Source organism: Nostoc sp. DedSLP03 (assembly GCF_034530815.1).
Lineage (GTDB): Bacteria > Cyanobacteriota > Cyanobacteriia > Cyanobacteriales > Nostocaceae > Nostoc.
In genome coordinates, this window is record NZ_JAVRCK010000046.1 from 115 (window position 1) to 57785 (window position 57671).

Genomic DNA, 57671 nt, shown 5'->3' on the forward strand with positions numbered 1-57671 from the left:
GCGAACTCATTTGCTATTTCGGCGAACTCATTTGCTATTTCGGCGAACTCATTTGCTATTTCGGCGAACTCATTTGTTATTTTGGCGTACGCATTTGTTATTTCGGCGAACTCATTTGCTATTTCGGCGAACTCATTTGCTATTTCGGCGAACTCATTTGTTATTTCGGCGTGTCCATAACGCACCTTACGAAACTACTAGAAGAGTTGAAACCTATACTGGTCATACTTGTGTGTACACCGTAGTCAAAAAGGAGAGACTTTGAATTTTCCCCCATCCCGCCACCTACAGTGTATACACAAATAGAATTACCCCCCTTAATCCCCCCTTGTGAAGGGGGGAAACAAGAGAATCTCGTCCCCTCCCCTTTACAAGCGATGCCCTGAGCTTGTCGAAGGGGGGAGGGTTAGGGTGGGGTAATTCGAGGACTGGTAGTGATTTGATAACTTGTGTGTACACCGTAGATCCCGCCACGGGGGGTAAGGGGGTTAGGTTTTTCCCTATGGCGTGAGAAAAGTCAGTTATCTAATGTTAATTCACAGATTCCATCCACTCAATACACTTGTGCATCTGCTGGTGCATGGTTTCTTTATCGCCATGAAACCTTCGCCCATGACCTGGTAGCACCCACTCAAAAGAATAATTAGCCAAGTTACGCATTGATTTAATCTGTTCTGACCAAGAATACCAGCAGGCTCTGTGGAATGCAATCAGTTGATGCAATTTTTCTGACCAAGCGAGATGATCGCCAGTGAAGAGAAACTTATTTTTATAAAGTAGAACAGTTTGTCCTTTGGTGTGACCGGGAACTGGGATAATTAATAAATCTGGTGTCAAAGTAAATGGTTCAGAACCAGTTAGCTGTATTTCTACATTGCGAGTATCCGCAGTAATATCATCACTGTGGAGGATGCGATCGCACTGAAAATGCTCGGCAAACTTTTGATGATCTGCCACATCATCCTTATGAGTTAAATACATATAGCGAATTGGCCCCAATTCTTCTAAACGCTTGACTAAAGGCGGCGTAAACCGGGGAGAATCCACCAAAATGTTACCTTCTGGAAGTTGAATTAAATAGCTAGCAGCACCATAAGATTTTTCTGAATGATAGCCGCAGTGGTAAACATTTTCTGCTACTAATATAGGAAACTTTTCTTGAGCAACTTTGATATCTTTTGGTTTCTCAACAGTACCAATAGAACTAGTAGGACAAGCTAAAAGTGCTTCAAGCGCAGCTAATCTTTCCGCTTCATTGGTTGGTTGATGATAAACAGCCGATTGGTCATCAACATCATAAAATACTTCAGGAGCCATCCAACGACAGGTATCACAATCAATACAGGTAGTATCTACATAAAAATCGCCGTTGACATTTTGAGAGCGACGCTGATTTAAATGAGCCATATTAATCCTTTTGCTTCCAGGTGCTTCCTGGGGAGCGATAAATCCTATATCACTACGCTAGCAAAAGTGGCTTGAGATTGTAGACACCCTAGAAATAAATCTAGTTAAAAATAGAGAGTGCTGAAACTGCAACACCCCAAATTGCCCGCTTGATTGCTTAGGTAATAAAAACCCTTACATACCTATATCAATACTATGAAGGCTAGCCTAAATACAATAAATTCAAAAATTTTAAAGTGTTTGCCGTTTTAATTAGATAATCCCAAGATATATGTTTTCCTACTCCTCGAGATAGATTAGCTGGAAAAATTTACTTCTGCCAAATAACTTTCAAGATTGTAATTTAACGATTAACATTTAAAAGAATAAAGTTTGTCAAAAATTTGTAACTCGAAATAATATTTTTGTAAAAGGTTATCAGCAACTAAAGACGGTAATGAGTATTACATCCGATCCCAATAGCAACCCAACAGTTCCTACTCGATCTTTTCTCCCCATAGAAGATTATGGGGTGATTGGCAATTGCCATACCGCAGCTCTTGTCAGTAGTTGTGGTTCAATTGACTGGCTTTGCCTACCTCGCTTCGATTCCCCGTCTTTGTTTGCTCAGATTTTGGATCTCGAACGTGGTGGGAGCTGGAGTATTCAGCCAGCCACTGCTTGGGAAAGCGATCATCAATACTTGAACGAAACTAATGTACTAGAAACTATTTTTACGTGTGAGTCAGGACGAATTTCGCTGCTAGATTTTATGGATATCACTAATAATGAGCAGCAGCAACGCCTTCCTGCGCCTGGTAGACTGATCCGAATTGTCGAGGTTAGCGAAGGAACAGTTGAAATTATTAGCACTTGCTCTCCTCGCCCTGATTATGGGCGTACAATTCCCGATTTACTCAAATTTGGTAACGAAGTCAGGTTTGGTTCATTCACAGTTACTGGCCCCGTTGAATGGCATCTAGACACAACAAGCAATACATTTATGTGCCAGATTATCCTCCACGCCGGAGAGCAAGCCGTATTCACGCTTTTGACTGAGGAGGATGCACAACTGCCAAACCTAGCCCCTACCGATGCCCTGGCATCAACGATCGCCTTCTGGCGGCGTTGGGCGAATAAGTGTACTTATCAAGGAGCGTACCGAGATGCAGTTGTCCGCAGCGCCCTCACCTTACAGTTGATGACTTATGCCCCTTCAGGAGCAATTGTGGCTGCACCTACAACCTCGTTGCCAGAAGAAATTGGTGGAGAGCGGAACTGGGATTATCGCTTCACCTGGATTCGCGACTCATCATTTACTCTTTATGCATTGCTATTAGCAGGTTACATTGATGATGAGTATCAATACTTCAATTGGCTGGCGCAGACTCTGAAGATAGAAGGAACTGGAATCAAAATCCTTTACCCGATCGCATCAAGTGGACAGGTGGTTGAGCAAACCTTAGATCACTTCCGGGGATACCGGGAATCACAGCCAGTTCGGATTGGCAATGGTGCATCTGGGCAAGTTCAGCTTGATGTCTATGGTGAGGTACTTAGTGCCTTACATTTCGCTTGGAAGATTGGAAAGTACGATCCAACTGCAATTTGGGAACACATTTGCCCACTAGTAGATTGGGCTGCTGAACACTGGCGCGAACCGGATAGCGGCATCTGGGAAGTGCGCGGGGGGTTGCGGCATTTTGTTTACGGTAAAGTTATGCTGTGGGTGGCGTTAGACTGTGGCATCGAAATGGCTGAAGCGCTTGAGCTAGTTGGTGATACTACCCGTTGGCGACAGGAGCGCGAATTAATCCGCAATCAGGTGTTTGAAAAAGGATGGAGCGAAAAACTTGGTGCGTTCAAGCAATCCTACGAGGACGAAACTCTTGATGCCTCGAATTTGCTCATGTCTAGTGTCGGCTTCATTGATGGAACTGACCCGCGTATGGTGTCAACTATTGATGCTACTATTGAGCATTTAGTTGACAATGGACTGTGTTATCGTTACCGAGATGCACCAGAAGGAGTGAGCGGTAAAGAGGCATCCTTTGTTCTTTGTACCTTCTGGCTGATCGACGCACTGATCTTGGCTCAAAGGACAACAGAGGCTCGTGTTTGGTTTGAGCAAATGTTGGGACGAAGCAGTTCGCTCTTACTGTTTGCAGAAGAAATCGACTTGGAGACAGGGGCGCATCTTGGTAACTTTCCCCAAGCCTTTTCGCACATTGGCGTCATTAACGTTGCCGTTTCCTTGGCACACGCATGTAATACCGGAACAGTTGAGCCTCAGCATATTGATGCAGCAAATGCTGCCAGAAGAGGTGGCGGTGGTATTCAAACCTGAGTTTGATGTAAGAAGCTTATAGAGTATGATCCAAACGCAATCCTAGTACAATCCATCCTTCAAGAGTATCTTGCAAATCCTCCCGGCAAGCTTCTAATGTTGTAGCGTTTGCCCACACACCTTGACATTCTAGAATTTCGCCGTAGAAAGTTCCATCCTCAAGCAACTCATAAGTTGCTTTGTGCATTGCTGTACGAATGTAATTTGTCAACATTCAGCTTTTTAATCAATTTGGTTACAACTGAAATTTTATTTTTAATCGCAAATACGCAAAACTCTAATTATGTATAGCACAAGCCTTGGTGGTTAGGACATCATCTGTTGATGAAACTTAGACACAAAAAGGCTTTTCACCCAGTCCCCAGTCCCCAGTCCCTTCCTATATATTTTTTAATTTCCGAAAATGCGATCGCGCCCCTTTACCAAACGCGATCGCTAAATTTTCCATCCCCTAAGCTATAAAATGCAGACGATCGATCGCTGCATTAATTAAATTATGGGTAACGGGAAGACTATCAACTACCATCCCCAGACACAACAGCATCATGTAGGAGATGGAATAGAGAAACAACTCTTTAGCTACAGCGCGATCCTCTGGATTTTGCAACAACCGCCAAGATTTGTGGATAAATAATCCTCCCAGAATTAGGGCGATCGCAGCATAAAGAATTCCACTTGCGCCCAAGGGATAAACCAATAACACGGTTGCAAATACTGTTACCAGCGTATAGTACCAAATTTGCTTCACGGTTGCCGTAGTACCTTCAATCACAGGTAACATTGGTATCCCAACTTTTGCGTAGTCATCTTTAATCATCAGAGCTAATGCCCAGAAATGGGGTGGTGTCCACAAAAAGACGATGGCAAAAATCAGCCATGCTGACCAGCTTAATGTGCCTGTGACAGCAGCCCAACCCACTAAAGCCGGAATTGCCCCAGCCGCACCACCAACAACGATATTCTGAGGAGTGTGGCGTTTCAGCCAGTGGGTATAAACCAAAATATAAAAGACGATGCCAGAGAAAGCTAGCAGAGCGGCTAACAAGTTGGCAAATACTGCTAGGAGTGTAAAGGAAATGGTCGCCAGTGCGATCGCAAAAATTAGAGCATCGCGTGGCTGCACCTTACCGGAAGGCATCGGACGATGACGCGTCCGCTCCATGTCATAATCAATATCCCGGTCATAGATACAGTTGATCGTCTGGGCGCTTGCAGCAGCCATTGTGCCACCAGTGAGAGTTACTAGCAACAACAATGGGTCTACTTCTCCCTTAGCAGCAATCCACATACTTCCAGCCGTGGTAATTAAAAGCAACGGAATAATCCGAGGCTTGGTTAGCTGGTAGTAGCTTTGAACTACCTGGAAAAATGTTTCGTGGTGGCGAGAGACATTAGTCTCAATCATTTTGACTCTGGTTCCTTATTTTTCAACAACTTATATGCAGCCCCCGCTCAAGGTGGCTCTTTCAGGCAAACGAAAACACAGATTTTCTGCACCTGCGTGGGTCGCAATACTCGCCGTTGCGCTTTCCATCAGTGCTAAGTGCTGAGTTAGGAGTTAGGAGTTAGGAGTTAAAAGTTAAGAGTTAGGAATTCTTCCCCTGCTTCCCCGGTCACTGAGCGTAGTCGAAGTGCTGCTTCCCCTACTCCCTCATTTCCTAATCGTGACTCAGCACTGGCTCAACCTTAGCTATCCGCTAACATGACTCAGCACTAACTGAGTCACGAAGTGCGAGAACTGTGAAAGCCACCAAAGTACCCAGCAAAGTAGCTCCTATAGCTTGGTGAGAGACTGTGAGAGGCTCGACTTGGAGGTGTAATTTGAAGGTGGCGAATCCCAACAAGATTTGTAAGGTTAACAACCCACCAGCCATATTTGCCAGTCGCCGTAAGGCTGGATGTAGTGCTGGTGTCCGCCAACAGATAAATACCATTGCCAAGGTTGCTACTGTTGGCGGCACCAAACCAGCAATATGGCTGTACATTACCGTACAAAGTTGAGAACCGCCGAGACATTGGTGTAGCGCCCAGCGAGAGCCTACCAAAGCACCCAAGAGACTTTGCAGGTAAACCAGAACAGCGGCAGTTAAACCGACCCAAGGCAACTTACCAACGGTTCCAGTCCCCTGATAGGGTGTCAGTGCTGTGCCGATAATCAGGAGGGTGCTAAAAAACAACAGCGCCGTTCCTAAATGAGCGGTAACGATATCAAACCGCAACAGTTCGGTAACGGTGAGTCCCCCCAAGATGCCTTGGAAGACAATTAAAAATAGGGCGAATGTAGATGCCCAAGGCAGCCATCTGGGTAAGAAACGACGATGCCACCAGGACAAACCGAAAAGTGCGATCGCGCTTACACCAATTAAAGCTGCATCCAATCTGTGAAACCACTCCAAAAACACTTGGAGATTCATTTGCTTGGCTGGCACGAGTTCGCCATAGCATAAGGGCCAGTCTGGGCAAGCCAGCCCAGCATTCATCACACGGGTGGCGCTGCCTATTGCCATCAAAATTAAGGTGGCTATGCATATTTTCCACACCAAGCGACGAATTATTTCCTTGGGCTTTTGCTGCTGAAGCGCCGCTTCATTTTGTTGTTGTAGGACAAATTCGCTCATGAATGATACCTTCTGCCCGTTCTTGGTGGCTCTCTTAAAATTTTCAATTTTCTTTTAGTGTCCCATCTCCACCCTAGCGTATAGGCTAAGGGTTTATAGATTAGCACTCACTTATACTTTGAATCACTCCAACAAGGTTTTGCCTGAAGCTTTAGGTATTTTTCAAGATGTGAGAAATTGATGAATGGCAATTAATTTAAACATCCTAAATTTTTCCTTAAATTTTTTTACTGATTTGCATCTATTTTTGGCGTTGTATGATAGTAAACTCATACTCAAAATTAGTGAAATAGCCAAAAAAATTAATAAAAATTTCAGACCTTTCTCCCCCATGTCTGACAGCCTAGACTACCTTAGTAAGTGAGCAGCTTTAAGATAACGTAGTAAATTCAATTAAGTAAGCCGTGAAGATTCCAAGTTCAATCTGGACATTACTCATTGGCATCGTGCTAACGCTCGCCAGCCTTTGGTACGGTCAAAATCACGGTCTGTTGCCAGCAGCAGCCACGGATGAAGCCGTCTTAGTGGATGGTCTGTTCAACGCGATGATGATCGTTTCAACAGGTATATTCCTGCTCGTCGAAGGTGTTTTAATTTACTCTGCATTTAAATATCGTCGGCGTGCAGGTGATAATGAAGACGGCCCGCCAGTTGAGGGCAATGTACCTCTAGAAATTCTCTGGACGGCGATCCCAGCAATTATCGTTATCGGTATTTCTGTTTACAGCTTTGATGTCTACAACGAAATCGGTGGCTTTGATCCCCATGCTATTCATGAAGCGCCGATGAATCAGGAGTCGATGAAAATGCCAGGGCATGGGAGTGCAATCGCCGCAACTTTAAGCGATACTCCTCCCAGCACTGAACCCAACCTCAATCAAGAAAAATCTGATGAGGCAATGCAAGACCCAGCTACGGCAGAAGTCCGCAACGCTGACCAAATTCCCCAACTGCGGAATGCTCCAGGTGTAGGTAGTGTTGCCCCGACCATTGGGGGAACTCCTGATAAAGCAGGCAAACCAGCAGGATTACAGGTCAACGTCACAGGACTACAATATGCTTGGCTTTTCACCTATCCTGAAACTGGTATAACCACAGGTGAAATGCACGTCCCCATCGGGCGAGAAGTGGAAATTAATATGACAGCCAACGATGTCATCCACGCCTTTTGGGTGCCAGAGTTCCGCCTGAAACAAGATGCGATTCCTGGTAGGCAAAGCGAGATTCGCTTCACCCCCAAAACAGCAGGAGACTATACCCTAATCTGTGCTGAACTTTGTGGCCCCTACCACGGTGCAATGAGAGCGCCAGTAGTTGTTGAGCCACAAGAAGCCTTTGACAAATGGATGCAAGAACAGCTAGTTGCCAGCAAAGAAACACTAAATCAAGCCGTTGCTGTTAACCCTGCCGATCTATCCCCAAATGAATTTCTCGCTCCTTATACCAAGAACATGGGAATTCAGCCAGAAATCCTCCATCAAGTTCACAAATAGTCATTAGTCATTAGTCATTAGTCATTAGTCATTGGTCATTAATCATTAGTCATTGGTCATTAGTACTCATACCAATGACAAAGGACAAGTGACAAAGGACAAGTGACAAAGGACAAATGACAAAGGACAAATGACAAAGGACAAATGACAAATGACCCAAGCTCAAGTGCAAGAAACTGCCAACGCCCCTGCTCTTGTTGAGGAGCCAGGGATCAGAAAATGGCAAGACTACTTTAGTTTCAACACCGACCATAAGGTGATTGGGATTCAATACCTAGTCACTACATTCATTTTTTACTGTATCGGTGGCGTGATGGCTGACTTGGTTCGTACAGAACTGCGAACTCCAGAAGTCGATTTCGTCACCCCTGAAGTCTACAACAGCTTATTTACGCTGCACGCCACGATCATGATTTTCTTGTGGATCGTGCCAGCTGGTGCGGGTTTTGCTAACTTCCTCATCCCTTTGATGATTGGGGCAAAAGATATGGCATTTCCGCGCTTGAATGCTGTTGCCTTTTGGATGATTCCCCCTGCGGGTTTATTGTTGATCGTCAGTTTAGTGGTAGGCGATGCACCGGATGCGGGTTGGACTTCCTACCCTCCCCTGAGCTTGGTAACAGGTCAAGTCGGTGAGGGAATTTGGATTATGAGCGTCCTCCTACTAGGTACGTCATCGATTTTAGGAGCAATCAATTTTCTCGTCACATTGCTCAGGATGCGTATCCCCGGTATGGGTGTTCATCAAATGCCGTTGTTCTGCTGGGCGATGTTTGCTACCTCGGCGCTGACTTTGGTATCTACACCAGTGTTAGCAGCTGGTTTAATTTTGCTGGCTTTTGACTTAATTGCCGGGACAACATTTTTTAACCCAACTGGGGGTGGCGACCCAGTTGTGTACCAGCACATGTTCTGGTTTTACTCCCACCCAGCCGTTTACATCATGATTTTGCCCTTCTTTGGGGCAATTTCAGAAATTATTCCGGTGCATTCCCGCAAGCCGATTTTTGGCTATAAAGCGATCGCTTATTCGTCTCTCGCTATTAGCTTTTTGGGGCTAATTGTTTGGGCGCACCACATGTTTACTAGCGGTATCCCCGGCTGGTTGCGGATGTTCTTTATGATCACCACGATGATCATTGCCGTACCCACTGGGATTAAAATATTTAGCTGGTTAGCAACCATGTGGGGCGGGAAAATCCAGCTTAATACTGCCATGTTGTTCGCTATTGGCTTTGTCGGCACCTTTGTCATCGGCGGGATCAGTGGCGTAATGTTGGCAGCAGTGCCTTTTGATATTCATGTCCACGATACCTATTTTGTGGTAGCACACTTGCACTATGTGCTATTTGGTGGTAGTGTTCTCGGTATTTATGCAGGCATTTACCACTGGTTCCCGAAAATGACGGGACGAATGGTGAACGAATTTTGGGGTAAAGTTCACTTTGCCTTAACAATAGTTGGTCTAAATATGACCTTCTTACCAATGCACAAACTGGGATTAATGGGCATGAACCGCCGCGTCGCTCAGTATGACCCCAAATTTACCTTTATCAACGAAATCTGCACTTACGGCGCTTACATACTAGCAGTTTCGACATTCCCCTTCATCATTAATGCGATTTGGAGTTGGTTATACGGCGAGAAAGCTGGTAATAATCCTTGGAGGGCACTTACCTTAGAGTGGATGACTACATCACCACCTGCGATCGAGAATTTCGATCGAACCCCAGTACTAGCTACAGGCCCCTACGACTACGGTTTGGAAAAGGCTGACGAAGGTGTACCTTTATCCGATCCCAATCCAGTTTTATCTGCTGGCCCAAACTCAGTATTAAGAGCAGAACCCGACTCTGCGGTTGCTGCTAATCCCGAAGACCGGAAATAAACAGGGGACTAGGGACTGGGGACTGGTTAATTAATTCTCTTCCCAATGCCCCATGCCCAATGCCCAATGCCCAATACCCCACTTATAAAAATTCATGCAAAGTCAAACTATTGACCCAGCTAAAACCGAACTAAATCATCATCATGCAGCGGAAGCGTCCGTCGGTCATCATGAAGAACATCCAGACCATCGGATGTTTGGGCTAATTGTCTTCCTGATTGCTGAAGGGATGATTTTTATGGGGTTGTTCGGAGCCTATTTGGCTTTCCGTGCTACCTTACCTGCATGGCCGCCAGCAGGTACTCCAGAATTAGAACTTTTGTTACCTGGAGTCAACACCATCAATCTAATTTCTAGTAGTTTTGTCATGCACAATGCCGATACTGCGATCAAAAAGAACGATGCACGAGGTGCGCAAATCTGGTTAGCAATTACCGCTGCAATGGGTGCTATCTTCTTGGTGGGTCAAGTATATGAATATACCCATTTAGAATTTGGTCTAACTACCAATTTATTTGCGAGTGCATTTTACGTTTTGACTGGTTTCCACGGATTGCACGTGACTATCGGCGTTTTGGCAATCGTTGCCGTGTTGTGGCGATCGCGCCTTCCGGGTCACTATAGTAACGAAAAGCACTTTGGCATTGAAGCAGCCGAAATCTACTGGCATTTCGTTGACGTAATTTGGATCATTTTGTTCGGATTACTGTATCTACTGTAAGTATTAATTAACTAGTTGTTTAATCCACGCGGACAACTTAATCAGCCCCCACTAGGGGGCTTTTTTAATTAACAGAATAAAAATATCAGTGAAAATGAATAGACCTCTTGCAAAAATATATTTTTGCACTCTTAGGGGAAAGGGTAAAGGTTAAAGGGAAAGGATTTTGAGTTTTTTTACCCTTTTCCCCCGCACCTTATCCCCACAGAGGGCCCTACCCAATACTTGTCGGTTAAGGGGAAAAGGGGAAGGGGGAAGGGGAAAGAAAAAACCTTTAACCTTTACCCTTTAACCTTTTCCCCAAACCCAATGCCGAGTTGAAAATGCTTAACCGAGCAGTATTGGGGCCCTACCTTCCCCTTTTCCTGGACTTTTGCAAGAAGTCTAATATAAAGACGTAGAAGTGCTACTCTTATGCAACAATACGCTTGTGTTAGCTCCAAAAACCTTAGACTTCTTGGCATTGTAGGAAAAAGGGTAAGCGGTAAAGGTTAAACAATTTTTCTGTATTGCCTTATACAAAGGTTATTAATATAAATAAGGCATATTTATTGCCTGCCTAAAAAAGTTAAATAAAAAATATATAAAAATCAGCTTCGACTATTTATTCCAACTATTACTTTTGCTAGATGCAACTGAGTGATTGAAAGTGATAGAAAGGCGAGTAAAGTAAAAGGTGGGAAAAGTCGGAAAAGTAGGATGTTTTAGAGAAAGTATTGAAGAACCAGTTAATATACTGTAAATTAATGTTATAAGGACTGAGTAAACCAATAAATAAAGTTCGCAAATTTATACGGATTTATATTTAAGGAAATATAATTCTAATATTTATTTTACTCATAAAAGTAGAAAGAAACTTGAAGTTATTGGCGAGATTGCAAGTATTGTAATTCGCTTTGCTTTCTCATTGAAGTATTTGATACCAATTCAAAAAATGTTTACGACAGATAACCCAACCTGCGCTGACGCGCACCCTCTCCTTGCTAAGGGTAGGTAGGGATGGATTTTTTTTAACAATTGGGATCACACATATTAATTGTGGCATTTTGTGGAAGCGAATACGCACTAAAGATTTGCTAGAATTATGAGTAAATCGAGATCGTAAAATGTGTGAGTAATTGAAAAGTTACACCGAACTATCTCAAAAACTTACCCAATATTTTTTATTTTTTTCGTCAAACTCACATCGATCTGACAACGCGATCGCAGTTAGTAACGACTACAATCCGATCGCAAAATTGTAGCGAACACTTGAAGTGCTATTTGTGCCTTTAAACTTCACTGCTCAAGGTTTTGTCAGTAATTCAGACTTAACAGTTAAAAGATTTAACCATCTCAACTCATAAATATTATTCTCTGTCCATAGCTTAAATACTGTGGACTAGTGTTAAATTTACTTAAGTGATAAAATTACAGAAGTATTTCATAAATTAATTTTGTATTAAGATACTTGTAAGGGTATTCAACGAAGCAGTCAAGCAACTAAGCACCAAAGGTATCCAAAGCATAGGTCGCGCGATGGCTAACTGCCGCAAAGATCGGCAAATCTACCAGCAAGCAGTTATTCATAACCTCATTCAAGCTCTGAATGGTCAGTAAATTAAAAAGTAGTATACGCCACATGAGCCAGAACCCTCTAGTTAGAAAAACACTCCGAAGTCGCTTTGAAACTGTCAAAGTGATAGAAAGCGGAGAATCTGGTAATACTTACTTAGTAGGGGGTGCTACACGTAACAGACATCGCTCCTCTTTCAACAGAAAAACACTTCGGAATCGCTTTGAGATTGTCAAACAGTTAGGAAGTGGCGGTTCTGGTGATACCTACTTGGCCATTGACTTGGATCTACCAGGACAACCTCATTGTGTGGTCAAACATTTTCATCCAAAAGATTCCAACCCTGCTGTTCTACCCATTGCTAAAAAGCTATTCGATCGGGAAGCAGAAGTTTTATACCAGCTAGGCAACAACCACGAGCAAATTCCAAGACTGTTTGCTCATTTTAATGAAAACGGAGATTTCTATTTAGTTCAGGAATATATTGACGGTCATGCCTTGACTCAAGAAATTGTCCCAGGTCAGCGTCTGAACGAGAAAACAGTCGTAAATTTACTAAAAGACATCCTAGAAGTACTGGCTTTCGTCCACCAACACGATATTATTCACCGAGATATTAAGCCTCAAAACTTAATGCGGCGGTACTCGGATCAAAAGATTGTGCTAATTGATTTTGGCAGTATTAAAAAAATTGGTGCTTTGGGAGCAGGCTTAACAATTGCGGTTGGGACTCCTGGCTATATGCCAAGCGAACAGGCTAAGGGAAAGCCAAAACTTTGCAGCGATGTTTATGCAGTCGGGATGATTGGCATCCAAGCTTTAACAGGTTTAATGCCTGAGCAATTACCAGAAGATCCCACTAGTGGAGAAGTTATCTGGCGCGACAAGGCAGAGGTAAGTGATGCTCTGGCAAATATTTTAGATACAATGGTTCGCGATCGCTATAACCAGCGTTATCAGTCTGCCACAGAAGCTTTACAAGCACTTGATTGTGATGTAGCGTTATCACAGTCTTCACAATCTGCTGATATCAACCACAAGGCTGATGATACCTATTTGCTAACTTATAGAAACTTTATTTTGCTACTGGGCATTGGTCTTGGTGCAACTACGAGTTTGATAGTAATAGTTTTAATCTATACATTCATTAATACGGGGACATCACTTCCAAACCAACCTACTCCACTAAAGAGTTTTATACAAAGGTTGAGTTCCCATTATTAACTAATACAAGTAGTCTACTAGCTAAATCAGTACCTAACAGAAGAATCTGTCAAAGCAATTGCACCATTGCAAAAATTACCAAAGAGTAAATTTAATTTCACTAAATTAGAAAAGTTAATTATTTAACAGCAATCATAAAACTGGCTATTAACTAGCTATTACAAATTTACTGTAAATTTAAATATTTCAATATTATAGCAACAGTCAAGGTGGTTAGGACATCAACAGACGATAAAACTTAGACACAAAAAGGCTTTTCACCCAGTCCCCAGTCCCTTGCTATACTGTAGGATAAATACTTAGATATTCCTGTAAGATAAATACAATGAAACAATATTTAAAAAAATGGACAATACAAATCAAAGAAAAGCTTTAATTAACAGCGAAATCTCTCTCTTTCTTAGAGGTTTGATTATTGGTAAAGTTCTCACACTTATGGTTATTGGCGGATTACTTTGGTGGTTATTGAAGCCAAATTTATTGTCTGGCAACAGCGTTAATTCCTCTAATCAAAATTTAAATCGCGTCTCTAAGAATGAATCAACTTTTCAAACAGTTGCTGATGTTCCCCCTGCATCATTCAACTACGGAGGTAGTACCGCTTGGGCATCTATTCGGCAATTGGTAGATTCTCAGATCCAGAGCGATCGCCCGGAACTACAATTACGCTATGTAAACCCTGTTAATGGTAGTCCTGGTTCTAGCTCCGGCATTCGGATGTTGCTTGATGGGAAAATAGACTTTGCTCAGTCTTCCCGTCCCCTCACAAATGAAGAACAAGCTATGGCAAAAGAGCGAGGCTTTACCCTTGAACAACGCCAAGTGGGTAAAGATGGGATAGCAGTGGTAGTCAACCCATCACTCAATGTCCCTGGTTTAACTGTTGACCAATTGCAGCAAATTTATTTGGGTAAAATTACTAACTGGAATCAAGTCGGCGGGCCAAATCTACCCATCACAGCTTTTTCGCAACGACCAGAAGACGCAGATACAGTAATATTTCCTAACAATAGCGACTTAAAAGGGCAAGCATTTGGCTCTAACGTGCAATATGTCTACTCTGCTACAGAGGCAGTGCGCCAACTCAGTAAAACCCCTGGTGGTGTATATTACGCTTCTGCCCGTTCGGTAGTCTTTCAATGTAGCGTGAAGGCTTTACCATTGGGTCAGAGTTCCGATCGGCTAATTACCCCCTATCAAACGCCGATGGTTTCGCCCGAACAGTGTCCGCGTCAGCGCAACCAGCTAAATACTCAGGCGATCGAAAATGGTAGCTATCCGATGATTGCGAATTTGTTTGTGATTATTAAGCAGAATAAAGGTGCAGAACAGCAGATTGGAAATGCTTATGCCAATCTTTTATTAACCGATCAAGGACAAAGAGCAATTGAGAAAGCTGGTTTTGTTGGCGTTCGCTAGTAGATTTGCAGGACAAGTGAGCAAGCTTTCCAGAGATACCCGACTTGTTTAAGAGGTCGGGTATCTAAAAGTATAGACTTGTGTGCGATCGCGGCTAGAACTGGGAACTACCAGCTTGCAGAATCTGTTGAGCAATCAGGTTTAGTTCGGGAAAAATAGGTGATACGATGCGGTCATCGCCTCTAAATTGAGTAACTTGGTATTCACCGTCAACTAATTGGTAGATAGAAATAGTAGGTTGTTTAGGATTGCCAATAAACTTTTTACCACCGATAGCTAAATAATCAACAATCCAATATTCTTTTATCCCTATTTGTTCATATTCACCTAGCTTTTTATAATAATCATCCCGCCAGTTAGTACTAATAACTTCAATCACTAAAGGGATAGAATCGGCAAACTCAACTGTAGAATATTTCTGCCAAAGTGGCTCTAACTTTAAAGCAGGACGGTTGAGTAATAGCAAGTCTGGAGAATAGCAAGACTGACTAACGGGACTTAAACATTTTTGAGCCAAAAACAAGCCTCAAACCCATACAGGGCAAGAAAAATACACCAAATACTCAAAGATGCTTGAAACCCAGATATATCAATAATCTACGCGAAATGATGTCAAAGTCTATCTGTATATGCATTTGAGGTTTTTTTCTAGCTACTTTTTGTCTAAGTCCCACTAATAGCAGATTTAACTAATGCTGTTTTTGGGATGAAATAAGCTAGACCATTGCGAACGTACTCAACTGCAATTTTTTCAACCAAAAACCCGACAATATCTTCATGATCTCCTACTGGTTGTGCCATTTCAACAATCACGCCATCATGTAATTCATACCTTCCACCTTCAGGACGCCAGGCTGCAAAATCTTCAAATGTTACTAATTTGGGTATAGCTTGAGTCATAAATTGCCTACCTTAGCTTATATATTGCGAACATTTTTAGTTATTGTTATTAGAGGATGTCTGAAAACTTTTTGGTGTTGTATTTGAGACTTGTAGATCCCCCTAAATCCCCCTTAAAAAGGGGGACTTTGATTCCGGTTCCCCCCTTTTTAAGGGGGGCTAGGGGGGATCAAGCGAAATATTTAATACTTCTCAGACATCCTCTTAGGTTTTTGATCGCAGATCGTTTAAATCACTACTTCTTTTTAATTATTCTGCATTGCTGTGGCAAGTTTCGCTAAATTTTGACGAACAGTAACACTACGGTGATGATTTACACCCCAGACTCGTTCGCAAATATCTAAAGCTTGCAAATAAAGCGGTTCTGCTTCACCGTAACGTCCTGTTGCACGATAAATTTCTGCCAGATTGTTGAGACTTTCGGCAACATTGGGATGATTTTCTCCCAATAGGTGCTTATCAAGTTCTAAGGCTTTTATACATAAGGATTCCGCTTCATTGTAACGTCCTTGTTCTCTGTACATATAACCAAGAGCGTAGATCGTATCTGCTAATAGCGGATGCGCTTTTTGTAATACACGCTGTTTGAGTTCTAATGATTCCAAAAATAAAGATTCCGCTTCACTGTAGCGTCCTTGAGCGCGGTATATTAAACCTAAATTGTGCAAATCTGTAGCAACATCAGGATTTTCTTCTCCCAAAAATCGCTTATCTAATTCTATTGCTTGTTGCGACAAAGGTTCAGCTTCACTGTAACGTCCTTGATGATAATAAAGTAGCGCTAAATTATTCAGTATCAGAGCAAAAGAAAGATGATTTTCACCCAGTAGACGTTTTTCGAGTTCTAATGATTGCAAATACAGAGGTTCTGCTTCATCATAACGTCCTTGTTCATCATATAGTAATGCCAAATTGTTCAGACTAGCGGCAACATCGGCATGGTTTTCTCCTAACAATCCTTTCCTCAGTTCTAAAGCTTGTTGATATAGGAGTTCTGCTTTACTATATTGTCCAGTAGATTTGTAAAGTCCTGCCAAATTATTCAGACTAGTAGCAAAAGCAGGATGATTTTCTCCTAACAGGCGTTTTCTCAGTTCTAAAGCTTGTTTATATAAGGGTTCGGCTTCACTGTAGTTTCCTGTTGCACGATATATTCCTGCTAAATTGTTGAGGCTATTAGCTAAGTCTATCTGCAAACCTAATTCATTTTGTAACTCACTCGCTTGACGCAAATATTTAATTGCTAATTCCTGTTCTTCTTGATAGTTTTGAGATTCACCCCGATCTAATCTGCTGTGGTAAATATCGCCCAACCTTGAGTATAAAGTAGCCAAGGTGGGGTCTTTAGTTCCCCGTTCGTGTTCTACTTTCTCGATTAACCTTTGTAAATCTTGAATGGGTAAGAAAAAGCGATTAGTTTCATTAGTATCTGTGCTAGCTAATTCTGTGTCTCGAAAAACAAAGCGGATATTTTCTAATTCTTTACCAGGAATAGCATTTGTCTTTTGAGATTCAAACCGAAATACACCGTTGCGCCAACTCCAAAAATCAGGAGCTTTTTTAATTAAGTTTACTAAAATTTGATTAGTTACCCAAAGCACGATCGCAAATGGAAATTCGCGCAATCCTTCCCTTGTCCACTGTAAGTAACCAAAAAATTTCTCCTGTTCTGATTGCTCATTTCCCAACCTAAGAAAATACAATTGTTCAGCACCCATCACAGTGATTACCGCCGGGTTCTGCTGACGGAGATATTCTTCTTGTTGTACCAGTTGGTTAAGAGCAGCTTTGAGACTTGGTTCTTGACGTGCTAAAGTTACTCGATATGCACTGAAGGCGGGTTGGAGTTCAGCTTCATATTGAGCAATAATCCGATCGCGAAAGCTAGCATCATCGCAAACCGCAATCAGCAAATTTAAACCCCGCTTTTGAGCTTCAATAGAAACAATTAAATCATCATACGCATCTTGATTTTCTCCTTCATCAAATAATTCCTCATTTAACATTAATGGCTCCCTGTCTTCTCAAGCTTTCGATAATAATTGGATGAACATCATACCAAGTTTCATCAGTGCGATATTCTAGAACATACAGCCCGTGTAACAAATCTAAAAACTCTGCTTGTTTGGGGTCGTTGGGCATAAATTGTTCATAAACGCTCTGCAAAATATCGATATCAGTTTTTCCTAAACGTATCGAAAAATCATTGCGAATTTTATTGATTGCTTGCAGAAGAATTTTATCATCAATAACAACTTCGGCTGAGGGGTTTCGCCGGATAGTTCGCAAACATATACGGCAACATTCTTTAGAAATCCGAATTAATTCTCGCAATACACCACCACTAGAAATCACAATTTTTTCAGCCGTTTCTGCTGCGATTAATTCACTAGGAATCCGTTTTTGTAAAACTTCACCGAGAATCTTGGTTGCTTCTGGGCGAGGTTGGGCATTAGGAAAGCGATTTTTACCTTTATCAAATATTTTTAATACAGGCATTGCCACAACTTGATCGTTGGTTTCAGTGGCAATTATTGTGCTAATAAATGTTTCTCGAAGGACTGCGATCGGGATAGTGTAGATAATTTGAAAGTTAGGTTGACAAAGAGCTTTAATGTTATCTCGATAAATTTCGTTAACTCTGCCTAAATCCAGTTTATCTAAATCATCAATAATAACTAAAACGTTTTGCTTAGTTGCAGCTTGAATTAAAGCAGCTATTTCGTTAATCCTGGCAACTAAATCTGATAACTTGCGTTCAAATTCTTGCTTAATTTCATCCCGAACGCTTGCATCGGCTTTTAATTTAGAACTAATCAATTTTAAAAGGTCAAAACCTATACTAGCTTCTGCTTGCAAATTTAATTCTTCAGTGCGAGTGCGGGTAGCGAACCACTTATAAAGAGCTTCTTTAGTCGATTGGGGAATATCAACTTTGCGGGCTTCTGCCTCTGTCATTAAATTAACTGCGATCGCAAACAGTATATTAATATGATTAACTGCCGACATTTCAATTTTATCGGCAATAGAAAACAGAACTACAAAATATTTATCTTGAATTTGTCGGCTAAATTCAGCTAACAAAGTAGACTTACCACATCCTCGATGTCCTGTAAAGACTATTTTGCCATCTCCATTAGGACTATCTTCTACTAATTGGTTCAGGTCTGCAATCAAATCATCACCATATTCGACTCGAAATCTTTCCATTTCGTTCCGTTCCATTAACGGAAACAGTTCGAGATTGCTGTATGCTTCTTGAAAGGAGTTTAATAAGTCTTGAGACATTGGATGGTGCTGTTAACGTGCTAACTATTCATATAATGGCTCATGATTTTTGAAGCACAAGTTTAGGTCATGTCTAGGATAGAGTATGCCTACATAACTTCTCAAATTCAGTTAATAAATAACTACTAGGTAAGTAGTATGTTATGTCTTAAAAAGAGATGCCCTAATTCCCAAATTTCAACCTATCAATGAGTAACAGAGGTCAATAATCAATCAGACTGAATGATAGATTATACATTTGATAATTCAGACTGAATGATAGATTATACAGATAACATCCTAAAAGCTACTTAACATATAAATAAAATAAAATTTTCAGTTATAAAAATAAATTTTTAGTGTGCTTCGTCTCATTTCCCTCTAGCCGATGCGATGGTAGCTGTTGTTACTATTAGTTAGTAGTCTGTCAAGGAATAATTAACGAGTACATTCTTTATAGAGACGGCGATTTATCGCGTCTGTCTAACGCGTCAATTTTTTAGACGCGATAAATCGCGTCTCTACATGAGATAATAAAGCTCCGCGACATCAAAACCAGCTTTTGCGACATCAAAACCAGCTTTTGTGACATCAAAACCAGCTTTTGCGACATCAAAACTAGCTTTTGTGACATCAAAACCAGCTTTTGTGACATCAAAACCAGCTTTTGCGACATCAAAACCAGCTTTTGCGACATCAAAACTAGCTTTTGCGACATCAAAACTAGCTTTTCTCAACGAATTTCAGCAAATATACCCGCATCTATCTAATTGGCTAATGCCATCCAATGCTTTTATAATTCTGTAACTTCACTGTGGCTAGTGCATCCGCTTGTTGCGTATTTTGATGATATATAAATAACTCAGTGTATAACATCCGGGTTATTTATAAATTAATCGAAACAGGAAAACTATATGACGCAACGCAAACGAAACTCCATGTCGCTGACCAAAGCTGAACGACGGATTGAAGGAATGCAGACAATTAACCCTGAGTTAGACTTTAGTAATGGGTTTTCAATTGCTACTTACAACACTAAAGTAGTTGAGTTAAGAGAGAAGCTAGCCGCTTATAATCAAGCACAAACAGTAGTAAATAAGACACACAACGCATTGATAGAAGCAGAACGAGAGTTGAATACTTATTCTGAGCAAATGCTGTTAAACGTTGCATCTCACTATGGCAAAAATAGTGATGAATATGAGATGGCTGGTGGAACGCGCAGGTCAGACCGCAAGAAACCACGCCCAGTAGTAAACCAAACAGTGGCATCTGTGAAGTGATTGTTTGGACTCGCCGCTTCTTTAGATAAGAGTGCGTTGACCTTTGTGACAACGCACTATTAAATAATTCGTAATTCGTAATTCGTAATTCGTAATTAAGTTTTATGATGGGGATTTAGATTCGATATTTGATGGCGAGATTGAAAAACACTGCCTTATCAATTTACAACATAGATGGTTTGATATTTTCCCCTTACCTGCTATTCTGATTCCAAGCTATGGGGTTATGAGGTATACAAATCTTGCCAACTGCTGAACAAGGCATCAGGTGTGTCATACTATGTCAATCTTTGACCAATACATTCACTCCTATTTACATTATCCGCCTCAATGAACAAACAGGTAATGTGTTTATTTTGGCAGGATATAACATAGAGATAGAAATCTATCGCAATGGTCTTTAGAGGTTCTTGTGATTGAGCCAGACTTTAGCAGCATGAGCAAAACCGAGTTAAGAGCCTTCGTCATTGCTCACCCCGACAACAAAGCAGCGTTTCGTGCTTTTGTTGACCGCTTTACATCTGAAGCGTCTCCAGAGACTTTTGACATCTCAAAATCGAATGCTGAGATTGAAGAAGTTGAAATTTTGATTAAACAAAAATTAGAACAATTAAGATAAGCTGAATTTTAGGATTTTAATTAGTCCAGCGATGTCTACGACGGGCTACGCCTTCGCACCAATAAGGATGGAGATGCTGAGTGCGATCGCAAATAGGCTAAAGGTATTGTCAAACCCCAAATTAGACTTAATTGTAGGTTGGGTTGAGGAACGAAACCCAACATCTACTTTAGTTTATTAGATTGCCACTCACTCATTTCTTAACTCACATCTCAACAGAAATAAATTGATGGTATCCTTTATACCAATACTTTGATATGAAAAGCGAAATTCAACCACCATAAAATTAACGCAATGCAATATCGCCGAGCCACAATCGAAGGTGGAACTTACTTTTTTACACTCGTAACATATAAAAGACAAAGACTATTATGTTTACCTACTAACGTATGTTTATTAAGAAATGTTTTTCGGCATGTAATGCATCAACACCCATTTATAATTGATGCCTTTGTTTTATTACCTGATCATCTGCACTGTATTTGGACATTACCACAGGGCGATTGCAATTTTTCTACTCGTTGGCGTTTGATCAAAAGCTATTTTAGTCGCCAGTGCATTACTCTATCACAGGAAAACCTATCTACCTCTAGGCAAAATAAAAAAGAGCGAGGTATTTGGCAGCGTCGTTTTTGGGAACACTTGATTAAAGACGAGGTAGATTTTAAAAATCACCTTGAATATATTCATTACAATCCTGTCAAACATGGTTTAGCGAAAGCTCCACAAGATTGGGAATATTCCAGTTTTCATCGTTCTGTTCGTCAGGGTATGTATGATATTACGTGGGGTGCTGGGCAAGAAATTGTATTTGACTCTGATATTGCTAAAGAGTAGATATTATCTAAATCGTAGGTTGGGTTAAACGAAGTGAAACCCAACATCAGCGTTGAGTATTGTGATGGGTAATGTTGGGTTTCGTTCCTCAACCCAACCTACTAATTACTTTGGGGAGTACTCACGCCACAGCCACCACTGCGGCGGACAGGGAAGACGAAGGAAAAAGAATAAGAAGTGCAGAGGGCAAAAGGGGAAGAGTGTAAAGGGCAAGGAATCCTCACGCCACAGCCACCGCCACCACGCGAAAACCAACATTGTTGTTACGATTCGCGCGCGCGAGCCAATAGCGACCGACAGAACGGCAATTCCTGGCACCGTTGACCCAACTACCGCCACGCAGCAGCCTAATGTTATTATCTTTACCAGTCAGCCACGCACTACCATCTTTTGGCGCACCCTGGTAATTGTCATTACATACATCTTGACACCATTCCCATACATTACCATGCATATCGTATAAACCGAAAGAGTTTGGTGGAAATTTTCCTACATTTGTTGTTTCATTACGATATTCACCTTTTGGAGCAGAACCGTAGGGAAAGTTACCATTGTAGTTAACTAAATCTGTGGTAATCGTTTCACCAAAATAAAATGGCGTCTTGGTTCCAGCCCGACAAGCATATTCCCATTCGGCTTCACTAGGTAGTCGATAGGTTTTTCCTGTCTTTTGGGTCAATTTTTTACAAAATTCTACTGCATCATCCCAACTCACATTTTTTACAGGTCGTTTCTGAACTATGATCTCACCTATGGAGTTGGGAGAAATATTATACATAATTGCATTATACTGTGCCTGGGTGATTTCATATTTACCCATGAAAAACCCAGGTACTTTTACCTGATGCTGTGGACTTTCATCTTTCTCTCTTTCTGCTTCTTTTTCCGGTGAACCCATCATAAAGGTTCCCCCTGGTATCTGCACCATTTCCAAGGTGACACCATTCCCTAAGTTTTCAACAAAGTATTTCGCTTCCTGTTTACGGCGGTTGGCGATATTTCCCTGTGCATTGACAGTCACCGTTTCAAATGGAAAGGTTTTTAAGCTATTGGAGGAAACGTCAGACGGGTTCGGGTTACTAGGAAGTCTTGTTATTTCTGGTGAAGCTGCTGGTGTAGATGCTGGTGTAGTTTCTCCTGAATCAGACCGCCAGATGCGAGGTACTACAATTGCCAAACCCAACCCAGCACCCGCAAACCCAACAATTTGAATCATCTTTCGCCGTGACCGGTTAGGTAATATTGGTTTTTTTGATGGTGAAGAAGGTGTTGAAATAGTAGATGTTGCAAATTGTCCTGCACCAGAAGTTTGAGTATTAGTAATTGGTGAGGTTTCCTTGGGAGGTGTTTGAAGAAGTTTACTTATAGGTGTATTTGTGACTGACTTAGATGCTTGTGGAATTGTTTGCTCAGGTAAATCAGGATTTGCAGAACTATTTCGCAACCGCTCAATTCTTTGTAAACCTCTCACTGCATCCATATCTTGCCCTGAAGCCGCAGCTAATACCCGAATCCATAATTGCTCTGCTAAATCTAAATTCCTGTTTACTTCTGCTTGGTAAGCATCATTTTTCAACGTGGCGATATCTGCTAGAGTTGCATATCGTGGTACAAGTATTAGGTGGGATTTATTCACAGGTTCAGCAATAAGATAAGGCGTTTGCCTTGTATTCTTATACTGGCGAACCAGTTCAGGCACGCGAAACTTAAGATATTGATCCAATCGTTCAACAGTAGCGCATTTACCTTGAATTCCTAACCCTTCTAGTAATGCAGTAGTAAAAGCACCTTGTTGTAAAGCCTCAATTTCATAAGAATATTCTTGGGGAATACAAGAAAAAATGCTGATAACTCCTTGTTGACGTGCTTCTTCTGCGGTTTGTCGCCCAATTCCTTCACCTGTTTTTTTACCTTCATTGCGACAAGCATCCAGAATCAAGACAACATTATCAGCACCGCAACGACGCAGGCGTTCAGTCACAAAGTTAATCGCAATTGCCGTATTTTCAATATCCTCTGGATCGCCATCACAGGGCATGAGATAATCACGGTCAGCGTATCTTATCCCATGACCACTGAAGAAAAACCAGAAATTATCGCCTGCTCCCATAAAGGGATTTTCAAATAACTGTCGCAAAACTCGCAGCAAGTTAGTGCGAGTTGGGCGAGTCGATTTTCCAGCAAGTTCCGGAGAGTCATCCGAGAAGAAGAATATCCGCTCAAAACCGGCTTCATTCCCCAGAAACTCCTGCATTAACTGTGCATCCCGCTTGGCATAGTTTAGCGGTTGCAGATAATCATACTGGTTAATTCCGATCGCGATCGCCCAATTTTTTGCCATCTCACTATGGTTCTTGGCGCTTGAACTTCAGCTTAATTGCTCCTTTAGTCCCAGCTTTTGCACCATTGCCAATTAATTTAACTTCCCCATCTGCACTAATTTCTACCGACAACTCAATTTCATCTAGCTGCATCTTGGAGTTGACTTTTGCTTGCTGTTGGGCTTGACTAAACAAATTCCCCACAACTTTGAGAAAGTGAGTCATATTTTGCTCTAATGTTTGAGCGCTAACCTTAACCGCATCTCCTACCCCTTTGCTAGCAATACTTTCCCTGATAGTTTCGTCTCCCCAACCGCGTGTATTACCACTCCCGCCTTTAGCACCATCAGGAATTGCTATTTGCGGCGTTTCATCGGTAACAATCCAAATGCCGTCGTCTTGAGGTGTTTCTGACATATTACTTTAAATATTTAGATGAAATTTTCCCATAAATACAGATACAAGGGTAGAGATAGCGATTCCGATTATTAAGAAATTTCAGTTACCCTGAAATTTCACTGAATATCTTGGATATTGTACCAAATACCATAGAGATGCCGAAATGTTTTACAGTCAGCTTCTTTTTGCCTCATTGAGATACTTCAAAACCAGCTTTACCCATTAGCAGTTAATAATTTAAAAGAATGCATCAATCAGAAAGAAGAAGACGGTTCTCAATTTATACGTAAAATATATTGCTACGAAGTTATTTGGAAGTGCGCCCAAAGTATGCTCTACCTAGCTTTTTATCAAGCTTGGCATCAACAAGAGAAAGTGAAAGATGGAGAGTAGGAAAAAAAATACTTCCTCCAGCCAAAACATAAGCGAAATGTAGAAGCAGCAATCCCTTGCAAAGACGCGATTCATCCCATCTCGTAAGCGTCTCGTAAATCTATCACGTCCGATATTTCCGCAATCCAGGGAATGCGTCGCCCCTAGTAAAACAGATATCGTAAACAGAATGAAAATGCGTAGGCGTAGCCCGCCGCAGGCATCGTTTTCGCGATCACCTCGATGAATTAATTAAGCGATCGCCTTTACGGTTCATATACCTCGCTGCGATGAGCGATCCTTCAGGGCTTTAATGTTGGGGTGCGATCGACGAGGAGTTTGTTCTAGCTGCTGCAAACATCGGGCAATTTTCTTAGCAAGGGCTTTGTCAGCATTGACATAAAATTCCTGGACATCGGGATGAAGAAGAACTTCATACATCAGAGCGAAGAGTTCTCCAGGGGGTGTATTGGGCTTTAGGCGTTACTGATGAGTGCTTAACTCGCTCTAACAATCCAGGAATTGCCAAAAGTTCTTGGGTTGCAGCTTCGCTTTCAGCATTTGCCAAATAAGCAGCAAAATCAGTCAGCACTTGTAATCGTTTTGGAGATAGTTGCTGGAGTAAGTCATTAAGCTGTTGCTGTAACTCTGCAACAGAAATTAAATCTGCTGATGATCCATCATCCATCGGAGAATTATGGGTAGTATTCATTGCCTACTTCAGAATTTTCAGGTTTAGTTTTTATTATGCCGCAATCATGGAGATGATAGAAGCAACTAGCTTTTATGCTTCACTTTTAACCTCAGTCCCCTGCTATAATTGAAAACTATTTATTGTTGCATTTTCTATTGACGCGTATAACGATGTTTCACTCCAATCGGGAAATATTCAAAATCACCCATTGGCGCTAATGTAACCTGTGGTGTTTGATATTCTGCCGGAACATAATTAGCAAACTCGCTATTTAGACGTAACAATTGTGAAAGAATAGAAGAAGCGATCGCAAGTCTTTGGGCTTCACTACCCTCTACCCCGACTGCTAATTCCACAACTACAGATAAAAATCGATTCTTATCAGCATCTTCTTTCACCTGCAACACGAATTTACCTGTCACCCATTCTTGAATTCCTGGTTGTTCTAATCCCACCGTCACATTTTCGGGATAGATATTTGCACCAAAGTAAGAAACTGTAAAATTAGAACGCCCAAAAACATAAACAAAAGGTAGCTGATGAATACCTCTTGGTGATTCTTGAGTATCAGAACGGAGATTTTCCAGCGGATTAAATCCCCATTCTGTTAAAAATTGCAGCATCGCATTATAACTAATTATCCCGCCAGTATCCAAAATGTCATAACGCACTAAGGGAATACCGTTATCTCCCGAAAACAGCAAACCACCATCTTGAGCTTCAAAAAAGCGAGTGAAAGGATCGTATTGTACTAGCGTGGGTAAACGCGATTCTCCAAATAAAGCTCTGGCTGCATCGGGATTTTCTGCTAAAAAACGGCGAATACAGATACTTAAGGGTGTTTCATTACCCAAAACTCCCGCATCCGCAGTACCGTAAAGTGATGCAAAATCATAACAAGGATTTCGCGAACCAACTCTTTGAGCAACTAAACTCCGCCATTCTTCACTAAATACTTCTCCCGCCATCACCAATTTAATCTGATATTGCTGCCACTCCACACCACGAGCGATACCAGTATCAATCACATCTTTTAAAAATGGCGGATATCCCAATAACACCACTTGCTCAAAACCTGAACCAAGTTCTTGGACAACTCGCAAGATTTCTTCTTTATTGTTACCAGGAGTAATTACAGTGATAGGATAACCTTTGCTAGCAAGATAACGACAGCAATTCGTAGTAAACATCCCACCCACCCAAGTGCCTAAAGTGAAACAAATCACTGCTAGAGTACGTCTGGTATCTGTATAGAAACTATCGTGAAAAATCTGTTCAAAGCGTGTGGCGATTTGGAGTTCATCTGTGAAAAAACGAGGCCAAAATGTCGGTTTCCCACTAGAACCTGATGAAGCAGCTATCATGTCGCACTCTTGGAGTTGTCCGTTACGGCACAAGTCAGCTAGAGGATAACGCAGTATATAATTTTGTTTAGCGATCGCTGGTAGTTTTTGAAACTCCTCTAAGGTTTGAATAGTCGCGGGATTAATTTCCCTTTCTGCTAAAAACGCCTTGTAGGCTGGTACATTCGCCGCCACATCGTGAAATAAACTCAAAGCTGCCGAAGTTTGAGTGTTGAGATGCCTTTGCAGTAGAGTTTCTAGGGGGGTAGACAAAAAATCTTCAAATGCTTTAATTACTTGCTGATGTCTTGATTTGCCGTTCATGACACTTGCTTATTTATCCTGAAGTAGAACCAACACCGTTTAAAATAATTCGTAATTCGTAATACTCGTCTTCATGCGAGAAGCAAGCTACGTAATTCGTAGAATATCCGAAAATGAGGGTATGTGCGTTGTAGTCATTAAATAAAACCTTAATTTATCCTTCAGCACCATGCAGCTCTATTGCAGTAAACAACACACAAATAATGGTAGTAACCGCTTTTGCACCCATTGTGGCGAACCATTACCTCTTGCTGTGGGACAGGTTGTGGATAATCGCTATCAAATTATCCGTCATTTAGGACAGGGCGGCTTTGGACGCACTTATTTGGCGGAAGATATCAATAAATCTCATCAAACCTGTGTGCTGAAGGAGTTTGCACCCCAAGTACAAGAAAATCAAGATTTACAAAAAGCTAAAGAGTTATTTGAGAGAGAAGCGAATGTCTTAAAAAAACTCCAGCATCCACAGATTCCGCGTTTTCACGCCTCGCTACAAGTGAAGATAGGCACTAAAGATTTTTTCTTTTTAGTGCAAGATTATGTGGATGGTGATAACTACTACCAGTTATTAGAACAGCGTGAAAGTCAAGGAAAAACCTTTAGTGAAGAGGAAGTAATCATCCTCCTGCAACAAATTTTACCTGTATTATCCTACATCCACTCACGAGATGTAATTCACCGTGATATCTCTCCCGATAATCTCATCTGGCGGCGTTCTGATAATCTACCAGTGCTAATTGATTTTGGTGGCGTCAAGCAATTGCCAGCTTCTCAAGGTTTTTGGCGTACCAAGTTGGCTGAAAATAATACTTTGCTGGGTAAAAAAGGCTACGCTCCAGAAGAACAGCTACGGCAGGGCAAAGCATTTTTTAGCAGTGATTTATACTCTTTAGCGGTAACATCACTGGTGTTACTCACAGGTCAAGAACCGCAGAAACTATACGACAGCTATCAGGGAATTTGGAGGTGGGGAAAAGAAATCCGAGTTAGTTCCCAACTCGAAACGGTGTTAAAAAAGATGCTGGCTTATCGACCGAGCGATCGCTACCAACGAGCCGAGCAAATCCTCAGAGATTTACCATCGCCAACTGCAACTAAATCTTCAGGCAATTATATTACCACCAAGATCAAGACGATGGTAGTTGCTCCGGGAAGACAACGCGCCAGTGCTGTGATGAGCAGATTCCAGAGGCAAACACAAGCAATTGTGAAACCGGCATCTTTCCCTGTTTGGATTCGCCCTTTTGTGATGAGTTTAGGGGGAACGGCTTTAGTTGGATTAACTTTAGCAGCGGGAAATGCAGTTATTCGGGCGGTAACTTCAATCACCATCCCATCAATTTCATTACCTTCATTACCGCAAATCCCACAGTTTCCAACTGGTAAACCAGCTGGTGACAAAGGAAAAAATAGCGACCTCCAGAAAATTATCAGTCGTCGTCAAGAGTTAGAAATTACTGAAGGATTTTTTATTCGCACAGTAGATGATTTATTTTATACAAAAAAACCAGAATTAAAAGGACGTAGCCTGACATCTAAACCTGAAGATGCTGGTTTACGAGATGAATGGTCTGATATTGCCGATAATTTATTAGATAAACTAGAACAGGCTGACCTCAGTACAGCAGCTCGTCGGAAATTGGGTAACTATAGTCAAAAAGATTACGATACATGGAGACAACAAGCGCGATCGGGGCAGTTTGGCAACTATACAATCGATCAGTTGACCAAAGACACAAATGAAAAATTCGATCGCTTGTTTCCCGATCAGCAGCGTAAGAAACTCAATCAACAGACTTTTGGTCAAATTTGGTATGCGATCGCAGCCGATCGAGTCAGTAAAGTACAATCTGGCAAATAATGCGACTGGGGACACTTCGACAAGCTCAGTGCATCGCTGGGAACTGGGGAAGAGTAACAAATGACAAATGACAAATGACAAATAACAAATGACAAAAATATATTGTTCTAAAGGACATGAAAATTCCCCAGGTAGCCGCTTTTGTCTCCAGTGTGGTGAGAATTTGTTGGATACACCCATGAGTTATAGTATCCAACCAGGAATGACTTTAGGCGATCGCTATGCGATCGTGCGTCAAATTGGCCAAGGTGGCTTCGGACGCACTTATTTAGCTGAAGATGTCAACCGTTTCCGCGAACTTTGTGTTTTAAAAGAATTTTCCCCTCAAGTTCAAACTGCTTACGTTGTCGAAAAAGCTGAAGAACTGTTTGAGAGAGAAGCGAGTGTTCTTTATAAACTGCAACATCCTCAAATTCCCCGTTTCCGAGAACTGCTGCGGCTGAATTTAGGGGGCAAAGAATATCTATTTTTGGTGCAAGATTATGTAGAAGGGGAAACTTACAATTCTTTGTTAAATGCCCGGATACAACAGGGTTTGCGCTTTACAGAGGCGGAAATACGCCAATTGTTCTTTTCAATTTTGCCAGTGTTGGAATACATTCATTCACTAGGAGTAATTCATCGAGATATTTCCCCAGATAATTTAATGCTTCGGAGTGTTGACAAACTGCCAGTTTTAATTGATTTTGGCGGTGTCAAACAAGTAGTAGCAACCGTGGCTTCCGAATATTACCAACCCGGTATGGTAGCACCTCCGCCAGCACCAACCTTATTAGGTAAAATCGGATTTGCGCCCCCAGAACAAATGCAAACTGGGTTAGTATCCCCCCACAGCGACTTGTATGCTTTAGCCGCAACAATGTTGGTTTTACTGACAGGGAAACAACCCCAAGAATTAATTGATACCTATACTCTCAGTTGGCAATGGCGACGGGAAGTTAATCTGAGTCAAGATTTGGCACAGGTATTAGATAAAATGCTATCTGCTAGACCCAGCGATCGCTATCAATCAGCCCGTCAAGTACTCCAAGTTCTCAACTCACCCCCAGCGAATTATCCGCCAACTCAATATCCCACTCCACCACAACCCACAGCCGCCACCGTCGCCGTCTCCCCACCTCCCCCAGCTTCTCCAACCCCTCCATATCCCTCATATCCCTCATCTTCTCCCTCTTCCTCCTGGTGGACACCAACAAAAACCTTCATTGTGGCGGCGCTAGTAGTTGGGAGTGTGGGATTAATTTGGTGGGGATTGAATGGCAGACGAGATGTCGGGCAAATCGACCCTAATCCTACAGCCAGCCCCATTCCAACTAGCGAACAACCAACCGATCCTTTAGCGCAATATTCGCCAGCAGAACGAGAACGCAAAGAAAGATTAAGCGATCGCCGTCAACAATTGGGTATTAACTCTAACTTCTACGTGAACTTGGTGAATCAAGTTTTTTGGGATAGAAATCCCAGTTTACAAGGACGTACTCTCAGCAATGGCCCTGAAGATGAGAGTTTGCGCGCAGAGTGGGATAAAACAGCTTCGGAATTACTAGAAAAGCTTGCACCACTGAGTAATAATGCCCGCCAAAAACTAGGAACTTACACAACTGCTGAACGCGATCGCTGGAAAGCAGAAGTTAACAAAATCAATGTTGGTAGCCGTTCATTGTATGATTTGGGAGATAATGCATTCTTAAGTGTATTTCCTGAGCAGCGAGGTAAAAGTTTCCAAGGTCAGCCCATTGGACAAGTTTGGTATGGATTTGTTAGCGATCGACTCAGTGCAATCCTTGACGGTAGCGCTTTCCAGAAACTTGTCTTCGATCCTGGGGCTACTGGCAAAACAGTCAATGGTACTCTCCAACCTGGTGGTGGTAAAGTATTCATTGCTGGACTTGCCAAAAACCAATCTCTGGATTTGAAGCTAGAAGCAAATTCCCAAGTCTTGTTATCAGTCTATTCACCCTCTGGCAAAATTCGATTTTTAGAAGATTCTACCAAGCGTAGTTTGTCAACTAAATTACCAGAAAATGGATTTTATGAGTTTGTTGTAGTTTCCACAGCAACGAAACCAGTAGATTATCAACTCACTGTTACAGCAGAAAGTCCCACAGTTCCCCCATCACCAACACCCACGCCCACGGAAACATCCACACCGACACCAACACCCACGCCAACGCCGACACCTACGCCCACACTAACACCCACACCTACAGAAACCTCCACACCTGAATCTACACCAATACCAACTCCTGAGACAACGCCCTAGTACCGCAAGGCGGAATTAAAAATTAAAAATTAAAAATGTTGGGGAAAGGTTAAAGGTTAAGGGAAAATTCCATACCTTTACCCTTTACCCCTTACCCTTTTCCCCACAATGCCAAGAAGTCTATTGTAGTAGTGTCTTTCAATCTGTCTGCACTACACCTAAACGCAACGCAATTCGCTGGTGTTTGGTTGGATCGTAAGGTCTACCTCTGTGCATCACTTGTGAATTATCCCAAAAAATAATATCTTCTGGCTGCCAAACATGAGAGTAGACTGGCGTACAATCTAGAACAGTCCTAAACAAATCTTCCCAGAAACGTTTTGCTTCTTCTGGTCGATCTTCCATACCAACTGCGATCGCAGTGTCCGAACCTAAATATAATCCCTTTTTACCAGTGACTTTGTGAGTGGACACAATGGGATGCAGTTTCTTCGGTATATCAGTATCTACATTGGGTTTTTTAGAAAACATTGGTGGCGAGTGATACATCGACATCTGCTCTAATTGCTGCTGATGTTCAGGATCTAGGTTATTGTAAGCTTCTACCATATCGAGGAACTCAGTAGTGTGAGGTTGCCCATCTACACCTTCCGGCACTTGTATTCCATAAAGCATTACAACATATAGTGCGTTCATATCCAGTCCCTCTGTAATAGGGAGACCATCTTTATCATGATGCTATTGCCATGCATATTTACCGGCTGGATCGGCAACCGGTCCTTTAGGATTACCCAATATATAGACATATTGGCTTTGTAAGTCTGGACTAATCTCAGGATCTAATGTTTTCGGAGGGCCGCCAAACATAAAATCGCCAAAAGTCTGCTTGGCAAATTCTTTTAATTGTTCTGCGGTAAGCTGTTGCTGTCTAACGACTACAACGCCATGTTTCCAAAGTGATTCTTTTAATTCACGCGACTCTATTTCTGTGAGGCAGTTAAGATTGCAACCGCGCAGGACTTCAATTCCGAGTCTTGGGTGGTGCTGGATTGTTTGTTGTTGAGTAATTTGAATCATTGCTATGCATTTATTTTGGTAGCAAATTATCGGATCAAACTATATAGTTAATTAGTGTAAATAGGAAATTTCTGTAGTAGTATCTTATCTAAAAAAGTTGCCCAAGTATATTAAATATTGAAGGGACTACTAATCAAAGTCTGTCGGTAAATTTGGTTGGCGATAATGTTGAAAAAGTCGATTTATTTGTGCTGGTGTCACACGTCCGAGAGAAAGTTCTGGTAACGCACCTTCAGGAAAAAAACCTACTTCTTCAGTTTCAATACTTGATGATGGAGAACCACCAATAAGTTCACAGTGAAAAAACAGCTTGTAGATATAAAACGGTAATGGTGGATGTCCCTGTTTGTTTCTGTCATAGACTGCTAAAAGTTTGATAGCGCGTGCTTGATATCCCGATTCTTCATATACTTCTTTCACAACTGCCTCACTGGGCGACTCACCAACATCAGCCCATCCACCAGGTAAAGTCCAGCAGCCGTCTACTCGCTCCTTGACTAACAATATAGTATCGTCACGAAAAATAGCCGCCCGCACATCAACTTTGGGAGTTGCATATCCGAGTTCACGGCTAAATAAATCGAGGACATAGCTATGTTCTACATTTGAGTAACTCGCCATGATTTCCGTGGCGATCGCTCGTAATTGTTTGTAACGTTCGATATCAAAAGGGTTTTCAGAATAGGTTATACCATTTTGAGCGATCGCTTGTAAATTTTGCGCCCATTCCAGCCATTTGGTTTCCACAGTTTTTTCTCCTATCTACATTAGAGGCGCACATCTGTGCGCCCCTAACGATGGTTTAATTACCTGAAAATTGCTGTAACGTCTATATTAAGCATCATCTAAAGCTGCAATTCCAGGCAATACCTTGCCTTCAAGTAACTCCAAGCTAGCGCCGCCGCCGGTGGAGATGTGGCTCATTTGGTCGGCTAAACCAACTTTTTCCACAGCCGCTACCGAGTCACCACCGCCAATGATGGTAGTTGTGCCAGTTTTACCGATTTCGGCGAGGGTATGAGCGATCGCTTCCGTACCTGCGGCAAACTTATCAAACTCAAACACACCCATCGGCCCATTCCAAATTACCGTTTTGGTATCCGCAAGGGCATCTTGGAAAACTTTTACTGAGTCTGGGCCAATATCCAAACCCATACCATCATTGGGGATGTTCTCAATGCTGACGGTTGTCGCATTAGCATCAGGAGCAAACTTATCTGCTGATACTATATCTGTAGGTAACAAGAAGGTAACACCCCGTTCCTTAGCCTTAGCTTCCAAAGACTTCGCTAGTTCTAGCTTGTCTTCTTCTACTAACGACTTACCAACATTCAAACCACGGGCTTTGTAGAAGGTGAAAATCATCCCACCGCCGATGATTAGTTTATCGCACTTCTCCAGCAGTGTTTCAATTACGCCTATTTTACTGGAAACCTTGGAACCGCCAATAATTGCCGCCAAAGGACGTTGGGGATTTTCAATGGCGTTTTGCAGATATTCCAATTCCTTCTCAACCAAATATCCAGCCACAGAAGGACTGAGGAATTTAGTCACACCTTCAGTAGAAGCATGGGCGCGGTGTGCAGTACCAAAAGCATCATTTACATAAAAATCAGCATTAGCTGCCAATTTTTCTGCAAATTCTGGATTGTTTTTCTCTTCTTCTGGGTAAAAACGGACATTTTCCAGTAGCAGCACTTGGCCATTTTGCAGGGCGCTAACTTTAGCTGCAACTTCATCACCAATGGAGTCATCAGTTTTAACGACTTCTTGCCCCAGTAACTCCGACAGACGCTTGGCAACGGGAGTTAGGCGTAATTTGTCATCCACACCCTTGGGACGGCCAAAATGGCTGGCGAGAATGACCTTAGCTCCCTTCTGCGTCAAATCTTGGATGGTTGGTAGAGCGGCGCGAATGCGAGTATCGTCAGTAATATTGCCTTGATCGTCCACAGGCACATTAAAGTCAACCCGCACTAAGGCACGTTTCCCAGAGATATCAGCCGAAGATAAACTTGCTAAACTTTTTTTGGACACACCAAACTCTCCTGATTGCCTTTTTGTTATTGTTTTGAAAGTAGAACCATCAAGATTTTACCGGAGTCAGGGGTACCCAAGTGACAGATATATTTAAGACGGTATTATTTCCTATCGACCAAAGCCGGGAAACGCGGGAAGCTGCTGATGTTGTTACCAACGTAGTCAAAAAGTACAGCAGTCGCTTGGTGCTGCTGTCTGTGGTAGAAGAACCACCTCCAGATGCGCCTAATGCAGACGATCCGATGGTGTCGCCAGAGGTAGTTGCAAAACTGCTAGAAAATGCCCAATCTTTATTTTCTGGGCAAGGAATTCAATCTGAAACCCTAGAAAGGCAAGGCAAACCAGCTTTTACGATCTGCGATGTCGCTGATGAAATCGGGGCTGATTTAATTATCATGGGCTGTCGGGGGCTAGGCTTGACTGAAGAGGGAGCGGATGATAGCGTTACCACTCGCGTGATTAACCTTTCCCCTTGCCCAGTGTTGATTGTGCCTTAGCAGTGTGTTGCCGAATACTAGTTGTAGTGCGATCGCTAATAAAAAGTTTTGCGGTTGTTGTAAAAAGGGGGCTGAGGAAGGTTGTCCTAGATTTAGTAGTGCTAAATAAAGGCATCAAGTTTTAGCCTTAAGCAAGCATTTTTGACTCCTACCTCCTGCCCCCTGCCTCCTTAAACCTTAGCATTCTGAATTTTTTGATGATTATCTAATTTTCTGATTCCTCCAAAAACAATTAACCAAACTACTACAACAACCCAGTGAATTAAAACGATCGCAAATAAAGATCCTGTGAGCGTATATGCAATAGTACAGATAATTCCCAAAAATGCCGCTAAAACAAGAAAAACACGATTAAAAAATGTGGTAATTCCAGCTTTAAAAAATGTTTTAGCATTCAAGGGATGATACAAAATAAATAATACTAAACTCACTATTGCCCACAAAGACCATTGGAACCAACTGGTAATTTCGTTAGGATGAGGAAGCAAAAAAACGCGAAAAAAGAGTTCTTCCACAATTGCAGGTAAAAATAAGCAACGCAATATTAACAAGCATTTATCAATCCAATTTGCAGACCAAATTTCTATCTGTAAAAATCCAAATTTCCAACCATAAGGTAGAGCAAGAATACTATAAATTATCAGCAGTACAACAATAACTAACCAATCTTTGAACCTCGGAACTACTAAGGACGCTAAAACGCGATTTAAAAGAATTGAAAGTGGTGAAATATTGGTAAAAGGAATCTTAATTTGTCCTAAAAGTGCTGTTGGGGCAATGGGTGTAATATTAGGTTCCCAACCACCAACTTGATTAGTTCGCAATACTTGCATAGTTGCGCCATGTTTTAAAAATATTGCGGCGAGATCGTCGTGTGCAAGTCTAGGCATTATTGTTCGCCATGTTGTCAAACCAGCCCAAATACTACGATCTTGAAATGGTTTCGTCGTTTTTCCTCTACCCGTACCTGCAAGTATACCTGCTTGACTTTGCCAATCAGCGCGAACTATACCCAAGGGTGCTAATTGTTGTTCCAAAGATTGACCTAATTCAACTAGCTGCTGAAAGCGTAATGTTTGCGGGTGATTGGGGTTGGTGCGTATCCAAGTTTGAATTTGAGGAGTTGTAGTAACTTGGTTTTTAATTGCTAATATCGCAGCATAAAGTGCTTGGTTTGAGTCTTGGACGCATGAGGTAGCAGGTGATACCATTGCCCCACCAGTTCCATCACCAATCCGATAACGTGCCATTGTTATCTGTAATTGTTGCTGGAATTGCTTTAAAGGCGAAAGTTTGACACCATCAAAATCATAATCCTGCGTTACAGGGTTGAATTCGATCAGAATATCTGATACTGGACGTGTTGCTAGCCAACCACGTTGTAAATTACCCATGTAATCAGCCCATGTATGCGTTCCGGCAATAATTCCATCAGGGTTATGGGCATAAATTTGCTGGTATTTAGTCTCGAAGCGTAATTCCTTAGTAAACTCATCGCGGACAACTTCTGCAATTCCAAAAGCGAAATGTCCGGTGATAGTATAAGGTACTCCTAATGGTTCAGCTTTACGTCCGCCAATTCCACCAAATAGGTGTAGAACAATAGCTTTATTGCCTTCTTGCCATTTTGATATAGATTGATTTTGTGAATTTTGTGTTTCTCCAGGTGTTAATAATACAGTATTGAATTTACCTTTATTGTTCTCAGTATTTTGCCAATTTACCTCTTGGATGTAATTTAGACCTAATTCTTTACCAGTAATAATTTGACGGGGTTGAATTTGCAACAGAGAACGAGGTGCAAGTGCGCGTACCGTAAATACGCCCTTTGCATCGGCAGCGCCATAAATATACCAACCATCTTCACCCGCAGGCGATCGCTCGATTTGCTGCGAACTTGAAGGAGCGAAATTTCGCGAATCTATTACTTGTTGGGGAATGCGAATAGTTTCTTCAATACCATCAAAGTTATTTGAATTAGGATTATAATGTTGTACTAAAAAATAATCGTTAAACTGCTTTTTATTTGAAAATAAACTAGTTTTATATTGAGATTCAATCGGTTTAATTATTTTTACCAATCCATAAAATCTACCATTTGCCAAAACAGGTTCGCGTTCAATTTGCAAAATAGATTTTTCTTGATTTGCATCAATGATTGTAGTTGAATCTAAAACAACAATTGTTTCATCATCAGGATTTGCACCAGCCAAAGAGCGTAAAATCCCTACCTGACGAACTCCATTTAGTCGAAAAGGATGAATATTTCCTTGTTTTTGACTTTTAATCACTTCAGGAGGAAAATTTATATCTCGCGTTACCGCTTGATCCAAAGCAAGCAAATCTTTATTGTTTTTCCATTCCAAACGCACAATATTCCCTACCAATTCTTGTGCGTTGGGTGGTGCATATTGCACTTCCATCCATACCCAATCTAAACCATCTTGTAATTGCTGTTTTGTTGGTAAAATTAACCTTCCTACCCAATCGCCAATAGGTTTATAAAGGTTTGTAGATAGAATTTTTGAAATAGGGTAAAAACTAGATTGATTAAAGTTCTGTTGAATATGGCTCGCGTAATTGCTTTCTTGTTGTACTAACTGGGTTAGACTTGGGAAGAGTTGCCACACTGCAATTACTACTACGATCGCTAGCAGTAAAAATCTCGTAAATAGTAGCCTTGCTTTTTGACTCAATCTACCGAAAATCATATATTACCAGTAAGTTTTAGTTGCCGATTATCTTAGTATAAATACACTGTTTTGAGTCTCTACTGTAATGCAGGGCTATTTTATTTCATTCTAAATGTAGGCGATATATAAGACATCTGATGAAATTAAATATGCTTTACCTAGAACCTTTGGAGAGACATAGTAATGCTACGTCTCTATATTCTTTTTCACCAAATATCTCATAAAAGATTGCTATTTACTCGTAACAGTCTCCAAGCTCTAGGAACACCGTGACTAGAGGATAGTTGCTCTTGCAAAATCACGTAGATGTTACTTTCTTCAGGCAATATTCTGCTTCCTGCCTCAAAACCCGTAGCTTTGTACTTTATGCAAAATAAAACTGCTGTATTTTAGCCATGAGCGTAGTCGTAAAAAGCAGAGGTCTAAAGTAACGAGAATAAGACTTCTGTGTAACTATAGGTTTTTTGTTCTAGATGCCTCTTCTTAGCTTTTCCGATCGGGAATTACCAAACACAGTTTACAGTGGAGCAGTGCCAAAAAAGACGATTTCCTCAACATTCAAGACATTAAGGGTGAACTCATCACGTTTAATGGTGTAATTGTTGGAGTTACCTAGAATGATGTAATTACTTTTGGAACCAAGCAGAATTAGCTTGTCCGATCCCGATCCGCCATCAATCTTGGCATTACCGTAACCAACATCAAATGTGTCGGCTCCAGCTCCACCCTTAAGCAAGACATTGGCGATCGCACCCCCTTGGTCTGAAACAGCATTACTGCTAGCATCAATTCGACGGGCTTTAAAGTAATCGTTACCGTTTTCGCCATCAATTGTGCCACCTTGGATGCCAGTATTTGTGCCATACCCAGTGAGGGTATCATCTCCTACTCCTCCATAGATAATGCCATTAGTATTATCAATGCCTATGCCTTTATTAATGCCAGTACCGATGATCCTATCGTTGCCATCGTCTAAACTGATCGTGCCACTGTTAACAATACCTGTACCTATACTAGGTGCAATCGTGTAAAAAGGGTTATCGGACAGTCCTGCACCGCCTGTGCCTGTGCCAGAGAGGAAGTCGTTTCCCTTGCCTCCACTGATCGTGCTACCCTGACCGTTGGAGATGCCTGTACCCTCACCCGGATAATAGTCACTGTGGAACGGATCTGATTCTTCTGCATCACTGCCCTTGCCGATACCAGTAATAAAATCGTTTCCGTCTCCTCCATTAATGTGGCTGCCACCACTGTTGAAGATGCCTGTACCATCTCCTCCACCGAAATCAGTTCCACCAGTTCCAGTTCCGGAGATAGAATCGTTCCCTTCTCCTCCATTAATATCGCTGCTCTCAGTGTTAGAGATTCCTATAGCAAACTCGCTAAAAAAAGATTTTCCAATTCCAGTTCCAAAGATAGAGTCATCCCCCTTTCCTCCATCAATACGGCTATCCTTAGTGTTTTGGATGCCTATACCAACGGATGTCCCCAAACCGGAGATCAAATCTTTTCCATCTCCTCCATTGATATAGCCACCCTGAGTATTGGAGATACCTATACCAGCTTCATAGATGGATCGATACCCATAACCACCAGTGCCTGTGCCAAAGATTGTATCATCTCCTATCCCTGCATTAATGATGCCACTGTTAGCAATGCCTGTGCCAGTACCTGCGTCAAAGCTGCTGCTGCTGCCTGTGCCACTACCCTCGATAGTGTCGTTGCCTGCTTGAGTATTAATGACTCCATTTTTTAGAACCTCAATTCCAATTGCTGGCAATACATTACCCTCTACTGGGAATCCATTATCCTCTTGGCCCACCACTAGATCGGAACTAGAAGTACCTATGAGTGCGGGAAAAGAAACAATTAGCCTGGGCATAATAAAATTTCCTCAATTGAGTGTGATAAAGCTTTAATCCCTGAAAGTCTTGCTCTTTCAATAAGAATTCTTTAAGTCAGAATTCACAGATAACTCTGAGATCGAGCTTTCTTCGATCAGAAATTCACAGAGTCAGAACTAGAAAGTTGCAGACTTAACAAGTATTAATTAACGAATTTTTTGTCACGATCTCAACAACCTCTAAGACGATGTTTGAAAAGTATTATTGCTAACACCAAAATTTCCCAAACCTAACCCCTTTCCCTACAAAGGAATGGGACTTTCAAAGCTTCTCCCCGATACGGAGAGAGGTTTGGAGAGGGGTTTACACCATACTTTGCGACTTTTCAAACATCCTCTAAGATTGTTAATGACAAAAAATAATCTTTTATTCAATATTTGAAAATAGAAACAAAATCATAACCTGATAGTACTTACATAGCGAAAATTTACTTAAATCTCTCTAATTTAATAAAAATATTTACATTCTTTTCATATTTTTATTGAAAAATTTATATAAAAGTAGTGTTATTTACGTATTCTTTATATTTTAATGATCGTCTAACAATCTAATTTGCAGGTTATAAAAAAATTCTGAACCCTTTGTAACTTTCGGCTTAAGTGATTGTACATAACAAGTTGACGGTTCTTGAAGTGTAACTGTAACTTAAAGTCAACTCAATACTAAGAGTGTCAACTCAGCTTCAAGTATTAAAATCAACTTCTTTATTTGTCATTTGTATTTACAAATGACAAACAGAAAATTCTGAGCGCTGACTCCCGGCGCTCAGAACTTTAGAGACAAAGCTTGCATATTTTCACGCTTTACTTAAAAGCGATAGTTGCGATCGCGCACCCACATACTAACTGGCACTGCCTTTCCTTGTGGGTCTACTTTTGCCTTGACCACAATCGGTGGTACTTGTCCTCGGCGGGCGCGTTGGGCTTGTAAGTCGTTCCGAATTTGCTGCCGTTGGTTTTCTGGGATGTAATATGTTTCTAAGCCGTAGTTAACAGAGCCATCCTGATAAACACCTTTTAAGGCTGCCTGATTGGCTCTAAGAGTTGTGGGGCGATCGCTACTTACTCGTAATGGTCTCCAAGCTCTCGGAACACCGCGACCAGAAGAGAATTGCTCTTGCAAAGTCACGTAAATATTGGTTCCTTCAGGCAATCTTCTGCCACTTCCACGACCTTTGCTGACTAATGTTTGCCAACCAGGCAATCTGCTCAAATTTGAGGTACGGGAGATGTTGTAATCTAAGGCTAAGGTGTTACCTGCGATCGCATTGTTAGGATCTACAGGTACGGTTTGCAAAATCACCGTCTTACCTGTGACATCTGTATAAACTGCTTGGGCTGGTACTGCCATAATTAGCCCTGTTTGCAGCGCCAGGGGAGCTAGTAACCGCCAAAAAGGTAAGGGCTTATTCGATTTTTGTTCAGTAGCAATCAAGTAATCCCGAAAAGTCACCTTACTGGAAAATTCAGCTTCCGGAGACAAGGGTTTATTTTTAGATTCAGAAGAAGTATTAGTCATGAGCGTAGTCCTAAAAAGCAGAGGTCTTGAAGAGGTTAAAAGTAACGAGATTAGGACTAACGCAGAGAAACTTTAAAAACTTTGACGCACAGAGATTTTTAGTTAGGAGTTAGGAGTTAGGAGTTAGGAATCATTCAATTTTAGATTTAGTTAACTTTTCCTAAATTCTGACTCCTGAATTCTGACTCCTGAATTCTGACTCCTGAATTCTTTCATCTTTTGCCCTACTTTTTACTTGTAGAGCTACCACCAGGTAGGCGGCGTTCAAACCAGAGTCCAGCGCTAATTAAAGCAGAACCGCACAGCACATAGACTAGCGACCTAAAAAGTAAGTCTGTATCGTACTCCTGCACGCGACTGATAATTTGCAGTGTTACTAACAGCATACCGCCCCAAAAGGAAATTCTGTTGCTTAATTTCAATCCTTCTTGAATTAGTCCCCAGGCTAATGTTGCAAGAAGTACATTGAAAATAAAAATGCCAAGTTCATCAATCCGGCTGATAGTTTGATGCCAAAAAGGTACTATTGCAATAAAGACAAGAAATGTACTAATGACAGCAGTTGTGAAAATCACTTCGCGGCGCGGAGGATTATTTCTTTGGCGCAGTAGGAACAACCATTGTAATACCGCCAAGCCGCTGAGAATCCCCAAATCGATGATTGGCAAAGACTCGAATAAGTTTGTCAAATTCGTTGGCTGATTATAACTATAATCTGGAGATTCCCAGACCCAACGAAAAGACAAAATGTAAAAGACGATGCCAAAGCTTAACAACGCTAAATTACGGGCTAGATATTGAAACAACCTGTAATTTATGGTTGGAAAGAGTAAATCATCATAACTCCAGAATAATGCAGGTGGGAGTGCAAAAGCAAAAGATGCCACCCAAGGGGCTATATCAGCATAATTCAACAATGGCAGTGGATTAAGGTTAGCTTGTAAGGAACTAGCAAAAACAAAGGCTGCTAAACCAAAAATCCAACGGGAACGACAGAAGTAGGCTAAGGGTACAAATACCAGCCATGCCAACAAAGGCAAATGCTGGACTACTAGCCGCGACCAAGTTAACTCTCCTGTTGCGTACCATAAGTCTTCTAGTCCAGTCCAGTAGCCGATTTCCACGAGGATAATTGACAGAATTCCTAAAGAATTTAAGCACAAACTGAAGGCCATGACCACAACACCGAATCCCCAAGCGAGAAACAGTTGAGAAACTGAACCGATGATATTGAACATCTGGGCCATCAGCAGTAAATTTGCACCGAAGATGAAGGCACTTAAAATTAGCAACCCTTCTCCCAGTAGGCGTTTGCTTCGTTCTGGCTTCTTCCCTTCAGGTGGCCTCCAGCTGTAAAATCCAGTGATGGCGATCGCAAAAAACAAACTCATCATCAGAATAATTTTGACTTCTCGCGATCCTCCTTGCCAGTTTCCTGATACAAAGGTAATTATGCCTAAGCATAAAAGTATGCTACCGATAGCGATCGCTATTGCTTTATTGCGATCGCGTGCAGCAGCTTCCAGATTTTTAAATTGATAACGTTCTGCTATCTGCTCATACTGCGAAGAACTAATTAATCCTTCATCCCTCCATAGTTGTGCTTCTTTGCGTAATTTTTCCTGAAAACTATCTAAGAACATGACCTTCTCCGGTGCAGTGGGGTAGCTTGGCCATTGCGTTCCCAATGGCGGTCATTATATTTTGAGTATGAAGCCAAAAGCCTTAATTACGTTGTTCTTGTGTAACAGTTTGATTTTGATTTAGATACAACGTACTAATTCATAATTTGTAATTCGTAATTCGTACCTCGACTTCGCTCGGCAACCTAATTCGTAATTGGTAATTCATCATTTACATGGAAAAACCTTCTAATTTATTACTTAAAGTCTCGCGGCGTTTGTTCGCTAATCTAGATGAACAAGAAAAATTTATTGAGGCTTTAATGAATCCTCAGCCTTTTTCACCTAGTATTCTTTGGTGTCAAGAAAAGCCAGATATTTCACCTTTGGCAGTGGAAACACCAACCTCTTGGCAACCACAATTTATAGACCGCTTATCACTGGGAGAAAAACCTGGTAAGCATCCCTTGCATGAAAAAGGATATTTCTATTGTTTAGATTTTTCTTCGGTGTTTGCAGCTAGTACTTTGTTAGCTATTCCTGAGTCAGTGCGTTTAGTTTTTGATATGTGTGCCGCACCAGGAGGTAAAAGTATCTTTGCTTGGAGAGCTTTAAAACCTGAATTGCTCATCAGCAATGAAGTAATTGGCAAACGTCTGGGAATGCTAATTTCTAATTTGAAGCGTTGTCAGGTTAGCCCTAGCGCAGTGGTTAATCGAGATTCAAGCATATTTGCCGAAATGTTTCCCGGCTCTAGCAATCTAGTCATAGTAGATGCTCCGTGTACTGGACAATCTTTACTTGCCAAAGGTGAAAAAGCACCCGGATGTTTTCACCCAACTGTTATTAATAAGAGTGCAAATCGGCAAAAGCGTATTATCGCGAATTCTGCTAAAATGGTTTCACCGCAAGGTTATCTTGCTTATATGACTTGCACATATTCGCCCGAAGAAAATGAGCAAGTTTGTGAATGGTTTTTAGAACGCTTTCCCCAGTTTGAAGCGATAGAAATTATTAATTTAGACAAATATAAATCGCATTTAACGACGATGCCTTGTTATCGGATATTTCCTCAAGATAGGTTAGGTGCTGGTGCATTTACAGTTTTATTTAAAAATACTAATGCGAATGAAGATGAGCCTAAAAAAGTAGATTTAAATACAATCTCTTCGCTGTATATCTATCAAAATTTGAAAAAGTCAAATTATATCATGTCCGTATAATTAAACCGCGTCCACGTTGAAAACTGTAGTTCTGTATGAACAGAAAAACCCTCATCCCCCAGCCCCTTCTGCCAATATGGGGAGAAGGGGAGCCAAAAACAAGTCCCTCTCTCTACTTGGGCTACGGTGTACACACATCTCTAAAAATCTTACTCACCCAATATTTCTGTTCAAGTGAAAGTCCTACACTGAGCAAATATCCCGCCCGGAACTAAAGTTCCGGGCTGATAGTTAAAGTCCTCTAAAAGAGGACTAAACAAGAAATTTAGTTTAGTCCTTTTTTAGAGGACTTTGGTTATGAGACTCGGAATTTATTCCGAGGCGGGATAGATACACTGCACCAACATTAGAATGAATAGACCTCTTGCAAAAGTAACTTTTGCAAGAGGGAGGAAAGGGACTCAAGTTAAAGGGAAAAGGGTTTTTATGAGCCGCTTTCCCCTTTACCCCTTACCCTTTTCCCCACAAATGCCAAGAAGTCTAATATGTGTTGAAGAGTTAATTGAATTGCTGGTTTTCGGAAGTACCAAGGAATTTTTCCTAGCAAATAGTCCATCAATTTGGAGAACAGCTAGCACAAAAATCAGGACTGAATTTGCAGTATTGGCTACCTGTCAATCCGTAAGCTGTACAATAAGGGAAACTTGTAAGTTGAATTTTGGCTGCTTGTAATTTGGAACCATTTGCCAATGTTTCAGTAATTTTGGTTTTATCAGCCAAAAGAATAGCTAAAATCTTCGGTAACGCTATGCAAGCAGCAATATTGAGCAACGTTAGCATTATGCCGTCGATAAAATTCATAGGTAATCATCTCCTGTGAAACATAGGCGATTTCTGTTCTTAGATGCAAACACAATCATTGCTTGCACTCTATGTAAATTAACTTTAACATAAATTTTTGTAAATATAAACGTAGAATTCCTGGAATTATCGTACACAGAAGGATATGTGGATAATAAGGTTGGTTATTGTAGCAAAATAACAAAATAAGCTGGAAAATAATCAGTTTAAAATCTTTAAGTAAGGTGTTATGTCAACAACCCAAACCGCGTCTTCTTTTTTATCTAACATCAGCGAGCGAGAACGGCAGGCATTAAAGCGGTTGGTAGATTACACAAATGTGGAATCGCTACCAGAAATTTGGCCTTTGGCAGCTCAAAGATTTGGTGATGTTGTCGCCCTCCGCAATCCTCATGCTAAACCGGAAATAGTGATTACTTATACCCAGTTGGCAGAGAAAATACAACTATTTGCTGCTGGCTTACAGGCGTTGGGAGTAAAGGTAAGCGATCGCATTTCCTTAATTGCTGACAACAGTCCTCGGTGGTTCATTGCCGATCAAGGCATCATGACTGCTGGAGGCGTTGATGCGGTGCGTAGTTCCCAAGCCGAAAAAGAAGAATTGCTGTTTATTATCGCCAATAGCGGCAGTACAGCGATCGTCATTGAAGATTTAAAAACACTTAAAAAACTCCAAGATCGCCTCAAAGATTTACCAATTCAAGTGGTAATCTTACTTTCCGATGAAGCACCACCAACAGACGAAACCTTAAAGGTACTCAACTTTTCGCAGTTGCTTGAAATCGGTAAAAATCATAATTTTGTGCCAGTCAAGCAAAATCGTGACGCTCTGGCAACTCTAATTTATACCTCTGGCACTACGGGTAAACCCAAGGGTGTAATGCTGTCTTATAGTAACTTGATGCACCAAGTGACAACTTTTGGCACAGTATTGCAACCAAATGCGGGTGATATAGTTCTCAGTATTCTACCTTCGTGGCACAGCTACGAACGAACTGTTGAATATTACCTATTATCTCAAGGTTGTACGCAAGTTTATACCAACTTGCGCTCTGTAAAAGGGGATTTGAGACAATTTAAACCCAATTACATGGTCGGTGTACCCCGCCTGTGGGAATCGATTTATGAAGGAGTGCAAAAGCAATTCCGCGAACAACCAGCCAACAAGCAACGCCTAATTAAATTTTTATTAGGCATTAGCGACAAATATATCAAAGCCCAGCGAACTGCTGAGGGATTGGATTTAAATAATCTTCATGCTTCAGCCGCCGAACGATTAGCAGCTAAGATCCAAGCATCAGCTTTATTACCCCTTCATGCCTTGGGAGAACGACTGGTTTACGCCAAAGTTCGGGAAGCCACAGGGGGACAAGTTAAGCAGATGATTAGCGGTGGCGGTGCGCTTCCCAGACACATAGATAATTTCTTTGAAATTATTGGTGTGCAGATTTTACAAGGCTATGGCTTGACAGAAACTTCTCCTGTCACCCATGTACGGCGTCCTTGGCGGAATTTGATTGGCGCATCAGGGCTACCACTCCCGGCTACAGAAGCTAAAATCGTCGATCCGGAGACAAAAGCGCCTTTACCAATAGAAAAGCGAGGCTTAGTATTGTTGAGAGGGCCGCAGATTATGCAAGGCTATTACCAAAATCCCGAAGCGACAGCGAAAGCAATTGACGCTGAAGGTTGGTTTGATAGCGGCGATTTGGGTTGGCTGACACCACAAGACGATTTAGTGCTGACTGGCAGGGCTAAAGATACGATTGTATTGACTAACGGGGAAAACATCGAGCCACAACCGATTGAAGATGCGTGTTTGCGATCGCCATACATCGATCAAATTATGCTCATTGGTCAAGATCGGCGCAGCCTGGGAGCCTTAATAGTCCCCAATGTCGAAGCCTTAGAAAAATGGGCAGCAAGTCAGAATCTAACGCTGGATACGCCCAATAATCAAGTGACTTCCTCAGATAGTCAAAAAATTGACTTGGAGAGTAAAATGATCCAGGATTTATTTCGCCAAGAATTGAATCGGGAAGTCCAAAATCGTCCAGGCTATCGACCGGATGACCGCATCGGAACGTTTAAACTCATCCTGGAACCGTTTTCTATTGAAAATGGCTTGATGACACAAACACTAAAAGTTCGCCGACATGTCGTCACGGAACGCTATCGCGATATTATTGACGGCATGTTTGCCTGATCATTCCACCTGCTAACTGTAAAGAGTGAACGTGAAATATTTATGGATGTCTCCAAATCTAATTTGCTTCTCAAACGCGTCGTTAACGTCAAAGTTATTGTGACTCCCCTGTGGAAAGAGGAAGTACAACAGCAGCTGCAAGCGCAAATCAATCAACTCGATCAGCAACTGCAACAGCTAGACGTTGAAGGACAAAGAGCGATCGCCGCAATTCAAAAGCAGAGTCTGCAACCACCCGGCCCCCAGACCCTCCAACAAATTGACAATATCCAACTCCAAGTCAATCAAAAGAAAAGTGAATTTTTGGAGCAAAAAAATCAATTGCTGCAAAATCTCCAGCAAGTGCAGTTTCTCCAACAAGATCAAGAAGTCAACCAATTCCAAATGGAAGGCTTTTTCCGGGTAGAAATCGGTGATAACCTGATTAGCAAAATGCAAGTCGAAATCGTTCTGCGCGATGGCGTTGTAGAAGAAATTCGCGGCGACATTTAAATTTGTCATTTGTCATTTGTCCTTTGTCATTTGTCATTTGTTTTCTGACCAATGACCAATGACCAATGACTAATGACAGATATGATTTAACTTAGTGTTAGTGTGAGAGCGGCTCCCAGCCCAACATTCCACCTGGGAGCCAGCCCAAACGATTTGCCACACTGGAGGTGAGCTAATAAAAAGCGATCGCCCAAAGGTTGTCATCTCTGCTCGATATTTAACCGTCCCAACTGAATTATTACCCCGCTTGATTTGCGTAATCGTCACTAACGCCTGATTTGGTTGGGGATAAACTACCTCTATTTTTTGCGATCCTCCCACTGCTATCTCCTCAAAGGCATTCAGGGCAAGGGTAGTAGGATTACTGCCTTGGAGAGATGAGTTAAGTTTTTCTAAAGGTATAGTTTGATAATCGGAACGCTCTGAGAAGGCTGCAACTTCCTGAGACTGATGTATTGCTCCCATCTGCTGGGTTTGCTCATCATTAGTCTCAACAATCGGTGCAGATTGCTGGTGCTGGATAATATAAACTCCAGCACCAGCCGTGGCAGAGATACTTAATATCACAATCAAAAAGAATTTCAGCTTTGCCGACATAAAAGTAAACAGGAATTTCAAATAGGTTTATTACCAATTTTGAATTCTAGATTGAACTACATCCCATATCCTCTATCCGTGAGAAGCTCGTGTATCTTAAGTAGTGGTTATGAAAAATATTAACTGTGAGAAACTCGTGGTGGTTTTTGCAAGTCAATGACTAAAACGAGATCGAGATTTTGGCTAACCATTGAGGATAGTTCTGTATTATAGACCTCTAACCTATATTTAGGTTCCTAGAGTCATTAGTCATTAGTGAATAACCAATGCCCAATGACGGCAGTTGCTCTACTTGGGGAGACCCCTTGGCGCTAGCCTCTCCCTTTGGGAGAAGACCGCACTGCCTCCCCCATGCCCCATGCCCCATGCCCAATGCCCAATGCCCAATGCCCAATCCCCAACCTAAAATATAAACAGTCTAAAACCCTCCCACCAAGATACAATTCGATCTGATAAAAACTGTTAAAGTCCATAAACCATTGATTTCCAAACCACCCTATGAGCATTCACGAAGTATTTATGCCGGCGCTGAGTTCCACCATGACGGAGGGCAAAATCGTCTCCTGGGTGAAATCGCCAGGGGACAAAGTGGAAAAAGGCGAAACAGTGGTGGTTGTAGAGTCAGATAAGGCAGATATGGATGTAGAAACCTTTTATGAAGGATTTCTTGCCCATATCATAGTTGAAGCTGGTGAAACTGCCCCGGTGGGATCTGCGATCGCCTTTATCGCCGAAACGGAGGCTGAAATTGAACAGGCGAAATCTCAGGCTAATTCTGGCGGCGCGGCTGCTACTCCTACCTCTTCCCCTGAACCAGTTGCCGCCACAGCCTCAGTCGCCACACCTGCCTTAGCCTTAGCATCTCAAAACGGCTCTAATCACAAAGAAGGAAGGCTTGTAGCTTCACCTCGTGCCCGTAAGTTAGCCAAAGAACTCAAAGTTGATTTGACTACACTCAAAGGTAGTGGCCCCCACGGACGCATTGTTGCCGAAGATGTAGAAGCATTGTCTAACAAGGGCAAGCAACCCACCCCAGTTGCCCCACCAGCACCCGTACCAACCAGCGCCCCAGTTGCACCCCCAGCACCTCGGACACCAGCACCAGCACCCGCACCCGTAGCAGCGGCTGTTCCTGGTCAAACCGTACCTTTAACTACCTTCCAAAATGCCGTAGTGCGGAACATGGTAGCCACCATATCCGTGCCCGTCTTCCGTGTCGGTTATACAATTACCACCGATGGATTAGACAAACTTTATAAACAAATTAAATCCAAAGGTGTGACAATGACAGCGCTACTGGCGAAAGCTGTCGCAGTGACATTGCAAAAACACCCATTGTTAAATGCTAGCTACTCAGACCAGGGTATTGTTTATCATTCTGATATCAACATTTCTGTCGCAGTAGCAATGGATGATGGCGGATTAATTACACCTGTGCTGCAAAATGCAGACGCAGTAGATATTTATTCTCTATCGCGTACTTGGAAATCGTTAGTAGAACGTGCCAGGACAAAACAATTACAGCCCCAAGAATACAACAGTGGTACTTTTACCCTGTCCAATTTGGGGATGTTTGGCGTAGATAAATTTGATGCGATTTTGCCACCTGGACAAGGCTCAATTTTAGCGATCGGGGCATCCCGTCCGCAAGTGGTAGCAACACCCGATGGTTTATTTGGCGTGCGGCAACAAATGCAAGTAAATATTACTTCAGATCACCGAATTATTTACGGTGCTCATGCTGCGGCATTCTTGCAAGATTTGGCAAAATTGATTGAGACAAATCCTCAATCTTTGACACTGTAGTTTTGAAAAGACACAAAATTTAAACGTTAGCGCTATCAGCGAGCAGCAGTTTATCGTAGAGTAGCGCTAACAATGCTTAATTGATGACACGCCCTAACTGACGACTACGCCCATATGCTAATGCCACAACTAAACCAATCACAGCCAATAAAGTCAAAACGGTGTGCAAATGACCTTGTTGCAAGCTAAATCCTAACCATCCCCAAGAAAGCAAGGAAATAATTTCGAGTAAACTTAACAATACATCAAGTTTACTATTTTGCCTTCGTCGAAATAATTCTGTAAACTTTACAGGGCGAGAATTCCACAGACTGAGAGTTGCTGCACAAGTAGTACCAGCGAAAAAAAGCACCATCGGTATAAACCACGGTTTACCGTTGACTATCAAAACAATAAACAGTGGTGATATCAATAACCAGATAGGAATTAATGCCGCTAACAACTTCAATTGATGCAGCTTTGAACTATTTACTGGTGAAGATTTGAGCAAATCTGGTGCTTCTTCCCCAGAAACGCAAATTTGCACTAAATTTGATGTCAAAGCTTCTGCCAACACTAAACTCATCCCTAAAATACCATCATTATTATGTTGTCGGAATATACTCAAAAATGCGAATGTGAGGAGAAATATTTGCAGAAATAGGCGTGAAATTAAATAAGGATTGCGCCGCATAATCCGCCATTCTTTGAGTAAAGCAACACGATTAAAACCACCAACAAGGCGAGTTGCTTGGGTTGGGCGCAGTTGACGGTGTTCACTTGTAATTTGCTGCTGTGTACCTGCAATAAAATAACGATGTAAAACTTCCACCGTTAACCACGTCAAACTGATACTAATTAACAACACTAACACTACTGACACCGGATCAAAGAAAATAGCTCTTGCAGGAAACCAAACCCAACTATCTGCACTCAAAAAGTTTCCTTTCGCTAACCAATGTTCTAACTGAAACCAAATTGATGCCGTGTTTCCATCCGTTTTTTTCAGGAGATTAGGTAACTGAGAACTCAAATATATAGTGATAATAAATAATACTGTAAGAACTTGAGCAAAAGTCCGCGTCCGTTTTGCACCTATAACACGAACTAACCCTAAAACAAATAACATTGCTAAACTTGTAGCGCTTAAGCTAAGACCAATCAAAGCCGGATAAAGCCCTAAAAGTTGAGGAATACCGAGTAATAAAGCGATTAAACTTACAGGAATTACAAATAAACAACCACTGAAAAAAGTTTTCAGGGCAATTCTTAACACTTGGCTTGCAAAAATCACTTGACTCGAAATTGGTGATGACACGAGTAAATCTAAATCCCCGCGTTCAAATAACGCCATCAAGCTACTTCTCATCGCTTGGATAAAGCTATAATAAAATCCGAACAACCAAACTACTACCGCTATCCAAATAGCAGAATCTGGTATGGTATGAAATGATATCGCACCTCGAATATTACCAAACGTAACCCATAACCAAGTTAAAGAAACACTACCCAAAAATAAAAGTGCAAAAATACTGAAAACAAATTTTGCTATAGGTCTAACAGTAATTTCACGCCACCACAAACTTAATTCATAGCCCAAAAGCCAAGGTAATGTCCCTACTTTCATCTTGTACCTTCAACATTATTATCTTGAGTTAATTCTAAAAAGACCCTCTCCAAACTACCTTCTGCTTCACCACTTTGAGTTCTAAGTTCATCTAAAGTACCTTCGGCAACTAAGTACCCATGATTAATAATCCCAATTCGCTGCGCCATACGCTCGGCAATTTCCATAATGTGAGTAGTTAAAATTACCACACCACCTTGGTTTACATACTCGGTGAGCATATTTTTGACTAAGTGGGCTGCGGCTGCATCTAATCCTGTTAGCGGTTCATCTAAGATAATAATTCTCGGCTGATGAATTAATGCCCCTGCTAAAGCAAGTTTTTGCCTCATCCCTCGCGAAAAAGTTTCACTAAAATCTCCTCTGTTATCCCACAAGTTTAATTGTTTGAGGAGTTCTTCGGCAGAAGATTGAGCTTTAGAAGGAGGAATTCCCCAAAGTCCGGCGATAAACTCTAAATACTCTGTTGGACGTAGCTTGTTGTAGAGTAGAGGCTCTTCAGGTAGGTATGCTAAAAGTTGCTTTGCTTTTTGAGGCGATCGCTGGATACTATGTCCTAAGATCATAATATCCCCGTTATCTGGTCGTAGTAACCCTGCAATCATTCGTAGAGTAGTAGTTTTTCCTGCACCATTGGGACCTAAAAGAGCATAAAATGAACCTTCTGCAATCTGCAAGCTAAGATTGTTTACAGCTTGGTGAGAACCATAATACTTGGTAAGTTGGGAAAGTTGAAGTGCGATTTTCATATGTTGTGATTATGCTTAATTCAAACAAAGCAGAACCTTTTATTGAGGATATTATGCTAGTGATTGCCTAAGAATATCAATGCCTAGAAGTATTTCCAAAAGAGAAAGGTGTTACTGAGTTGGCGGATGTTACTGCCTATACAGAAATGTATACAATTGGCATATTTCTGGCGTGATCCATGACGACGTATTTGTTCAACAACACGCTCCATTTATACTGATGGCGTCCCTAATTTCATGACGATAATCATTGCTTTGAATCTTCTAAAAATATTGCAATCATTTGTTTAGTTAGAGTTCCTAAGTTTGATAATGTTGTTTATCGAACCCCCAAATATCAATCAGTCCAGTTTTTTAGTTTTATGCAAGATACTATAAACAAACTTTATATTCCACATTCTGCACTTCAAAATGTCATACTTAATGCTTCAATAAATTTTATAAACAAAACTTATTTGGTTGGGTATTAATACTTATATTTGCTAGGCTTTTAGCGATTAAAAAATAAAAAAGTGGGCATTGCCCACTCTACATAAATTTAGCCCTTAACACAAAGTACTTGCTTAAGTGTTGCTACAACTTCAACCAAATCCGCTTGGTTTTCCATCACTTGTTCTATCGGTTTATAAGCACCAGGAATTTCATCTAACACACCCTCATCTTTGCGGCATTCTACACCATTTGTTTGCTTTATCAAATCATCAAGTGTGTAGACATTTTTTGCCTTATTTCTAGATAACAAACGTCCTGCACCGTGAGAACAAGAACAGAAGCTGTGGGCATTACCTTTACCCTTAACGATGAAAGACTTTGCCCCCATCGAACCAGGAATAATCCCATAATCTTCAGTTTGGGCGCGGACTGCACCCTTACGAGTCACGTATACATCCTCGTCAAAATGCACTTCTTTTTCGGCGTAATTGTGATGACAATTAACCTGCAATAAAGGTTTAATTGCTTTCCCACCTGCGAGATGCTTCTCAACTATATGCTTAAAACGCGCCATCATCACATCGCGGTTGACACGCGCATAGTTTTGTGACCATTGCAAATCGTGCCAGTATGCTTGGAATTCTGGTGTACCAGCAACGAAATGAGCTAAATCAGGGTCAGGCAATTTATTACCTGCCATCTTTGCTAATTCTCTGGCTGTGTGAATATGACACTGGGCAAGTTTATTACCGATGTTACGCGAACCAGAATGCAGCATTAGCCAAACTTGATTCTCTGTATCGAGGCACACCTCAATAAAGTGATTTCCTCCACCCAGAGAACCCATCTGTTTCATTGCTTTACCTTGTAGGTCTTGCACGCCGCGATGCAAGTCTTTAAAATCATCCCAGTGCTGCCAATTGCTAACAGATTTTTCAACGTCTTTATTTTCATTGAATCCAGTCGGAATTGCGGCTTCAATATCTAGGCGGATTTTCTTTAGTTTACCTTCTAGTTGTTCGGCGGTAAATGCTGTTTTGATCGCGCTCATACCGCAACCAATATCAACACCGACAGCAGCTGGGATAATTGCCTCTTTGGTTGCAATTACAGAACCCACTAAAGCACCTTTTCCTAAGTGAACGTCTGGCATTAATGCCACGTGCTTAAATACAAATGGTAATGATGCCACATTCTTGGCCATCTTGGTTTCTTCTGGCCCCAAAGAGTGATTTGCCCAAGATAAGACGGGTGCTGGTGTGGTAATTTCTAATTTTTCGTAGGGCATAATTTTTTCTATTTTGGATTTTAAATTTTAGATTTTGGTGAGGCAGTGCGGTCTTGGGGGTTTCCCCCATAAGCAACTGCCGAACCCGTAGGGATTTGGTATAGGGCAGTGACACTTATTGGTATGACATATAACCCATTACCTAGTTAGTTGTAGCAATTTATATGTTGTATTGTCTTTCATTTGGCTCCTTAAATTTTCGTGAAGCTGAAGAACTACTTTTAGGAGTTACATTTGTATTATATGTGTAATATAAAAGAATTGCAACCATCAATCTATCACCACAGGGAGAAAGCAAATGTTTCTCCAATGTATTAAAATTTGTAAAGAAAATCACTGTGTTTAAATAGCTCCTTAAAGTTCCGACACAATAATATGGCAGTGCGTCAAGATACAATCTGGGAACGTTTTTTATCCCCTGTAGTGCGTCTTTTGATTGATGAAGATGGGTTACGGCGTTACGCTGATAGTATTAATTGGGAGAAAGAGAGCGATCGCTATCGACGAGATGATGTCATAATTCCGGCGTACTACAGTAATCAACACTTTCACGGTATTACTGGTGGATACCTCAATTCCGATGCAGCAGTTACTTACGATCCAGTTACTCAATACGTTCTACCGCCTAATGAAGGTATTGTCCGTCAAGCTTTAGTTGATGCCGTCCAGGTAAAACCACGACGCATACTCGATTTAGGTTGCGGTACTGGTTCTACTACTTTAATGTTAAAGCAGGCTTTCCCCGAAGCGGAAGTTATTGGTTTGGATTTATCACCTTATATGCTGGTAAGGGCGGAAGATAAAGCTAGAAATGCTGGCTTGGATATAGTCTGGCGACATGGAAATGCTGAAAAAACTGGTTTGAGGGATGCTTCGTTTGACTTAGTAACAGCTTCTTTGCTATTCCATGAAACACCAGATGCGGTTTCCTTAGCAATTCTGCGAGAAAGCTTCCGGTTGCTGGTAACTGGAGGACAAGTATTAATTCTAGATGGAAATCAGAAGACTCTGCGTCAGTTAGAATGGCTTAATGATGTTTTTGAGGAGCCATATATTCGTGAATATGCTGCTAGTAGCATAGAAGCGAATATGGGTGCAGCCGGATTTGAAGCGGTGCGATCGCAGGATGTATGGTGGATAAATCAGGTAACTAGCGGCATAAAACCAATAGCAACCGAAAATGTCCGTCATTATACTCCCACATCAGTAGATAATAATGATTTGGAGGGACTTGGTTCTCCAGCGTTTGGCATAATGGCATGAGTTTAAAGGCAGTTCTCTTTGATTTTAATGGTGTCATCATTAACGATGAGCCAATCCACCTGCAACTGATCGATGAGATTCTCATTGAAGAAAATCTCCAACCCCAAAAGGTGAGCGAGCGTCAAGCTTCTTTAGGACGCAGCGATCGCGCTTGTTTTGGGCAACTACTCGCTAATCGTGGTAGAGTAGCCAATGAAAACTATTTAACTCAGTTGCTGTACCGCAAAGCCCAAGCTTATACGGTGGAATTAGAAAAAATAAAGAAACTGCCTTTATATCCAGGTGTAGAAGACTTAATATTTCAGGTGCGATCGCGCAATCTGAAACTAGGATTAGTTAGTGGCGCGATTCGGAAAGAAATAGAACTAGTACTGAATCGCGCTAAACTAGCTGAATATTTTAAAATTATTGTTGCTGGTGATGACATCACCACCAGTAAACCAGAACCCGATGGTTATCTACTGGCAGTAAAACGCTTAAATAAAGAATATCCCGACTTGAATCTTCAACCACACGAGTGTTTGGCAATTGAAGATACTCCAGCAGGTATAGAAGCCGCGAAGCGATCGCAAATGCAAGTTGTTGGTGTAGCAAATACTTACCCATTCCACATGCTTCAGCGCTGCTGTAACTGGACTGTTGATTATCTCAGTGATTTGGAACTAGAACGGGTGCAGAAGGTTTTTTCCCAAAAACAGCCTCAACCATCGGTAACTGAATGTTAGAATAATCTATGGTGATAATGTCTTGGAGTAATAGTACTCTTGACTTAGCATAGATTTTGGGGAATTAGCTCAGTTGGTAGAGTGCTGCGATCGCACCGCAGAGGTCATCGGTTCGAATCCGTTATTCTCCATGTGTCCATTAAATAATTATTGTCACTTTTAAAGAATTAATGTCCATTTTTTCCAAGTTCAAGGGCATAAGTTACGTATTTTCGGGACTTTCAGCAATTAAATCAGTTTTAAAGAATTATTGTCCAGAGTTGAAACCAGTTTTAAAGAATTATTGTCCAAAATCAGCCTGTAAAACTCGGACAAATATATATATTTTCTAATTTCATAGATTACAGCAAGCGCAAGGCTCTTGAATTGCAATACTAGCTTTAAAGCGCTTTATTTGCAGTCTAATTACAAAAATGTACTACCTCTTCTTTTCTTTTTTTCACTCAAGCAGAGGCATCACTACTATTCACTACTATAAAATAGCTGCGTCTGACGTGCGATCGCAGCGCTCCTTTCAAACCACCCTAATACAAAATTATATAACCAAAGCGCTTACTTCGGCGATCACAACTTTCAACCCACCACCTAACGAGAGGGCTTTGGAAACCTAATTTTCTCATGGTGCGATCGCTAATCGGCCACTCTTTCAACCCACCACCTAACGAGAGGGCTTTGGAAACGGTTAACTCCCTTAATCTTGTTTCTCGCATCTGACTTTCAACCCACCACCTAACGAGAGGGCTTTGGAAACTCAAGAGTTAGCTCGATCCCCGATATTGCAGAGGAGTAGCTTTCAACCCACCACCTAACGAGAGGGCTTTGGAAACCGCACCCGTGAAAACTCTTGCCAACAAGGGCTTCTGAAGGCAAAATTGACAAGCCTCCTTTAATTCCTATTTTCTACAGTCAATGAATAAAATTTTCTTCATGACTAAAACAGTAATACCCAGTGCAGACAGGAGTTTTGAACATTTGGCAGCACCCCAGAGATTTTGCCCCCGCTTTGAGCTGCCAAAAATAAAAATTAGGGGGTGGTAGTTCGGTAGCCACCGTGACAGTATACCCGTACCCTTACTTTGTTGTAAAGTAAGAGGTAATGATCCTCCTTGTAAAACCAAAATCTAAAATTTCAGTAGTATAGGCCGCTCTGTCACCCAACACCAAGCTAAAAAAGTTTGATGTCAAGAGCTAAGGTTCTGGGCTGTTTGGAACCCTAACACCTTATACTTCCCATGCGTCTCGGTGCGAGTACTTTCTCATCTAACAGCAGTATTAGCTTACCCAAGCAATTACCACTAACAAACACTTAGATGATCGCACAGGTAGAGTTGGCAGCTACCAGGGCCCGAAAGAATACGTTTTCTCAAACGCTAAACTAACCCATTCCAACAGTATTTACATAAAGGGGTTAATACTGTATTAGCATCATACAGTTAAGGCTCAAAAGAGCATGTACGACGGCACCGATTTAACATCTATTAAATCACAATACGCTTCAGTTAGCGCTAAAACTCTTTGTCAAACTTAATTTTTTAACGTAGATGCGGAGGGTAGCCTGCGGCAATCCAAAGGCAAAGGACACAGAGAGAAGGGAGAAATGCTTAACTAAACCGCATTGTATTAAATCTTACTTTTTGATTAGAAATTTTATTTGCTAATAGTATTAATTCGGCATTGGTAAGCATAAAATGCTAAATCCCTGGCTTGTTCTTGCAGAGTACCATAATGGAGCTGGATGCCAAATTCAATACTAATTTTTAATTCAGCAGATTTCGACATGATGGATTCTTGGAGTCTGTTGTAACTCCAATTGTGTATTTGACGGTTATATTCTTTAACATATAATTTTTGACCCTTTACATCCCCTGGAATTTTTGTCTCAGCTTTTGCTTGAATTGCACTGGTGCGAATTTCTCTTATGTCTTTTAATGTAGGTAACGCAATACAACTTGCCTGATAAGACTTAGCAATTTCTACTATTCTCTTTGCTAGTAATTTATCAATATATTCCCCTAGTTCTGATTCACCCATATTGCATGGCGAATCTTTTTTCTGAGC

At 41.5% G+C, this 57671-nt stretch carries 47 protein-coding genes, 1 tRNA gene and 2 pseudogenes (1 of these 50 running past the window's edge); 21 read left to right on the plus strand and 29 right to left on the minus strand.

The genetic code is table 11. The annotated features are described in order from the left end of the window. Together RM368_RS21550 and RM368_RS21555 are read right to left on the minus strand one after the other, a co-directional pair. A pseudogene (locus tag RM368_RS21550) lies at positions 1-185 on the minus strand (hypothetical protein); the annotation flags it as partial. A 346-nt stretch (positions 186-531) separates the two neighbouring features. Further along, positions 532-1407 (minus strand): MBL fold metallo-hydrolase, encoded by an 876-nt coding sequence (locus RM368_RS21555; RefSeq protein WP_322695924.1) that lies wholly within the window; start codon positions 1405-1407, stop codon positions 532-534. Positions 1408-1843: 436 nt separating this feature from the next. Between RM368_RS21555 and RM368_RS21560 the strand changes: the two genes are divergently transcribed. Then, entirely contained in the window at positions 1844-3733 is a 1890-nt protein-coding gene (locus RM368_RS21560) for a glycoside hydrolase family 15 protein (protein ID WP_322695925.1), read from the plus strand. Between the two features lie 16 nt (positions 3734-3749). Here RM368_RS21560 and RM368_RS21565 read toward each other — a convergent pair whose 3' ends face one another. The 3 genes from RM368_RS21565 to RM368_RS21575 all read right to left on the minus strand — a co-directional run bounded on the left by RM368_RS21565 (position 3750) and on the right by RM368_RS21575 (position 6351). Continuing rightward, positions 3750-3947, minus strand: a complete 198-nt coding sequence (locus tag RM368_RS21565; protein WP_322695926.1) for a type II toxin-antitoxin system HicB family antitoxin — start codon at positions 3945-3947, stop codon at positions 3750-3752. 237 nt (positions 3948-4184) lie between these two features. Beyond that, positions 4185-5138 (minus strand): heme o synthase, encoded by a 954-nt coding sequence (locus RM368_RS21570; RefSeq protein WP_322695927.1) that lies wholly within the window; start codon positions 5136-5138, stop codon positions 4185-4187. Between the two features lie 292 nt (positions 5139-5430). Next, positions 5431-6351: a heme A synthase gene (locus tag RM368_RS21575; protein WP_322695928.1), complete on the minus strand. Its 921-nt coding sequence runs from the start codon at positions 6349-6351 to the stop codon at positions 5431-5433. A gap of 404 nt (positions 6352-6755) precedes the next feature. On the opposite strand from RM368_RS21575, the gene RM368_RS21580 reads away from it, so the two are divergent. The 5 genes from RM368_RS21580 to RM368_RS21600 all read left to right on the plus strand — a co-directional run bounded on the left by RM368_RS21580 (position 6756) and on the right by RM368_RS21600 (position 14651). Then, positions 6756-7844, plus strand: a complete 1089-nt coding sequence (locus RM368_RS21580; protein WP_322695929.1) for a cytochrome c oxidase subunit II — start codon at positions 6756-6758, stop codon at positions 7842-7844. A gap of 151 nt (positions 7845-7995) precedes the next feature. Continuing rightward, complete coding sequence (gene ctaD / locus RM368_RS21585; protein WP_322695930.1) at positions 7996-9732, plus strand: cytochrome c oxidase subunit I; 1737 nt, start codon at positions 7996-7998, stop codon at positions 9730-9732. Between the two features lie 94 nt (positions 9733-9826). After that, positions 9827-10453: a cytochrome c oxidase subunit 3 gene (locus tag RM368_RS21590; RefSeq protein ID WP_104909637.1), complete on the plus strand. Its 627-nt coding sequence runs from the start codon at positions 9827-9829 to the stop codon at positions 10451-10453. A gap of 1621 nt (positions 10454-12074) precedes the next feature. Further along, positions 12075-13232 (plus strand): serine/threonine-protein kinase, encoded by a 1158-nt coding sequence (locus RM368_RS21595; protein ID WP_322695931.1) that lies wholly within the window; start codon positions 12075-12077, stop codon positions 13230-13232. A gap of 345 nt (positions 13233-13577) precedes the next feature. Next, positions 13578-14651 (plus strand): PstS family phosphate ABC transporter substrate-binding protein, encoded by a 1074-nt coding sequence (locus tag RM368_RS21600; protein WP_322695932.1) that lies wholly within the window; start codon positions 13578-13580, stop codon positions 14649-14651. 94 nt (positions 14652-14745) lie between these two features. On the opposite strand, the pseudogene RM368_RS21605 reads toward RM368_RS21600, so the two are convergent. The 5 genes and pseudogenes from RM368_RS21605 to RM368_RS21625 form a co-directional block, all read right to left on the minus strand. Then, a pseudogene (locus RM368_RS21605) lies at positions 14746-15147 on the minus strand (Uma2 family endonuclease); the annotation flags it as partial. Between the two features lie 167 nt (positions 15148-15314). Beyond that, positions 15315-15551, minus strand: a complete 237-nt coding sequence (locus RM368_RS21610) for a Uma2 family endonuclease (RefSeq protein ID WP_416212251.1) — start codon at positions 15549-15551, stop codon at positions 15315-15317. Between the two features lie 245 nt (positions 15552-15796). Next, positions 15797-17557 carry a tetratricopeptide repeat protein gene (locus RM368_RS21615; protein WP_322695933.1) on the minus strand — a complete coding sequence of 587 codons (1761 nt, stop codon included), beginning with the start codon at positions 17555-17557 and terminating at the stop codon, positions 15797-15799. Then, on the minus strand, positions 17547-18839 hold the full coding sequence (locus RM368_RS21620) for an ATP-binding protein (RefSeq protein ID WP_322695934.1): 1293 nt from the start codon (positions 18837-18839) through the stop codon (positions 17547-17549). Before RM368_RS21620 ends, RM368_RS21615 begins: the two co-directional genes overlap by 11 nt. A 500-nt stretch (positions 18840-19339) precedes the next feature. Further along, positions 19340-19555 (minus strand): hypothetical protein, encoded by a 216-nt coding sequence (locus RM368_RS21625; RefSeq protein WP_322695935.1) that lies wholly within the window; start codon positions 19553-19555, stop codon positions 19340-19342. A gap of 177 nt (positions 19556-19732) precedes the next feature. Between RM368_RS21625 and RM368_RS21630 the strand changes: the two genes are divergently transcribed. From RM368_RS21630 to RM368_RS21640, 4 genes are all read left to right on the plus strand, one after another. Beyond that, positions 19733-20101, plus strand: coding sequence for a hypothetical protein (locus RM368_RS21630; protein WP_322695936.1), 369 nt, complete (start codon positions 19733-19735; stop codon positions 20099-20101). Positions 20102-20343: 242 nt separating this feature from the next. Continuing rightward, entirely contained in the window at positions 20344-20505 is a 162-nt protein-coding gene (locus RM368_RS38825; RefSeq protein WP_322670231.1) for a DUF6888 family protein, read from the plus strand. Between the two features lie 8 nt (positions 20506-20513). Continuing rightward, on the plus strand, positions 20514-20720 hold the full coding sequence (locus RM368_RS21635; RefSeq protein WP_322695937.1) for a DUF6887 family protein: 207 nt from the start codon (positions 20514-20516) through the stop codon (positions 20718-20720). A gap of 294 nt (positions 20721-21014) precedes the next feature. Next, positions 21015-21557: an REP-associated tyrosine transposase gene (locus tag RM368_RS21640; protein WP_322695938.1), complete on the plus strand. Its 543-nt coding sequence runs from the start codon at positions 21015-21017 to the stop codon at positions 21555-21557. A 220-nt stretch (positions 21558-21777) separates the two neighbouring features. On the opposite strand, the gene RM368_RS21645 is transcribed toward RM368_RS21640, so the two are convergent. Further along, a complete protein-coding gene (locus tag RM368_RS21645) occupies positions 21778-23898 on the minus strand; it encodes an SUMF1/EgtB/PvdO family nonheme iron enzyme (protein ID WP_322695939.1) in 2121 nt (706 codons plus the stop codon). Between the two features lie 4 nt (positions 23899-23902). Next, positions 23903-24295: a hypothetical protein gene (locus RM368_RS21650; RefSeq protein WP_322688446.1), complete on the minus strand. Its 393-nt coding sequence runs from the start codon at positions 24293-24295 to the stop codon at positions 23903-23905. 273 nt (positions 24296-24568) lie between these two features. Here RM368_RS21650 and RM368_RS38830 point away from each other — a divergent pair, with 273 nt between their 5' ends. Beyond that, positions 24569-24670 carry a hypothetical protein gene (locus tag RM368_RS38830; protein WP_416211971.1) on the plus strand — a complete coding sequence of 34 codons (102 nt, stop codon included), beginning with the start codon at positions 24569-24571 and terminating at the stop codon, positions 24668-24670. 252 nt (positions 24671-24922) lie between these two features. On the opposite strand, the gene RM368_RS21655 is transcribed toward RM368_RS38830, so the two are convergent. The 3 genes from RM368_RS21655 to RM368_RS21665 form a co-directional block, all read right to left on the minus strand. Then, complete coding sequence (locus tag RM368_RS21655) at positions 24923-25090, minus strand: hypothetical protein (RefSeq protein ID WP_322695940.1); 168 nt, start codon at positions 25088-25090, stop codon at positions 24923-24925. Continuing rightward, the gene (locus tag RM368_RS21660; protein WP_322695941.1) at positions 25083-25361 is read right to left on the minus strand and encodes a hypothetical protein; all 279 of its coding nucleotides are present in this window, start codon (positions 25359-25361) and stop codon (positions 25083-25085) included. The genes RM368_RS21655 and RM368_RS21660 overlap by 8 nt, the downstream gene beginning before the upstream one ends. A gap of 134 nt (positions 25362-25495) precedes the next feature. Continuing rightward, positions 25496-27010 (minus strand): phenylacetate--CoA ligase family protein, encoded by a 1515-nt coding sequence (locus RM368_RS21665; protein ID WP_322695942.1) that lies wholly within the window; start codon positions 27008-27010, stop codon positions 25496-25498. A 169-nt stretch (positions 27011-27179) separates the two neighbouring features. On the opposite strand from RM368_RS21665, the gene RM368_RS21670 reads away from it, so the two are divergent. Continuing rightward, entirely contained in the window at positions 27180-28871 is a 1692-nt protein-coding gene (locus tag RM368_RS21670) for a serine/threonine-protein kinase (RefSeq protein ID WP_322695943.1), read from the plus strand. An 88-nt stretch (positions 28872-28959) separates the two neighbouring features. After that, on the plus strand, positions 28960-31134 hold the full coding sequence (locus tag RM368_RS21675) for a serine/threonine-protein kinase (protein WP_322695944.1): 2175 nt from the start codon (positions 28960-28962) through the stop codon (positions 31132-31134). 138 nt (positions 31135-31272) lie between these two features. Here the strand turns inward: RM368_RS21675 and RM368_RS21680 are convergent, their stop codons facing one another. From RM368_RS21680 to RM368_RS21695, 4 genes are all read right to left on the minus strand, one after another. Beyond that, a complete protein-coding gene (locus tag RM368_RS21680; protein ID WP_322695945.1) occupies positions 31273-31770 on the minus strand; it encodes a TauD/TfdA family dioxygenase in 498 nt (165 codons plus the stop codon). A gap of 42 nt (positions 31771-31812) precedes the next feature. Then, positions 31813-32151 carry a hypothetical protein gene (locus RM368_RS21685; RefSeq protein ID WP_322695946.1) on the minus strand — a complete coding sequence of 113 codons (339 nt, stop codon included), beginning with the start codon at positions 32149-32151 and terminating at the stop codon, positions 31813-31815. 129 nt (positions 32152-32280) lie between these two features. Beyond that, positions 32281-32898, minus strand: coding sequence for an NUDIX hydrolase (locus RM368_RS21690; protein ID WP_322695947.1), 618 nt, complete (start codon positions 32896-32898; stop codon positions 32281-32283). A gap of 87 nt (positions 32899-32985) precedes the next feature. Beyond that, positions 32986-34188: a phosphoglycerate kinase gene (locus RM368_RS21695; protein ID WP_322695948.1), complete on the minus strand. Its 1203-nt coding sequence runs from the start codon at positions 34186-34188 to the stop codon at positions 32986-32988. 89 nt (positions 34189-34277) lie between these two features. On the opposite strand from RM368_RS21695, the gene RM368_RS21700 reads away from it, so the two are divergent. Then, complete coding sequence (locus RM368_RS21700) at positions 34278-34688, plus strand: universal stress protein (RefSeq protein ID WP_322695973.1); 411 nt, start codon at positions 34278-34280, stop codon at positions 34686-34688. A 170-nt stretch (positions 34689-34858) separates the two neighbouring features. Here the strand turns inward: RM368_RS21700 and RM368_RS21705 are convergent, their stop codons facing one another. The 4 genes from RM368_RS21705 to RM368_RS21720 form a co-directional block, all read right to left on the minus strand. Beyond that, positions 34859-37399 carry a type II CAAX prenyl endopeptidase Rce1 family protein gene (locus RM368_RS21705; protein WP_322695949.1) on the minus strand — a complete coding sequence of 847 codons (2541 nt, stop codon included), beginning with the start codon at positions 37397-37399 and terminating at the stop codon, positions 34859-34861. A gap of 499 nt (positions 37400-37898) precedes the next feature. After that, a complete protein-coding gene (locus RM368_RS21710) occupies positions 37899-39263 on the minus strand; it encodes a hypothetical protein (protein WP_322695950.1) in 1365 nt (454 codons plus the stop codon). An 829-nt stretch (positions 39264-40092) separates the two neighbouring features. Next, a complete protein-coding gene (locus RM368_RS21715; RefSeq protein ID WP_322695951.1) occupies positions 40093-40803 on the minus strand; it encodes a GDYXXLXY domain-containing protein in 711 nt (236 codons plus the stop codon). Positions 40804-41027: 224 nt separating this feature from the next. Beyond that, complete coding sequence (locus RM368_RS21720) at positions 41028-42446, minus strand: DUF2157 domain-containing protein (protein WP_322695952.1); 1419 nt, start codon at positions 42444-42446, stop codon at positions 41028-41030. 215 nt (positions 42447-42661) lie between these two features. Between RM368_RS21720 and RM368_RS21725 the strand changes: the two genes are divergently transcribed. Further along, a complete protein-coding gene (locus RM368_RS21725; protein WP_322695953.1) occupies positions 42662-43648 on the plus strand; it encodes an RsmB/NOP family class I SAM-dependent RNA methyltransferase in 987 nt (328 codons plus the stop codon). Between the two features lie 555 nt (positions 43649-44203). Here the strand turns inward: RM368_RS21725 and RM368_RS21730 are convergent. Beyond that, complete coding sequence (locus RM368_RS21730) at positions 44204-44449, minus strand: hypothetical protein (RefSeq protein ID WP_322695954.1); 246 nt, start codon at positions 44447-44449, stop codon at positions 44204-44206. 229 nt (positions 44450-44678) lie between these two features. On the opposite strand from RM368_RS21730, the gene RM368_RS21735 reads away from it, so the two are divergent. Together RM368_RS21735 and RM368_RS21740 are read left to right on the plus strand one after the other, a co-directional pair. After that, positions 44679-46655, plus strand: coding sequence for an AMP-dependent synthetase/ligase (locus RM368_RS21735; protein ID WP_322695955.1), 1977 nt, complete (start codon positions 44679-44681; stop codon positions 46653-46655). Between the two features lie 42 nt (positions 46656-46697). Further along, positions 46698-47147, plus strand: coding sequence for a YlqD family protein (locus tag RM368_RS21740; RefSeq protein ID WP_322670207.1), 450 nt, complete (start codon positions 46698-46700; stop codon positions 47145-47147). Between the two features lie 69 nt (positions 47148-47216). Here RM368_RS21740 and RM368_RS21745 read toward each other — a convergent pair whose 3' ends face one another. Continuing rightward, positions 47217-47744 (minus strand): hypothetical protein, encoded by a 528-nt coding sequence (locus RM368_RS21745; RefSeq protein WP_322695956.1) that lies wholly within the window; start codon positions 47742-47744, stop codon positions 47217-47219. Positions 47745-48242: 498 nt separating this feature from the next. On the opposite strand from RM368_RS21745, the gene RM368_RS21750 reads away from it, so the two are divergent. Then, complete coding sequence (locus tag RM368_RS21750; protein ID WP_322695957.1) at positions 48243-49550, plus strand: dihydrolipoamide acetyltransferase family protein; 1308 nt, start codon at positions 48243-48245, stop codon at positions 49548-49550. A gap of 76 nt (positions 49551-49626) precedes the next feature. Here RM368_RS21750 and RM368_RS21755 read toward each other — a convergent pair whose 3' ends face one another. The 3 genes from RM368_RS21755 to RM368_RS21765 form a co-directional block, all read right to left on the minus strand. Next, positions 49627-51156 (minus strand): hypothetical protein, encoded by a 1530-nt coding sequence (locus RM368_RS21755; protein ID WP_322695958.1) that lies wholly within the window; start codon positions 51154-51156, stop codon positions 49627-49629. Then, positions 51153-51905, minus strand: coding sequence for an ABC transporter ATP-binding protein (locus RM368_RS21760; RefSeq protein ID WP_322695959.1), 753 nt, complete (start codon positions 51903-51905; stop codon positions 51153-51155). The genes RM368_RS21755 and RM368_RS21760 overlap by 4 nt, the downstream gene beginning before the upstream one ends. Positions 51906-52443: 538 nt before the next feature. Beyond that, positions 52444-53625: an RtcB family protein gene (locus RM368_RS21765; protein WP_322695960.1), complete on the minus strand. Its 1182-nt coding sequence runs from the start codon at positions 53623-53625 to the stop codon at positions 52444-52446. Positions 53626-54000: 375 nt separating this feature from the next. On the opposite strand from RM368_RS21765, the gene RM368_RS21770 reads away from it, so the two are divergent. From RM368_RS21770 to RM368_RS21780, 3 genes are all read left to right on the plus strand, one after another. Further along, on the plus strand, positions 54001-54888 hold the full coding sequence (locus RM368_RS21770) for a class I SAM-dependent methyltransferase (RefSeq protein ID WP_322695961.1): 888 nt from the start codon (positions 54001-54003) through the stop codon (positions 54886-54888). Beyond that, complete coding sequence (locus tag RM368_RS21775; protein ID WP_322695962.1) at positions 54885-55613, plus strand: HAD family phosphatase; 729 nt, start codon at positions 54885-54887, stop codon at positions 55611-55613. Before RM368_RS21770 ends, RM368_RS21775 begins: the two co-directional genes overlap by 4 nt. 58 nt (positions 55614-55671) lie before the next feature. Next, positions 55672-55744, plus strand: a tRNA-Ala gene (locus RM368_RS21780). A 1516-nt stretch (positions 55745-57260) separates the two neighbouring features. Here the strand turns inward: RM368_RS21780 and cas12k are convergent. Further along, positions 57261-57671 carry the end of a type V CRISPR-associated protein Cas12k gene (gene cas12k / locus RM368_RS21785; protein WP_322695963.1) on the minus strand. The gene runs 444 nt beyond the window's last position, so only the last 411 of its 855 coding nucleotides appear in the window; the start codon falls outside the window, past its right edge — the gene reads right to left on this strand; it ends in the stop codon at positions 57261-57263.

Bases quoted from the DNA above. Each gene is read 5' to 3' on its own strand.
- RM368_RS21725 (WP_322695953.1), top strand. From the start codon at position 42,662: ATGGAAAAACCTTCTAATTTATTACTTAAAGTCTCGCGGCGTTTGTTC.
- RM368_RS21750 (WP_322695957.1), top strand. From the start codon at position 48,243: ATGAGCATTCACGAAGTATTTATGCCGGCGCTGAGTTCCACCATGACG.
- RM368_RS21720 (WP_322695952.1), bottom strand. From the start codon at position 42,446: ATGTTCTTAGATAGTTTTCAGGAAAAATTACGCAAAGAAGCACAACTA.
- RM368_RS21670 (WP_322695943.1), top strand. From the start codon at position 27,180: ATGCAGCTCTATTGCAGTAAACAACACACAAATAATGGTAGTAACCGC.
- RM368_RS21640 (WP_322695938.1), top strand. From the start codon at position 21,015: ATGCAATATCGCCGAGCCACAATCGAAGGTGGAACTTACTTTTTTACA.
- ctaD (WP_322695930.1), top strand. From the start codon at position 7,996: ATGACCCAAGCTCAAGTGCAAGAAACTGCCAACGCCCCTGCTCTTGTT.
- RM368_RS21660 (WP_322695941.1), bottom strand. From the start codon at position 25,361: ATGAATACTACCCATAATTCTCCGATGGATGATGGATCATCAGCAGAT.
- RM368_RS21745 (WP_322695956.1), bottom strand. From the start codon at position 47,744: ATGTCGGCAAAGCTGAAATTCTTTTTGATTGTGATATTAAGTATCTCT.
- RM368_RS21600 (WP_322695932.1), top strand. From the start codon at position 13,578: ATGGACAATACAAATCAAAGAAAAGCTTTAATTAACAGCGAAATCTCT.
- RM368_RS21595 (WP_322695931.1), top strand. From the start codon at position 12,075: ATGAGCCAGAACCCTCTAGTTAGAAAAACACTCCGAAGTCGCTTTGAA.
- RM368_RS21770 (WP_322695961.1), top strand. From the start codon at position 54,001: ATGGCAGTGCGTCAAGATACAATCTGGGAACGTTTTTTATCCCCTGTA.
- RM368_RS21665 (WP_322695942.1), bottom strand. From the start codon at position 27,010: ATGAACGGCAAATCAAGACATCAGCAAGTAATTAAAGCATTTGAAGAT.
- RM368_RS21610 (WP_416212251.1), bottom strand. From the start codon at position 15,551: ATGACTCAAGCTATACCCAAATTAGTAACATTTGAAGATTTTGCAGCC.
- RM368_RS21645 (WP_322695939.1), bottom strand. From the start codon at position 23,898: ATGGCAAAAAATTGGGCGATCGCGATCGGAATTAACCAGTATGATTAT.
- RM368_RS21590 (WP_104909637.1), top strand. From the start codon at position 9,827: ATGCAAAGTCAAACTATTGACCCAGCTAAAACCGAACTAAATCATCAT.
- RM368_RS21705 (WP_322695949.1), bottom strand. From the start codon at position 37,399: ATGATTTTCGGTAGATTGAGTCAAAAAGCAAGGCTACTATTTACGAGA.
- RM368_RS21715 (WP_322695951.1), bottom strand. From the start codon at position 40,803: ATGACTAATACTTCTTCTGAATCTAAAAATAAACCCTTGTCTCCGGAA.
- RM368_RS21655 (WP_322695940.1), bottom strand. From the start codon at position 25,090: ATGTATGAAGTTCTTCTTCATCCCGATGTCCAGGAATTTTATGTCAAT.
- RM368_RS21685 (WP_322695946.1), bottom strand. From the start codon at position 32,151: ATGATTCAAATTACTCAACAACAAACAATCCAGCACCACCCAAGACTC.
- RM368_RS21575 (WP_322695928.1), bottom strand. From the start codon at position 6,351: ATGAGCGAATTTGTCCTACAACAACAAAATGAAGCGGCGCTTCAGCAG.
- RM368_RS21565 (WP_322695926.1), bottom strand. From the start codon at position 3,947: ATGTTGACAAATTACATTCGTACAGCAATGCACAAAGCAACTTATGAG.
- RM368_RS21740 (WP_322670207.1), top strand. From the start codon at position 46,698: ATGGATGTCTCCAAATCTAATTTGCTTCTCAAACGCGTCGTTAACGTC.
- RM368_RS21680 (WP_322695945.1), bottom strand. From the start codon at position 31,770: ATGAACGCACTATATGTTGTAATGCTTTATGGAATACAAGTGCCGGAA.
- RM368_RS21755 (WP_322695958.1), bottom strand. From the start codon at position 51,156: ATGAAAGTAGGGACATTACCTTGGCTTTTGGGCTATGAATTAAGTTTG.
- RM368_RS21615 (WP_322695933.1), bottom strand. From the start codon at position 17,557: ATGTTAAATGAGGAATTATTTGATGAAGGAGAAAATCAAGATGCGTAT.
- RM368_RS21730 (WP_322695954.1), bottom strand. From the start codon at position 44,449: ATGAATTTTATCGACGGCATAATGCTAACGTTGCTCAATATTGCTGCT.
- RM368_RS21650 (WP_322688446.1), bottom strand. From the start codon at position 24,295: ATGTCAGAAACACCTCAAGACGACGGCATTTGGATTGTTACCGATGAA.
- RM368_RS21555 (WP_322695924.1), bottom strand. From the start codon at position 1,407: ATGGCTCATTTAAATCAGCGTCGCTCTCAAAATGTCAACGGCGATTTT.
- RM368_RS21560 (WP_322695925.1), top strand. From the start codon at position 1,844: ATGAGTATTACATCCGATCCCAATAGCAACCCAACAGTTCCTACTCGA.
- RM368_RS21675 (WP_322695944.1), top strand. From the start codon at position 28,960: ATGACAAAAATATATTGTTCTAAAGGACATGAAAATTCCCCAGGTAGC.
- RM368_RS21775 (WP_322695962.1), top strand. From the start codon at position 54,885: ATGAGTTTAAAGGCAGTTCTCTTTGATTTTAATGGTGTCATCATTAAC.
- RM368_RS21710 (WP_322695950.1), bottom strand. From the start codon at position 39,263: ATGCCCAGGCTAATTGTTTCTTTTCCCGCACTCATAGGTACTTCTAGT.
- RM368_RS21620 (WP_322695934.1), bottom strand. From the start codon at position 18,839: ATGTCTCAAGACTTATTAAACTCCTTTCAAGAAGCATACAGCAATCTC.
- RM368_RS21760 (WP_322695959.1), bottom strand. From the start codon at position 51,905: ATGAAAATCGCACTTCAACTTTCCCAACTTACCAAGTATTATGGTTCT.
- RM368_RS21570 (WP_322695927.1), bottom strand. From the start codon at position 5,138: ATGATTGAGACTAATGTCTCTCGCCACCACGAAACATTTTTCCAGGTA.
- RM368_RS21735 (WP_322695955.1), top strand. From the start codon at position 44,679: ATGTCAACAACCCAAACCGCGTCTTCTTTTTTATCTAACATCAGCGAG.
- RM368_RS21765 (WP_322695960.1), bottom strand. From the start codon at position 53,625: ATGCCCTACGAAAAATTAGAAATTACCACACCAGCACCCGTCTTATCT.
- RM368_RS21630 (WP_322695936.1), top strand. From the start codon at position 19,733: ATGACGCAACGCAAACGAAACTCCATGTCGCTGACCAAAGCTGAACGA.